Source organism: Paenibacillus fonticola DSM 21315 (assembly GCF_000381905.1).
Classification (GTDB): domain Bacteria; phylum Bacillota; class Bacilli; order Paenibacillales; family Paenibacillaceae; genus Fontibacillus; species Fontibacillus fonticola.
On record NZ_KB907246.1, the window covers coordinates 173,015 to 230,685 of the forward strand.

At 49.0% G+C, this 57,671-nt stretch carries 39 protein-coding genes (2 of these 39 running past the window's edge); 31 read left to right on the forward strand and 8 right to left on the reverse strand.

What is annotated here, in order from left to right; genetic code table 11:
• The 18 genes from prfB to G358_RS0102605 all read left to right on the forward strand — a co-directional run.
• The gene (gene prfB, locus G358_RS0102510) for a peptide chain release factor 2 (protein ID WP_157274235.1) occupies positions 1–417 on the forward strand; it begins 697 nt to the left of the window's first position. Within the gene, positions 1–417 belong to an annotated coding region that runs on past the window's edge; the region does not span the whole gene.
• Positions 418–456: 39 nt separating this feature from the next.
• A complete protein-coding gene (locus tag G358_RS0102515) occupies positions 457–1,398 on the forward strand; it encodes a YitT family protein (protein WP_051107630.1) in 942 nt (313 codons plus the stop codon).
• 1,446 nt (positions 1,399–2,844) lie between these two features.
• Positions 2,845–3,918, forward strand: a complete 1,074-nt coding sequence (argC, locus tag G358_RS0102520; RefSeq protein ID WP_019635633.1) for an N-acetyl-gamma-glutamyl-phosphate reductase — start codon at positions 2,845–2,847, stop codon at positions 3,916–3,918.
• 18 nt (positions 3,919–3,936) lie between these two features.
• Entirely contained in the window at positions 3,937–5,175 is a 1,239-nt protein-coding gene (gene argJ, locus G358_RS0102525) for a bifunctional glutamate N-acetyltransferase/amino-acid acetyltransferase ArgJ (protein WP_019635634.1), read from the forward strand.
• A gap of 86 nt (positions 5,176–5,261) precedes the next feature.
• Entirely contained in the window at positions 5,262–6,101 is an 840-nt protein-coding gene (gene argB, locus G358_RS0102530; protein ID WP_019635635.1) for an acetylglutamate kinase, read from the forward strand.
• Between the two features lie 97 nt (positions 6,102–6,198).
• Positions 6,199–7,497: an acetylornithine transaminase gene (locus tag G358_RS0102535; RefSeq protein WP_019635636.1), complete on the forward strand. Its 1,299-nt coding sequence runs from the start codon at positions 6,199–6,201 to the stop codon at positions 7,495–7,497.
• A 1-nt stretch (position 7,498) separates the two neighbouring features.
• Complete coding sequence (gene argF / locus G358_RS0102540; RefSeq protein ID WP_019635637.1) at positions 7,499–8,464, forward strand: ornithine carbamoyltransferase; 966 nt, start codon at positions 7,499–7,501, stop codon at positions 8,462–8,464.
• A gap of 226 nt (positions 8,465–8,690) precedes the next feature.
• Positions 8,691–9,926: an argininosuccinate synthase gene (locus G358_RS0102545; RefSeq protein ID WP_019635638.1), complete on the forward strand. Its 1,236-nt coding sequence runs from the start codon at positions 8,691–8,693 to the stop codon at positions 9,924–9,926.
• A gap of 139 nt (positions 9,927–10,065) precedes the next feature.
• Entirely contained in the window at positions 10,066–11,481 is a 1,416-nt protein-coding gene (argH, locus tag G358_RS0102555; protein WP_019635640.1) for an argininosuccinate lyase, read from the forward strand.
• A gap of 685 nt (positions 11,482–12,166) precedes the next feature.
• Entirely contained in the window at positions 12,167–14,164 is a 1,998-nt protein-coding gene (locus tag G358_RS0102560) for a methyl-accepting chemotaxis protein (RefSeq protein ID WP_019635641.1), read from the forward strand.
• A 295-nt stretch (positions 14,165–14,459) separates the two neighbouring features.
• Complete coding sequence (locus G358_RS0102570) at positions 14,460–15,017, forward strand: hypothetical protein (RefSeq protein WP_019635643.1); 558 nt, start codon at positions 14,460–14,462, stop codon at positions 15,015–15,017.
• Between the two features lie 36 nt (positions 15,018–15,053).
• Positions 15,054–15,839: a DUF6612 family protein gene (locus G358_RS0102575; protein WP_019635644.1), complete on the forward strand. Its 786-nt coding sequence runs from the start codon at positions 15,054–15,056 to the stop codon at positions 15,837–15,839.
• Positions 15,840–16,474: 635 nt separating this feature from the next.
• Positions 16,475–17,422 (forward strand): carbohydrate ABC transporter permease, encoded by a 948-nt coding sequence (locus G358_RS0102580; RefSeq protein ID WP_019635645.1) that lies wholly within the window; start codon positions 16,475–16,477, stop codon positions 17,420–17,422.
• On the forward strand, positions 17,422–18,267 hold the full coding sequence (locus G358_RS0102585) for a carbohydrate ABC transporter permease (protein WP_019635646.1): 846 nt from the start codon (positions 17,422–17,424) through the stop codon (positions 18,265–18,267). The genes G358_RS0102580 and G358_RS0102585 overlap by 1 nt, the downstream gene beginning before the upstream one ends.
• Before the next feature lie 231 nt (positions 18,268–18,498).
• Positions 18,499–20,238, forward strand: coding sequence for a sensor histidine kinase (locus tag G358_RS0102590; protein ID WP_240479923.1), 1,740 nt, complete (start codon positions 18,499–18,501; stop codon positions 20,236–20,238).
• Between the two features lie 111 nt (positions 20,239–20,349).
• Positions 20,350–21,663, forward strand: a complete 1,314-nt coding sequence (locus G358_RS0102595; protein ID WP_019635648.1) for an ABC transporter substrate-binding protein — start codon at positions 20,350–20,352, stop codon at positions 21,661–21,663.
• 296 nt (positions 21,664–21,959) lie between these two features.
• Complete coding sequence (locus G358_RS0102600) at positions 21,960–23,576, forward strand: response regulator transcription factor (protein WP_019635649.1); 1,617 nt, start codon at positions 21,960–21,962, stop codon at positions 23,574–23,576.
• 17 nt (positions 23,577–23,593) lie between these two features.
• Positions 23,594–25,666 carry an alpha-glucuronidase family glycosyl hydrolase gene (locus G358_RS0102605; protein WP_019635650.1) on the forward strand — a complete coding sequence of 691 codons (2,073 nt, stop codon included), beginning with the start codon at positions 23,594–23,596 and terminating at the stop codon, positions 25,664–25,666.
• 950 nt (positions 25,667–26,616) lie between these two features.
• Here the strand turns inward: G358_RS0102605 and G358_RS0102615 are convergent.
• From G358_RS0102615 to G358_RS0102625, 3 genes are all read right to left on the reverse strand, one after another.
• Positions 26,617–26,889 carry a hypothetical protein gene (locus G358_RS0102615; RefSeq protein ID WP_019635652.1) on the reverse strand — a complete coding sequence of 91 codons (273 nt, stop codon included), beginning with the start codon at positions 26,887–26,889 and terminating at the stop codon, positions 26,617–26,619.
• A gap of 193 nt (positions 26,890–27,082) precedes the next feature.
• Positions 27,083–28,366 carry a CynX/NimT family MFS transporter gene (locus G358_RS0102620; RefSeq protein ID WP_019635653.1) on the reverse strand — a complete coding sequence of 428 codons (1,284 nt, stop codon included), beginning with the start codon at positions 28,364–28,366 and terminating at the stop codon, positions 27,083–27,085.
• 500 nt (positions 28,367–28,866) lie between these two features.
• Complete coding sequence (locus G358_RS0102625; protein WP_019635654.1) at positions 28,867–30,285, reverse strand: VanW family protein; 1,419 nt, start codon at positions 30,283–30,285, stop codon at positions 28,867–28,869.
• A 220-nt stretch (positions 30,286–30,505) separates the two neighbouring features.
• On the opposite strand from G358_RS0102625, the gene ftsE reads away from it, so the two are divergent.
• The 5 genes from ftsE to G358_RS0102655 all read left to right on the forward strand — a co-directional run bounded on the left by ftsE (position 30,506) and on the right by G358_RS0102655 (position 37,112).
• Positions 30,506–31,192 (forward strand): cell division ATP-binding protein FtsE, encoded by a 687-nt coding sequence (gene ftsE / locus G358_RS0102630; protein WP_026342019.1) that lies wholly within the window; start codon positions 30,506–30,508, stop codon positions 31,190–31,192.
• The gene (ftsX, locus tag G358_RS0102635) at positions 31,182–32,096 is read left to right on the forward strand and encodes a permease-like cell division protein FtsX (RefSeq protein WP_019635656.1); all 915 of its coding nucleotides are present in this window, start codon (positions 31,182–31,184) and stop codon (positions 32,094–32,096) included. The genes ftsE and ftsX overlap by 11 nt, the downstream gene beginning before the upstream one ends.
• Positions 32,097–32,138: 42 nt before the next feature.
• Positions 32,139–33,362, forward strand: a complete 1,224-nt coding sequence (locus G358_RS0102640) for a murein hydrolase activator EnvC family protein (RefSeq protein ID WP_026342020.1) — start codon at positions 32,139–32,141, stop codon at positions 33,360–33,362.
• Positions 33,363–33,666: 304 nt separating this feature from the next.
• A complete protein-coding gene (locus G358_RS0102645; RefSeq protein WP_019635658.1) occupies positions 33,667–35,130 on the forward strand; it encodes a S41 family peptidase in 1,464 nt (487 codons plus the stop codon).
• A 629-nt stretch (positions 35,131–35,759) separates the two neighbouring features.
• On the forward strand, positions 35,760–37,112 hold the full coding sequence (locus G358_RS0102655; protein WP_019635660.1) for a PDZ domain-containing protein: 1,353 nt from the start codon (positions 35,760–35,762) through the stop codon (positions 37,110–37,112).
• A 322-nt stretch (positions 37,113–37,434) separates the two neighbouring features.
• On the opposite strand, the gene G358_RS0102660 is transcribed toward G358_RS0102655, so the two are convergent.
• Both G358_RS0102660 and G358_RS0102665 read right to left on the reverse strand, forming a co-directional pair.
• A complete protein-coding gene (locus G358_RS0102660; protein ID WP_019635661.1) occupies positions 37,435–38,301 on the reverse strand; it encodes an OmpA/MotB family protein in 867 nt (288 codons plus the stop codon).
• A complete protein-coding gene (locus tag G358_RS0102665; protein ID WP_019635662.1) occupies positions 38,298–39,161 on the reverse strand; it encodes a flagellar motor protein in 864 nt (287 codons plus the stop codon). The genes G358_RS0102660 and G358_RS0102665 overlap by 4 nt, the downstream gene beginning before the upstream one ends.
• 260 nt (positions 39,162–39,421) lie before the next feature.
• On the opposite strand from G358_RS0102665, the gene uvrB reads away from it, so the two are divergent.
• From uvrB to G358_RS0102705, 8 genes are all read left to right on the forward strand, one after another.
• The gene (gene uvrB / locus G358_RS0102670; RefSeq protein ID WP_019635663.1) at positions 39,422–41,416 is read left to right on the forward strand and encodes an excinuclease ABC subunit UvrB; all 1,995 of its coding nucleotides are present in this window, start codon (positions 39,422–39,424) and stop codon (positions 41,414–41,416) included.
• Positions 41,417–41,459: 43 nt separating this feature from the next.
• Positions 41,460–44,318 (forward strand): excinuclease ABC subunit UvrA, encoded by a 2,859-nt coding sequence (uvrA, locus tag G358_RS0102675; protein WP_019635664.1) that lies wholly within the window; start codon positions 41,460–41,462, stop codon positions 44,316–44,318.
• A gap of 838 nt (positions 44,319–45,156) precedes the next feature.
• The gene (locus tag G358_RS0102680) at positions 45,157–45,369 is read left to right on the forward strand and encodes a hypothetical protein (RefSeq protein WP_019635665.1); all 213 of its coding nucleotides are present in this window, start codon (positions 45,157–45,159) and stop codon (positions 45,367–45,369) included.
• A 486-nt stretch (positions 45,370–45,855) separates the two neighbouring features.
• Positions 45,856–47,943, forward strand: coding sequence for a cache domain-containing sensor histidine kinase (locus G358_RS0102685; protein ID WP_019635666.1), 2,088 nt, complete (start codon positions 45,856–45,858; stop codon positions 47,941–47,943).
• Positions 47,944–47,976: 33 nt separating this feature from the next.
• Entirely contained in the window at positions 47,977–49,638 is a 1,662-nt protein-coding gene (locus G358_RS0102690) for a response regulator (protein WP_019635667.1), read from the forward strand.
• A gap of 105 nt (positions 49,639–49,743) precedes the next feature.
• Positions 49,744–51,069, forward strand: coding sequence for an ABC transporter substrate-binding protein (locus G358_RS0102695; RefSeq protein ID WP_019635668.1), 1,326 nt, complete (start codon positions 49,744–49,746; stop codon positions 51,067–51,069).
• Positions 51,070–51,217: 148 nt separating this feature from the next.
• The gene (locus G358_RS0102700) at positions 51,218–52,120 is read left to right on the forward strand and encodes a carbohydrate ABC transporter permease (protein WP_033403779.1); all 903 of its coding nucleotides are present in this window, start codon (positions 51,218–51,220) and stop codon (positions 52,118–52,120) included.
• Positions 52,121–52,148: 28 nt separating this feature from the next.
• On the forward strand, positions 52,149–52,994 hold the full coding sequence (locus tag G358_RS0102705) for a carbohydrate ABC transporter permease (RefSeq protein ID WP_019635670.1): 846 nt from the start codon (positions 52,149–52,151) through the stop codon (positions 52,992–52,994).
• A gap of 1,437 nt (positions 52,995–54,431) precedes the next feature.
• On the opposite strand, the gene G358_RS0102710 is transcribed toward G358_RS0102705, so the two are convergent.
• The 3 genes from G358_RS0102710 to G358_RS0102720 form a co-directional block, all read right to left on the reverse strand.
• Positions 54,432–55,949: a glycoside hydrolase family 43 protein gene (locus G358_RS0102710; protein ID WP_019635671.1), complete on the reverse strand. Its 1,518-nt coding sequence runs from the start codon at positions 55,947–55,949 to the stop codon at positions 54,432–54,434.
• A 358-nt stretch (positions 55,950–56,307) separates the two neighbouring features.
• Positions 56,308–57,147, reverse strand: coding sequence for a carbohydrate ABC transporter permease (locus G358_RS0102715; protein ID WP_019635672.1), 840 nt, complete (start codon positions 57,145–57,147; stop codon positions 56,308–56,310).
• An 18-nt stretch (positions 57,148–57,165) separates the two neighbouring features.
• A protein-coding gene (locus tag G358_RS0102720) for a carbohydrate ABC transporter permease (RefSeq protein ID WP_019635673.1) crosses the window boundary here: on the reverse strand, positions 57,166–57,671 show its 3' portion. The gene runs 379 nt beyond the window's last position; only the last 506 of its 885 coding nucleotides appear in the window; its start codon lies off the right edge, out of view; the stop codon is at positions 57,166–57,168.

The following is a 57,671-nucleotide window of genomic DNA, read 5'->3' on the forward strand; positions in this document are numbered from 1 at the left end:
GTTCGTACAGAAGATTTGAAAATCGATACGTACCGGGCCAGCGGAGCTGGCGGCCAGCACATTAATACGACGGATTCTGCCGTCCGCATTACCCACTTGCCTACAGGGATTGTGGTAACCTGTCAGAACGAACGCTCCCAGATCAAGAACCGGGAGCGGGCGATGACGATGCTCCGTTCCAAGCTGTACGAGCGCAAGATTGAGGAGCAGCAGAAGGAGCTGGATGAAATCCGTGGGGAGCAGTCCGATATCGCCTGGGGCAGTCAAATCCGGTCGTACGTTTTTCATCCATACAGTATGGTAAAGGATCATCGCACTTCCGTGGAGACCGGGAATGTCGGAGCTGTTATGGATGGGGAATTGGATCCATTTATCGATGGATACCTGCGTAGTCAAATTCGAACCGAATCCGAATAATTGATTCACCAATTTATGAATGAATTCCTACACTGTGGTATGCGTGTAGGAATTTTTTTCGAGTATAAGCGAAGGAGGAATATTGTGTCATCGAAGTCACATAAACGCAGGCTGGGGGATTATATCCCCTTGAACGGCCCGGGTAGGCATGCGATAGATACGCTGATGATCCTTTTGGGATCGTTTATTACGGCGATTGCTTTCAATCTGTTCCTCGTCCCGAGTGATATTGCTTCAGGCGGCGTGTCTGGTCTATCCATCATTGCCAAATCGCTGTTTAATCTCGAGCCGGCCTACACCCAGTGGGCTTTGAATATACCGTTATTCGTGGCTGGATATATGATGTTAGGGCGGTATTATGCCCTCCGCTCATTATTGGGAACGATCGTGCTTCCACTGTTTGTATTTTTGACGAAAGACTGGCTTGCCCCCACAACGGATCTGCTGCTGGCTTCCCTTTACGGCGGGATTGGCGTTGGGCTCGGGCTGGGGCTTGTATTCCGGGGACGAGGGTCCACGGGAGGGCTGTCTATTTTGGCGCAAATTATTCAAAAATACAGCGGGCTAAGCCTTTCGCTCTGCGTCGTGCTGATGGATGGTGCGGTCATTGCTCTGGCGGGAATCGTGTTATCCCCTGAAAAAGCGCTGTACGCTTTGATCGGCCTTTACATTACAGGGAAATTCATCGATATGATCGAGCTGGGCTTCAATTTTACGAAGGTAGCTTACATTATCGCGAGTAAACCGGATGAAATTTCCGATGCGATACTGCATCATCTGGATCGGGGATTGACTAAGCTGTCCGCCCAAGGCGGCTATACGGGGGATAACCGAACCGTTCTGATGGTCGTTGTCGGCCAAAGCGAGGTGACGCGCCTCAAGACGCTCGTTCAGACCTTGGAGCCCACGGCGTTTGTTATCATCACTAATGCCCATGAGGTGCTGGGCGAGGGGTTTTCGCGTGCAAGGATCGGGAAGTGACGTTACATTTATTTGCATTTTGTGGGGATTGTGCAGGGGTGGGGGATCCGGACGTTATTCCGGGTCTTTTTGGTTTATGAGGCGAGGGCGGCGGAAGGAAGGTTGTAAAAAGGGCCGGGGCCGGTAGGTCAGGGGCTGAAGGTAGGAAGAGCTAGAGCTGAGGAGCCGAAGTAACTCAGGAGCTCAGGAGCTGAACGAAGACTCAAGAGCTCAAGAGCACAAAATTAAAGAGCCGAAGACTCAAGGGCTCAAGAGCACAGAAGTTGAAGAGCCGAAGTAACTCAAAGCTCAAAAGTTGAAGAGCCCAGGAACTCAAAGCTCAAAAGTTGAAGGGCCCAGGAACTCAAGAGCCGAAGAGCTTCAGAGCTCCAGAGCTCCAGAGCCCGAGAGCACAGGAGCCCAAGTAACTTCAAAGCACAAGAACTCAAGAAACTCCAGAGCCATAAGAGCACAAGAGCTAAAGGCCCAGGTATCTCGGCAGAGATTCTCTTTGTTTATACAACCGACTCGCGGGTGCATTACTAACTGTATTTGTTGTATTTAATTTTGCAATTTATCGCCGGATACCGAATTAGTTGGATTTCTTGTCCTTAAAATGAACTTATAAGGCGGGTAAGTGGAAAAGGCAAGTTTTAAGTACGCGGAATCCAATTAATTCGCGGAACGGCCCCAATGAGCATGAAATAGAGGCATGAAATCCATCTACTTCACCTACACAACAATTGCTACTCGCTCGACAGTGCGCCAAAAGTTACTACTTTACAATAAGTCACTTAGTTACAACCTCTCACCACGATCAATAGCTGCTTTTTACCACTATCCTCGCATTACGCCTTACTACACTACACTACATTACACCTCACTTCGCCTCACTTGCCCACTAACCTCTCACAAACTACCTCATCACTTACCTCGTCAGTTGCTCCACCAACTACCTTACTACTTACCTCACCACTTGCTCCACAAGCTACCTCATCACTTACCTCGCCCCTAACCTCACTTGTCCACTATTAGCCTTACAAACTACCTCAACTACCTCACCACCTACCTTACCACTTCCCCCGCCATTTGCTCCACAAACTGCCTACTATCTCCCCAACTACCGCACCTGTACCCTCTATAACACTTGTCTGCTCCTCCAACTCACCCTGTAACCTCGACCTATTCCACCTGCTTTGTCCAAATCCAATTTCAGCATTAAACGCCTAAACTTCTCCTTCATATACTAAATAGCCAGTCGAAATAGCAGTCGCAATAGCCATCCGAAATAGTCAGCCACAAAAAAAGTAAAATTGTTACAATAAATAATTATGCAACCCGGTTGTATTTATATAAGTATAATCGTATAATAATACATATTTTACTTTCGGATAGCAAGAGAGCAGGGAACGCAGGCGGTAATACCGAATTGTAGGGAGAGAGAACAAGAAGAGAACAGCAGTAAGCATGGAAAGTGAGGAGAACAAAGTGAACGCAAACAAAGTAAAGGTCGCTATTGTCGGTTCCACAGGATATGGGGGTGTGGAGCTGATTCGTTTTTTATTGGGTCATCCGCAAGCGGAGATCGTATCCGTCATTTCGGCTTCAAGTGCTGGAGTGCCAATTTCGGAAGGATTTCCGCACTTGTCTGAAATTGTGGTTAAGGATTTGGACGGGGTAAACCCTGCTGAAATCGCCAAAAAAGCGGATATTGTTTTTACGGCGACACCTTCCGGTGTCAGCAGCAAATTAGTGCCTCAACTGCTGGAGACCGATGTGAAAGTGATCGATTTATCGGGCGATTTTCGCATTAAGGACGGCTCGGTTTATGAAGCCTGGTACAAACATGAGGCCCCGGCTGACCGCTTTCTTGAGCAGGCAGTGTACGGACTGTGCGAAATTAACGGGGACGATGTCGCGGGAACCGAGTTCATTTCGAACCCAGGCTGTTATCCGACGGCGGCATTGCTGGGGCTGATCCCGGCATTAAGCGCCGGGTGGATCGACCCGGCGACGATTATTATCGACGCCAAATCCGGTGTTTCCGGAGCGGGCAGAGGAACCAGCCTGACATCGCATTACGCAGAAATGAATGAAAATTTTAAAGCGTATAAAATCAACAAGCACCAGCATATACCGGAAATTGAGCAGAGCTTGACGCTCATTGCGGGCGAACCGGTCACGATAACCTTCACCACGCATTTGGTCCCGATGACACGGGGGATTATGTGCACAATGTACGCTCAGTTAAAAGGGCCTTACACCGATGAGGATTTAACCGAGCTGTATCGCCAGTATTATGAAGGAAGACCTTTCGTACGCATTCGGGAAGCGGGCAAATGGCCAGCGACGAAGGAAGTATTCGGTTCTAACTATTGTGATATCGGCTTTGCCGTCGACCATCGGACCGGAAGATTAACGATCGTGTCCGTCATCGATAACGTCGTTAAGGGGGCCGCAGGTCAGGCTATTCAAAATATGAATCTAATGATGGGCTGGGATGAGACGACAGGGCTGAAGCTAAGTCCCGTTTATCCGTAATATCGAGAGGAGAGCGTCATGGGAGAAGCTAGTAAGTTTACGGTTGTAACAGAAGGTACGATTACGACGCCGCAAGGGTTTAAGGCAGGCGGACTGCATTGTGGTCTGAAAAAAACATCGCGCAACGATTTGGGCGCCATCGTTTGTGAGGTTCCTGCCGTGGCTGCGGCTGTATATACACTGAACTTGGTCCAGGCCGCACCGCTCAAGGTGACGCGCCAGAGCCTCGCATCGGGCGACGGCCAACTTCTGCGGGCGGTCGTCGTGAACAGCGGCAACGCTAACGCCTGCACGGGCAAGCAGGGCGAGGAGGACGCCTACGCGATGCGCGCGGCGGCGGCCGAAGCCTTTGGACTGCAGCCGGAGGAGGTCGCCGTGGCGTCGACCGGCGTCATCGGCGAGCTGCTGCCGATGGAGCGGGTAAATGCGGGAATTCAGAAGCTTCCGGCTGCGCTGTCGGCGGCGGCTGATGGAGCGGATGAATTTTGCCAGGCGATCCTGACGACCGACCTCGTCAAAAAAGAAGTTTGCGTGACACTAAACGTGGATGGCCGCAAAGTGAGCATCGCCGGAGCGGCAAAAGGCTCGGGGATGATCCATCCGAACATGGCGACGATGCTCGGCTTTGTGACGACCGATGCGGTTGTTGATCCTGCCGCGCTGCAGGGTCTGCTGGGCGCGACGACGGATGTCACCTTCAATATGATTACAGTGGACGGCGATACGAGCACCAACGATATGCTCCTGGCGATGTCCAGCGGACTTGCCGGCAATGAAAGGTTAACGCCGGAGCATCCTGATTGGGACCCTTTCGCGGCGGCTTTCCGCTACGTGTGCGAATATCTCGCTAAAGCGATCGCCCGCGATGGCGAAGGAGCATCCCGGCTTGTTGAAGTGAATGTCCAAGGGGCAATTAGCGACTTGTCGGCCCGCGCCATTGCCAAGACGGTCATCGGCTCCAGCCTGGTGAAGTCAGCCGTGTTCGGCGCTGATGCGAACTGGGGCCGCATTATTGCGGCAGTGGGCCGCGCCGGTGAGCCGGTGAACCCGGAAACGGTGGATATTTCACTCGGCAGCATTAATGTGCTGACAGGATCCCGGCCGATTCCTTTTGATGAAGATGAAGCACTTGCCTACTTGCAGGGCGACACGGTAGTCATTCAGGTTCACCTGCATCACGGCGACGGCCAGGCGACAGCTTGGGGCTGTGATTTGACGTATGACTATGTACGAATTAATGCGGCTTACCGCACTTAACTATGTTAACAATGAGTATTCGAGTGAAAAGAGTGTTCGACTGAAAAAATAAGTTTTAATGAGATTCGGAGAGGGGATTTGGAGCGATGAGAACAGCGCTTGATCACAACCAGAACATAGACGGCCAGCATGCGGCAAATGGAACGTTCGTCATGAAGTGCGGAGGCAGCACGCTTGCAGAGCTTCCTGACTCCTTTTTCGAGGATCTGGCGAAGCTGCAGCAGGGTGGAGTACAGCCGATTATCGTTCATGGCGGCGGACCGGCTATTTCCGACAACCTCGGCAAGCTCGGCATTGAAACGAAATTTGTAAACGGACTGCGGTACACGTCGGAAGATGTTTTGGACGTCGTAGAAATGGTGCTTGCTGGAAGCATCAACAAAAGCATCGTGCGGCGCATCGGGCAATCCGGCGGCAAGGCGCTCGGCCTGTCCGGAAGCGACGGGCAGTTAATTACGGCTCAGCCTGTGGCCGCCAGCGCTGAGGTGGGGCTTGTCGGCGACGTAACCTCGGTCAATACGGCGTTAGTCGAAGGCGTGGCAAAGCTAGGGTACATGCCTGTCATTGCTCCGATTGGCGTGGATGCGCAGGGGCAGCGCTACAACATTAATGCGGATACGGCGGCCGGTGCGGTAGCGTCTGAGCTCGGAGTGGAGCGGATGATCGTCGTGACGGATGTTCCAGGCATTTTAAAAACCGTCAACGGTGAAAAAAGAGTGCTCCCCACCGTAACCGTGCAGGAAATCGAAGATATGATCCAAACCGGCGAAATCTACGGCGGGATGATACCGAAAGTCCGGGCCGCGATCGCCTGTATTCATGGCAAAGTGCAGGAGGTCGTCATCGTGGACGGTAGCGTTCCGGGCATTTTGAGCCGTGTGCTCTCCGGGGAGGAAATCGGCACTAAAATCGTCCGGATGCAGTAGCCTGTCATTCCGGTCTGCGTTATAGTAAAAAGAGCGAAAAAAAGAGAATGATATAAAGATAGTTTTATTTTCATCCAAACGATAGGAGTTGAAAAGCATGGCACAAAGTGAGCTTAAAGAGGCAAAGGGATTCACGGCTAATAACAATAGCGCAAAAAGCACTCATAGCACTAGCAGTGCGGACAGTTTAAGCAGCACTAACAGTGCAGCAAACACAAAGAGCGCATTGTTTCCAAGCTATGCCCGCTATCCAATCAGTCTCGTCAAAGGACATGGCAGTTGGCTTTGGGATGATCAGGGGAACCGGTATCTCGACTTTATGAGCGGTCTTGCGGTTACGAATTTGGGGCATGCCCCGGAGAAGGTAACGGCTAAGGTTAAAGCTCAGCTCGATGAGCTGTGGCACGTATCGAACCTGTTCCATATTCCCCAGCAGGAGAAGGCTGCGCAGCTGTTGACGCAGGTTAGTTGTGCGGATGTCGTGTTTTTTTGCAACAGCGGGGCGGAGGCGAATGAAGCGGCGATCAAGCTGGCGCGCCGTTATCACCAGAAGGTGAAGGGAACGGATCGCTACGAGGTTATCACTTTCGAGCAATCGTTCCACGGCCGCACGCTGGCTACGCTGACAGCGACCGGGCAGCAGAAGGTGAAGGACGGATTCCTGCCGCTGCCAGAGGGCTTTAAAACAGTGCCTATGCATGACCTGGAGGCCGTTAAGGCGGCGATTGGGCCGCATACGGCGGCAATTATGCTGGAGATGATTCAGGCCGAGGGCGGCGTATATCCGGTGGATTCCGGATTCGTTAACGAACTGGCCGCGCTTTGTAAGAAGGAGGGCCTCCTGTTGATTGTGGATGAGGTGCAGACAGGGATGGGCCGGACGGGCAAATGGTTTGCCCACGAGCATTACGGGATCGAGCCTGACATTTTCACCTCGGCGAAAGGTATCGCGAGCGGACTTCCTGTTGGTGCGATGCTGGCTAAGGAATATTTGCGCGAGGCGTTCACCCCGGGCAGCCATGCGACAACGTTCGGAGGCAATCCAGTCGCTGTAGCCGCAGTCATCGCTACGATGGAAACGATGCTGGAGGACGGTATTCCGCAGCGTGCCGAGGAACTGGGCAACTATTTGCGCGAGCGTCTGCAAGCGGCGTTCCAGGATGAGCCGTTCGTGAAGGAGATTCGCGGCATAGGCTTGCTGATCGGTATCGAATGTGCCGAACCGGTGGCGGAACTGGTTGCTGAGGGGCAGAAGAAAAAGCTGCTGTTCGTTACAGCCGGACCTAATGTCATCCGCTTGCTGCCGAACCTGAACGTGAGCCGGGAGGAAATTGATCAAGCGGTGGATACACTCGTGGCGATTATTTCTGCCCATACATCCAAGGAGGAAGTGTAACATGAGTCAAACCGAAGGAACGAAGCAGACTACATTTAATTTGAGCGGCCGGGATTTTATCGAGCTCAATGATTATACGACTGAAGAAATTCAATATTTGATCGATTTGGCGATCGAAATCAAGAAAAAGCAGAAGAACGGGGAAGCTTACGAGCCGCTGAAGGGGAAAACCGTAGGACTCATTTTCGAGAAGTCTTCTACACGGACGCGGGTATCTTTCGAAGTGGGCACATACCAGCTTGGGGGCCATGCCTTATTCCTGAGCAAAAATGATATTCAGCTCGGCCGGGGTGAGACAATCGCTGATACGGCGGCGGTGATGTCGAGATATTTGGACGGTATTATGATCCGGACTTTCGGCCACGAGAACGTCGTTGATTTGGCCCGTTATTCTTCCGTACCTGTAATCAACGGTCTTAGCGATCAGGCCCACCCTTGTCAGGTGCTCGCCGACTTCCAGACGATATATGAGTACAAGGGAGCTCTGAAAGGCCTGAAGCTGGCTTACATCGGCGATGGCAACAATATGGCGCATTCTCTGATGATCGGCGGCGCGAAGCTGGGGGTTCACGTATCCGTAGCCAGCCCGGAGGGCTATGAGCCCGATGAAAAGGTGACAGCTGAAGCCCAGCAAATCGCCAAGGAGACCGGAGCGGTCATTGAGATTGTCCGTGACCCGAAAGCGGCTGTAGAGCAGGCTGACGTCATTTATACAGACGTATGGGCCAGCATGGGCTTTGAGGAAGAGCAGAAGGCGCGTGAGGCTGCTTTTGCTGACTTTCAGGTCAATGAAGAGCTGGCGAAGCATGCCAAGCCTGACTACTTGTTCATGCACTGTTTGCCGGCCCACCGCGGCGAGGAAGTGAGTGAAGGGGTTATCGACGGCAAGAACTCGATTATTTTTGACCAGGCTGAGAACCGCCTTCATGCGCAGAAGGCGCTTATGGCAGCGCTGATCGGATCCTAGAACGCACTGCAGCGTATGTTCCCGAGTAACGAACTAAGACAAAGGACTGTACAACAGCCGGACAGGGCAACCAAGGGCAACAAGAGCTAACAAGGGTCGAACGGGCAACCGAGGGCGGCAAGAGCCGAACAAGGGTCGAACGGGGCAACCAAGGGCAACAAGACCAACAAGGACCAAACAACAGCATTTTTAATGGCGACAAAAAGTAACAGGAGGATCATTCATTATGGCAAAAAATAAAATCGTGCTTGCCTACTCTGGCGGCTTGGATACATCAATCATTCTCAAATGGCTTAAGGAAACCTATGATGCCGAAATAATCGCCTTCACGGCAGATATCGGCCAGAAAGAAGAGCTGGACGGACTGGAAGACAAAGCGCTGGCCACAGGTGCTTCCAAAGTCTATATTGACGATCTGCGCGAGGAATTTGCAAAAGACTTTATTTATCCGATGTTCCAGGCTGGCGCCATGTATGAGGGACAATATTTGCTCGGCACGAGCATTGCCCGTCCGTTGATCGCGAAGCGCATGGTCGACATTGCCCGTGCGGAGGGCGCGACGGCTATCGCTCACGGTGCTACAGGCAAGGGGAATGACCAGGTGAGATTTGAGCTCGCGGCTGCGGCACTGGCGCCGGAAATCAATGTAATCGCCCCATGGCGTCTCAGCGAATTCCGGGACCGCTTCCCGGGGCGCGCCGAGATGATCGCTTATGCGGAAGCAAACGGCATACCGGTAACCGCATCGGCGGCCAAATCCTACTCCATGGACCGCAACCTGCTGCATATCAGCTATGAGAGCGGCGTGCTTGAAGATCCTTGGTTTGATGCCAGCGCCGAGGAGAGCAAAGATATGTATTTGCTTAGCGTTTCTCCTGAAGATGCGCCGGACCAGCCGGAATACTTGGAGCTGGAATTCGAGAAGGGCGATTGCATCGGCTTGAACGGGCAGCGTCTTGAGCCACTGGCCGTGATGGAGAAGCTGAATGAGCTTGGCGGCAAACACGGCATCGGCCGCGTGGACATGGTTGAGAACCGTTTTGTCGGCATGAAGAGCCGCGGTGTTTATGAGACGCCGGGGGGAACGATTCTTTTTAGCGCGCATCGCAAAATGGAATCCCTCACGATGGACCGCGAAGTGATGAACCTGCGCGACAGCCTGATCACCCGGTACAGCACGCTCGTGTACAATGGTTTCTGGTTCGCTCCGGAACGGCTGGCGATGCAGGCGCTCGTGACAGAGAGCCAGAAGAATGTAACGGGTACCGTGCGCGTTAAGCTGTATAAAGGCAACGTTATCGCCGCTGGGGTCAAAAGCCCGGTCAGCTTGTACAACCCGGACATCGCCACGATGGAAGCTGACCCGACCGAAGCATACGACCAAGGGGATGCAACCGGATTTATCCGCCTAAATGCGCTGCGCCTGAAAGTAAGTTCCGGTGTAGAGCAAAGCGGCAAATAGACGACACAGCCGGCTTGGCTGGCATGATGGTGTTTTTTTATACTGAACCTGTGGCCGTTGACCTGATGAATTACTTCATAATCAAGAAGTATGCACGGGGAAACGGCTTGAGGTTTGAAACAGACAAGGAGTGGATCAGGTGAGCAAGCTGTGGGGAGGCCGCTTTACGAAGCAAACCAATAAGTTAGTTGAACAATATACCGCATCTATCGGCTTTGACAAAGCGCTGGCGGAAGAGGATGTGCAGGGAAGCCTGGCGCATGTCACTATGCTGGCCAAGTGTGGAATCGTCCCTGAAGAAGAAGCCGAGAAAATCAAGGAAGGATTGCTGGCCGTTCTGCAAAAAATCCGCCGCGGAGAGCTGGAGTACTCGGTCTCGGACGAAGATATTCACATGAATATCGAGAAACACCTGATTGAAGAGGTGGGACCGGTTGGAGGCAAGCTCCATACGGGCCGCAGCCGCAATGATCAGGTAGCGACGGATATGCACTTGTACTTGCGCAAGCGGGTCGTCGAGTTCGTCGGATTGCTCCATGATTTGCAGGAAGCGCTGATCGGACAAGCCAAAGCGAACCTGGATACGATTGTACCGGGTTATACCCATTTGCAGCGCGCCCAGCCGATCCTGTTCGCTCACCATTTACTGGCTTATGTATCGATGTTCCAGAGGGATGCGGAACGCCTGCAGGACAGCTACAAGCGGATTAACGTCCTGCCGCTGGGAGCGGGGGCTTTGGCGGGAACGACCTTCCCGATCGATCGCCATTTTGTGGCCGAGCAGCTTCATTTTGACAGCGTTTATGAGAACAGCCTGGATGCGGTAAGCGACCGCGACTTTATTCTGGAATTTCTGGCCGATGCGTCGATTCTTATGATGCACTTATCCCGCCTGAGTGAAGAGCTCGTCATGTGGAGCAGCACAGAATTCCGCTTTATCGAGCTGGATGACGCCTTCTGTACGGGCAGCAGCATTATGCCGCAGAAGAAAAACCCTGATGTACCCGAGCTGGTTCGCGGCAAGACTGGCCGTGTCTACGGTAATTTGATGGGCTTGCTGACGGTGCTGAAATCCCTGCCGCTGGCTTACAACAAGGACATGCAGGAGGATAAGGAAGGCATGTTCGATACGGTGGCTACACTGCAGGGGGCGCTGCAATTGTTTGCTCCGATGATCGCCACGATGAAGGTGAACAAGGAGCAAATGCGCGAGGCGGTCAATAAAGACTTCTCCAATGCGACCGACATCGCCGACTTTCTGGCCAATAAGGGCTTGCCGTTCCGCCAGGCACATGAGGTGATCGGCAAGACGGTGCTGTATTGCATTCAGCACGACAAATACTTGCTGGACCTGTCTCTGGACGAATTCAAGCAATTTTCGCCATTATTCGACGACAGCATCTATGAAGTACTGCAGCCGGAGACGGTCGTTAATGCCCGGAATGTATACGGGGGCACGGCAACCGCTCAGGTTACAGCAGCTATCGGCCGGGCGGAAGAGAAATTGCAGGCCACGGAGCAATGGGTTCAGGAGTATTTGGAGAAAAGCAAATAGAGGATAGTATACAGCAGACTGGAGTATAGCGTGCTTAAAGCAAATGTACCAAAAGCAAGTATACGTAAAGCAGGTTTTGTCCTTAGGGGCAGAATCTGCTTTTTTTAGTTGTCGGGAAGTAAAATTCGTGCTAGAACCATCTGTCTAGTATTACCTCCTATCTCCTAAAAAACATGTATAGTCAACTAAGAAAGGAAATGAAAATACAGCAAATTAACATTATTTTCAGAATATTTTCATAAAACTATAAAAAATCAGTAGATTTTTGTCGAAGATAGATATATAGAATCATTGACTAAAGTGATTTTTAGCAATCTGGCTAGTCATTTGGAGCCAAAAAATCAGACATCATGACAAAAACATAACTATAAAAAAAAGAGAAAAGCTACTTGGATAGGAGTAAGAGATCTGTAATTAGCAGTGAGCAGGCTGAAAGGGGGACGAAGCGAAGAGCTTCATGCGGAGTGATGGTGGAGTGAAGAACCCTATTTTTGGAGACGGACGAATTAGTGCGCCATGCACGGACACAATGCACACCATGCACCATAATTGATATATTAATGCAGTTTAATCTATTTAGTCATCTTGTACGATCCAGCGGCAATTAAAATTTTGCAGCTAATGTAAATCGTACAGTAAATCAACGAGTGGCTTCCTGTTCACGGAAGTTAAGGGGGAGAAGGATTTGCGTAAGTTTTGGTCGGGGTTGAAGAAATTTGTCGAGTTTAACTCGCTCCGCAATCGCTTGTTAGTTATTTTTACTCTAATGCTGATTATACCTAACCTGCTAATCGTCATCACAGGTATATCAAGCGCCAGAAATGAATTGGAGTCCAAGATCGAGAATGCTGCCAGAACGAGCGTTGAATTAATGAATGAGACGCTTAATTTGTCCGTGGGGGCACAGGTTGAAAATGTTGAGCAGCTAGTAGAGCAAATCAGCTCCCGCCAGATTGATGAGCAGTCGCCTGAAGTGAAGGAACTGATGGAGCTGTTCATGGCGAAGCACCCTGGACTTGAGCTGCTTACCGTAGGCAACAATAACAAGGCTTTTATTAAGGCGCCGGATCCAGGGCCGCACGAGTATGATCCGACAGAAAGAGACTGGTATAAGGCCGCTCTTGCAGACCCGAAAAATACCGTCCTTATCGATCCATTCAAATCGAGTACTACGGGAAATCATAATCTGTATATCAGCCGGGCGCTTCCGGATGGCCAAGGCGCTGTTACAGTATCTTTTAATATGGCAAAAATCAATGAGTTCACTAAAAACGTGGAGATCGGCAGCAAAGGATATGTATATATTCTTGATCGCGGCAGCAAATATACTTATCATCCGAACTATGAACCAGGAGCAGAAGCTACAGCGGAATACATAGCGGAGATCCAGGCGATGGAATCGGGTTTTATCGATTACAAAAATGAACTGACCGGCCATCCTCAGCGGGGCTATGTTGTCACAAATGAACTGACGGGTCTAAAAATAATCGGTGTACTAGAAGTAAACGAGTTCGCCGAGGCGACAGCGCCGATTATGTGGACCTCCATTATTGTGCTTGGTGCAGCCTTGATTGTATCGGGAATTTTACTGTTTTTCATCATCCGGAGCGTAACTCGTCCGATTGAAGCGTTGAACCGTTCGGCTAAACGTGTCGGAGAAGGTTATCTGAACGAGGAAGTTCAAATTAATCGTAAGGATGAGGTTGGCCAGTTGGCCGGGAACTACAATGAGATGGTCGCCTCTATTCGCGGCATGGTCATGGACATTGCGGAAATATCAAGTCAGCTTGCCACTTCCAGTGAAGAATTGACGGCGGGCACAGAGCAAAATGCTAAATCCGTGGAGCACGTTGTTGAATTGGTGCAGGATTCGTCCGAAGGGGCGGAGAGACAAGCGGCAGTGTCGATAGAAAGTGCCAAGACAATGGAAGAGATGACGCAGGGCATCTATAAAATTGCTGAAGCGTCAGGAGAAATTGTCGACTCGTCGTCTCAAACGGTGAAGGATGTTCGTTACGGTAATGAAAAGGTAGAGCTGGTTGGGCTGCAGATGGATGAAATCCGGCGGTCCACGCGGGAGTCGGCCGAGTTGATGCACCGTATGAATGAACTTAGCGCCCATATCGCCGGCATGAGCACTGCGATATCGGATATCGCGGTCCAAACGAATTTGCTGGCTCTGAATGCAGCTATCGAGGCCGCTCGCGCTGGGGAGGACGGCCGGGGCTTCTCTGTCGTTGCCGGTGAAGTACGGAAGCTGGCCGAGCAATCCAGAGAGACCGCAGAGCTAATCGGGGAGGACATCGTTCAGATGACCAGTTTGACAGAGAAGGCCTACGCGGTAATGAACCAGGAGGTAACCGCCAGCGTCGAACGCGGCATTACGGTCGCCGCAGAAACGCAAAGTGCTTTCGAGCAAATTGAGAAATCCACCCGGCATATTTCCGAGCAGATTCACGATGTATCAGCGATTACGCAGCAAATGTCAGCGAGTGCTGAGGAAATTGCCAATTCTGTTAAGCACATTTCGGAAACTTCGAAGCAAAGCCTGGATTCCTTCCAGAGTGTCACCGCTGCAACTGAGGAGCAGTTGGCCTCCATGGAGGAGATTTCGTCGGCCTCCGAAGGACTCGCCCGCATGGCCGCAGACATGCAAACGAAGATCGAGCATTTCAAGGTATAAGAGGATCGGGCATTTCAAAGTATACATTGAATAGAGCAGCGTCTGGGTAACTAAAATGCACCCTTTAGAACTTTATCGGATAAACCATCACGGTTTAACCGATGAGTTCTAGGGGGCATTTTTTATGAGATTAGAGGCTGAAGGCTCAACGAAGCTTGCGAAAGAGGAGAATATAGAAAGAAAAGAGTTTTTTAGGATAAGTAGATTAACTGTATTAATTTTGTATTAAATTCCCTTAAATCCAGCCGATAAAGATAGAATGTCAACTAAAACAAGGTGAGAGGGGGGGATGGAAATGAAGAAGAGAATCCTGGTTGTTTTGATGGTTGTAGTTCTCATCAGCGGATGTGGCCAAGCTGCTAAACTGAAGCCGGATGCTTTTTTGGACAGAGATATGTGTATTGAGTCGATTCACGAGCGGGGAACGAATATTTGTTTTGGTATGAGTCGAACAGAAGTGGAAAGCATTTTGGGGCCAGGCGAAGGGGATGATATTGAGCAGCGCTATGATGCTGCAACGATTTATTATCGTAATGATAAAATTGTTGGCATCCAGTTAACCGAGGAATTCTGGTTTCAGACACCAAGGGGGATTCACGTAGGTTCGACGAAGGAAGAAGCCGAGGAACGATACGGCAGCCGATATATGCATCCTGCCACGCCGAATGGAATGTTATACAGTTTTTATCAATTTAATAACAACCCGCTAGGGCTTCAAGCCATCAAAAGCAAAAAGTCAGATGAGGAAATGGAGGGGATTTATGAAATATGGATCATGGTAGACAAACAGGATGTTGTTAATAACATTAAGTTGCTGGATGAACGATTGTCGGTGGAAATGTGGTACTGGTAAATGATCATTTTTAAATTTGATATGAGGAGAAAAGGTATGCGCAAATACATAATGTTTTTTTTAGCCGGCATTCTGCTGGTGATACTTAACGGTTGTGGAACAGAAATTCATCTTACTAAGGATGAACAAGGACTTCCTTATGCGGAGGAATTAATCGAAAAGTCCTCAGAACAAATCGAAAATTTGGAAAGTTTCTCCGTGGTGTTCAAAAGTACATATAGAAATCTGAGTGTAAAAGAATCTGCTGAAAACAGTCATACAGAAACCATCAAAGTAGATTATGTTAAAGAGCCGTTCGCCATGTATACGGAATTGTCAGATCCTGAGACACCGTTCAAAGAATACATCACCGAGAAATATGGGATTTCAACATTTAGAAACGGTCAGTGGGTAGTGGGCCCTGATTTTGAAGAGTTTACGGCAGCTAGGATAGCGGACAATAAAAAAAGCGTTGATCCTTACCACGATCTAAAAATCTTGACCATTCAAGATATGCAAGTAGATCAGAAAGGCAAAAATTATATTCTTACCGTCACAGGGACCCGGCACGAGGAGAGTTCTGATAAAGATGATTTCGATTCTGATAAGAAACAAAATACCCGAACGATCGACCGCACATCGAAACTTACTTACACGATTAATAAGAAGACCTTATTGCCTGTCGAACTTATAACAGAAACTGAATCGACTATCGACTATTCAGGAGATAAAAAATATACCGAGGTAAAGGTTGTACATTCGTATCAAAATATTAACGGTGTTAATGAAAAAAAATTATTAGAAGAAGCCTATAAAGCCTCAGACCCGCGGTTTAGCGAGTGATAGCAGTCGGTGTTACCTGTTTAAAAGAACTAAATCTATATATGTTGGACTAAAGTATGGGATGCCAATGATCTGGGAGTTGTAACAGCGACCGTAGGAACAGGAACATTTTATGTACTTGTCCGGCATCCAGTCAGTTTAATGTTTAATTGTTTGGCTTGCAATAAACGGATTTTAATAAATGGATTATTAGTAGTTAATTTCTGCTGTAAGGAAGGGAAAGTGGATTTAATTGGATTTCATGTCGTTGAAAGAAGGGAAACTGCTAATGATGGGCTGGATGCTTGATTTAGGTGCTTAAAATCCAGCTAATCCTTGTAAACACCCGGCTAGAGCATAATTAGATACATCAATTCCATGAATTCCATGAATCCATGAATTCCAATACCATCGTACTTTAGGTCCCTCGTATTATAGGGATGATCTCTCGAATGCAAGAAATCCGGGAGCGACAGCGCGCACTCATTAGAATAGACATCGGGAACCTTTCTGGTTTATCCGATGAATTCTGGGGTGCGCTTTTCTTTTTGTAAAATTAGATATTCTGAAAATATTGAAGGATTTTGAGCAATTGTCTCCTGTAGCTCCTATAGGCTCTCCATCTATACTAAAAGTAAGAAAAGGAGAGTGAACTCATGGAACAAACAACACCTAGAGCCCCGGGGAAGCCCGTGCGAAAAGCATTTCTAAAGCGTTGGGACTCTCCCATTGCCGGTTATTTGTTTATTTCCCCTTGGCTGATCGGATTTATGGCGCTAACGGCCTATCCGATGCTGTTGTCCCTATATTATTCATTCACAAACTATACTTTGATGAAACCGATCGAGTGGATCGGAATGGAGAACTACAGTCGTATTTTTACGTCGGATGAGAAGTTTGCTCAATCGCTCAAAATTACGTTTTACTACGTCCTGGCATCCGTGCCGCTTAAGCTGATAGCCGCGCTGCTTGTCGCTATGCTGCTTAATAAAGCGGTTCGGGGCATATCTGTCTATCGGACAGCCATTTACTTCCCTTCGTTAATCGGAGCGAGTATTGCAGTTTCACTGCTGTGGAAAAACATTTTTGGCGTTGACGGCTTCTTTAACAAAGTGATTGGCTTTTTCGGCATCCCCGGCACAGGCTGGGTGACGAACCCGGATACGGCGCTTTGGTCACTGATTGTACTTTCCACATGGCAGTTCGGCTCTTCGATGGTTATTTTCCTGGCGGGGCTGAAGCAGATTCCAAATGATCTTTACGAAGCATCGTCGGTCGATGGTGCAGGAAAAATAAGACAATTTTTCAAAATAACGCTGCCGATGCTGTCACCAACGTTGTATTTTAACTTGATTATGGGCGTAATCAACTCCTTCCAGGTGTTCACGCCTGCTTATGTGATTACCGGCGGCGGCCCGATGAACTCCACTTATGTGTATGCGCTTTATTTGTACGAGCGGGCGTTCAGCCGTTACCAGCTGGGATATTCCTCTTCCCTGGCCTGGATCATGCTGCTGCTTATCGTCGCTGCGGCTGTAGCTATTAATCTGACATCCAAATACTGGGTGTTCTATGAATCGGATCAGAAAGGAGGCAAAAAATAATGACCAGATCAAAATGGAAGTCTTTTACACGCCATGCGTTCCTCACCGTTTTTAGCTTGATTATGGTCTATCCGGTCATATGGTGGGTCGGCGCCTCCTTGAAAAGCAATCAGGAGCTGAGCTCTCCTTCGCTGTTTCCGTCCGTTCCGAAATGGTCCAACTATGTGAACGGCTGGAATTCGGTTCCGGGGTTTACGTTTACCGATTTTTACATTAACACCTTTTATCTGATTATCGCGGTTATTATCGTTACGTTGATTTCAAGCACGCTTGTGGCATTTGGATTTGCCAGACTGGATTTTCCGCTGCGGGGCTTCTGGTTCTCGCTGCTGATGCTGACGCTGATGCTGCCCGGACAAGTTTTGATTATCCCGCAATATGCGATGTTCCATCAGTTCGGTTGGGTAAATACGTATTTGCCGTTTATTGTGCCCCATGCCTTGGCGGGCGGAGCAGGCGGAACATTTTTCGTCTTCCTGCTTATCCAGTTCATTCGGGGAATCCCCCGGGAGTTGGATGAATCAGCCAAGATTGACGGCTGCAGCTGGTTCGGGATTTATTGGAGAATTATTATGCCGCTCATGAAGCCTTCCATTGTCACTGTTGTTATTTTCTGCTTCTTGTGGAACTGGGACGACTTCCTTGGGCACTTGCTCTACATTAACTCTGTAGACAAATACACGGTTGGCCTGGCTCTGCGCATGATTAACGACTCTCAAGGCGGGGCAGAATGGGGGCAGCTGCTGGCGATGTCGCTCGTATCGATCTTACCAGCTACCGTGCTGTTCTCCTCCGCTCAGAAGTATTTTGTTGAAGGTGTAGCTACAACAGGGATTAAAGGGTAGCCATCAGGCAAGGAATATATTAAAATGAGAAAACATTGAGGAAACGGTTCTCCGTGGCTTCAATGTTTTTTCAGATATAAGAAGCCTCAACACCGGTGACTCTGCATCCTTATATCGCAAACAAGCGATCTTTACGCAAGGATTTAGCCGAATATAGGCTGAATCTGCGCTACATTTTGCAGATGGCACCCGAGCGGTGCTTTTTTTTAACTCTTTTAGAAAAGAGGGCACATGATGGTCAATCCGTTCAAAAAATACCGCATCGATCTGCTGTTCATTGTTTGCTTTGCAGGTCTGATTGCGATTGTGCTGGCTAGTACGGTATGGATCAGCTATGTCATTTCTTCCCGTGAATTGGCGGAGAACACTTCCTATTACCAGAAGCGTCTGCTCGAGGAATTGAACAATGAAATTACGGGGAGGATGACTTCAATTGAACAAGTATCCCTGACCACTTCCCGGGACAGTGATTTACTGACGCTTATGTCAGGCAAGGAGGATGCGTTCAGCCGTTATCGGAGATCGATGGGAATTCAGCAGGCTCTGGCCCATCTGACCTACTCCATTCCACAAATTCAGGCCATAGATTTATACATGGACAGGCCGGAATGGGGGGACAGCCAAAGCTATATCCATTTTCATAGTTTGAAAGAGGCGGAGGATCATTCGTGGTACAAGGCTCTGGAGAAAAATGACTTCGCATGGTCAGAGGAGCACAGCATTTCAACCATTCAAGGAGAAGCGTCGGTACTGAGTTTTTCGCGTAAAATTTATTACAATACACGGTATATGGGCATCCTAGTTATTCATGTGAAAGCGGATTGGGTCAGAAGCATGCTGGAGGGATACTCCCCGGATTCGAACCGGATTATGCTCGATTCGGACGGCAGGGAGCTGCTAAGCGTCGGGAAATCGATGAGCGAAGCCGGATTATCGGAACAGGTCGATCGCTTCGTCGGCGAGTCGGGAGTTTTCCGTCTGCACACACAGCCGCAAGGGATCGATTCACTCGTCGTGTATTCCAAATTGGCCGATTCCAATTGGATGCTGGTTGAGATCACCCCTTGGGCGCAAATTACCTCCGGCAGTTTAAAGCTGGCTGTAGCGATCGTGTCTATCGGCTTGGGAGCATTGCTGTTGGCCTTTTTATTAACCTTTTGGTTAAGCCGGCAGTTTATGAAGCCGATCGCCCAGCTTGTCAAAGCGATGAAAACTTATGCCGTCGGCGAGCAGAAAACAGAGCTTGTAAGCGATTATTCGAATGAGTTTGGCGTTCTGTTTGCCGGTTACCGCAAGTTGAATGAGCGGATCGAGGCTTTGTATGCGTCGCTTGCCAGACGTTATGAGGAACAGCGCAAGGCGGAAATTGAAGCGCTGCAGGCCAATATTAACCCGCATTTTCTGTACAATACGCTGGATCAGCTCAACTGGATAGCGATTGCGGAAGGCCAGGACAAGATGAGCCGCATCCTGGAGCTGATGGGGCAAATGTTCCGCATTGGTTTGTCCCATGGCGAAAGCTTCATCACGATCGGCGAAGAGCTTAAGCATATGGAATGCTATTTGGAAATTCAACAGCTTAGATGGGAAGAAGGACTGGAATACGAAATTCAGGTTCCTCCCAGCCTGCTAAAGCTCTACATTCCGAAAATGACGCTGCAGCCATTTGTAGAAAATTCAATTATTCATGGATTCAACCTGCGGAATAGCGGTACAATCGTCATTCAGGCTGCAGAGGCTGGGGACCAGATCCGCATTACAATTATGGATAACGGCAGCGGGCTGGCCGAGAAGAACGCTGGGACTCCCAACCGGCGCAAGGGCGGATATGGCTTGCGGAATGTAAAGGAAAGATATTCGGCTTATTTTGGCAAGGATTTCAGCATTACGCTGGACAACCAGGAGCAGGGCGGGGCGATCGTGGAGATTGTTTTTCCACGTCTCGAGGCAGCTCCGGGGAAGAGTGAATGATAATCTGATAATTTTATAATAAATTGTGCATCTCTCTTATACTCCAATCTATCAGCACTTGGTAGGATAAATATTGACTACAATATAATTTTCCTTAGGGGGTAAGTCAACATGATGAAATGGAAGCGATTGCAGATCGTTGCAGTTTTGCTGGTAGCTACTCTGCTGTTAGCGGCCTGCGGCGGTGGTAAGGGAGATAACGCGGGGGCGAAGCCAAGCGACAATTCATCCGCATCAAATTCAGCTTCAGAAAAGGTGAAATTGCGCGTGATGTGGTGGGGCTCGCAGCCTCGTCATGAAGCTACATTGAAAGCGTTGGAATTGTACACAGAGAAAAATCCGCACGTTACTTTTGAGCCGGAATACTCGGGAATGGACGGATACTTGGATAAACTGTCCACTCAGGCAGCAGCCCACAACGAGCCGGATATTTTCCAAATGGACCCGGGCTGGATTTCGGACTGGACCTCCCGCAACCAATTGGAGGAACTGGGATCAAAAATCAAACTGGACGAAATTACGCCGAGCCTGTTGCCAATTGGTGAAAAAGACGGCAAGCAGTTTGCCGTACCGCTGGGTTCTGTTGCTTTCGGTATGATCTACGATAAAGCAGCTTTGGAGAAACTGGGTGTAACTCCGCCGCAAGATGGCTGGACATGGGATGATTTCTTCGCCTTGGCGGAGGAAGTAAAGCCTAAGCTGGCTAAAGATCAATACTTTACATTGGACTATGCCGGTAACTACTTCATGTTCAGCGCGTTCCACTATGCCAAAGGCAAAGATGTGCTGATTACAGATGACGGCAAATTCAACATCGACGAGGCTGCGTTCCTGGAGTGGACGAAGAAATTTGAACAGCTTCGCAACGAAGGTCTTGTACCTCCGGCTGACTTGAACGCTTCTGACAAAGAGATGGATCCGACAGCAGACTTGCTGGTTAACGGTAAAGTATTGTTCCGTTACTCCTTCTCTAACAACTATACAACTTGGGACAGCATGAAAGAAGGCGCGTACGATCTTGTCACTATGCCGCGGGCAGAGGAAGCTGGCGGATGGCTGAAGCCGTCGATGTTCCTCAGCTTGTCTCCGAACTCCAAGCATAAAGAAGAAGCAGCGAAATTTATCGACTGGTTCGTCAATGATCCGGAAGCGGGAGCAATTCTAGGAACAGCACGCGGTGTGCCTGCTAACGCGAAAATTGCAGAAAGCCTTATTCCGAACCTTCCAGAAGGCGAGAAAGTGGGTATGAAACTGATCGATGCTACAACTCCGGATGGTCAGACCTTTACTACTGGACCGGAAGGCTGGGTAAACTTTATCGATAAAGACTGGCCGCTTGTGCGCGACGAGCTGAGCTTCGGCAGAACAACGCCGGAGAAAGCTTATGAATCATTGAAAAAAGCGTCGCAGGAATATGAACAATAATATTGTTATTTAAAATAATGACGTCATGCCTGAGAGGCTTCCACAGCTTATCAGGCATGACGTATTATCATCACTGGGTAGCACAATGCGCAAACATCAACGAAGCTACTGAGTAAGATGAGTAAGCTGATATCAGATGTCAGTAGACAATCAATATACGACAAGCTGATATCAGATGTCAGCAGACAATTAATATACGGGTAATTTATATGTAATCAAGCTGATATGCGCAGGCAAGCATGCAAAAGAAGCAGAGTGCTCAAACATCACCGTTGCAAGAGAAGGGGGCTCTACAGATGTGGAAGATCGGGATCATCGATGACGACCGCGGGGTACTGCAGGGAATCAGGAGAGCGATACCTTGGGATGAATTGAATGCAGAGTGGGCAGGGGAGGCACTGAACGGAGAAGAAGGGCTGGAAATGATTAAGTCGGCGTGTCCGGATATCGTCATTACCGATTTATATATGCCTGTTATGAACGGCCTGGACATGATCGAACAGCTGCGGCTTAGCGGGTATGCGGGAAAAGTTATCATTTTAAGCGGATACTCGGATTTTGAATATGCCCGACAGGCTCTGCGTCTCAATGTGAGCGATTACCTGTCGAAGCCGGTTAGTGTTCCTACCTTAAAGTCCGTCCTTGGGCAGGCGATAGCCGACTTGGAGAAGCAAGAGGAACGGCGGATGAAGCAGGACGAGCTGCTTCAGAAGCTGCGGCTGTATGAGCCCTTCGTCAAAAAAGAATGGGTAAAGTCGGCTGCCTCCGGCACGCTGCAGAGTACCGGTCTGCAAACAGAAATCCCAGTTCCATATCGTTTTTGGTCGGATTGTGATCATACCGTTCTCGGCATCGAATTGATACGCGATCAACGGGGAGCCAAACTAAACTTGTCTGACTGGAGCCTGCTTCGATTTGCGGTTAGCAACATTATTTGTGAAGTAACCCAGGAGAAATTTACCTCCTTTGATTATACGGATTTACAGACGAACCGCTCCGTTCTTATCGTGCATAGTGACCGCTCGGAGCCAGCCGGGCAATTACGCGAACGGCTGGAGCAGTTAGGCGTTCGCCTGATCGAATGCGTTCATAGCTATTTGAAGTTAAAGCTCCGCATCGGGATCGGAGAGCGCAAGCAGCACATTCGCGATATCGGCAGCTCAACCGAGGAAGCATTCCGCGTCATTGATTTGCATCCGCAGCCGGCGATCCCCGGTTACGATTTGTATGTCTATACCGTGGAGCTTCAGCGGGCAAACGCAGAAACGCCTGTCCGGCCTGTCAAGCTGTATTTGGAGCTGGCCGGGGCGATCAGAACGTCGCAGGAGAAGCAGGCCCACAAAATTATATTCGATTATATGGGCCGGCTGGAGACGGAAGAAGGCATAAGCAAAGCATACATCAGCATGCTGGCGGGTGAGCTGTGGGGCATTATCGCTTTTGCTTTTTATGAGATGGGAACGGTGTTGGATGATATTTTTTCAAATGACAGCATCACCCGTGAAATCGCTGAGCTGAATCGTCCTTCCGAACTGGCTGAATGGCTTGTAGCAAAGATCGGAATTGTGTTTAGCAGCCGGCAGTGGGGCGGGAATGGGAAGCATAGACAGGCTGTCGATTTTATGATGGAATATATCCATGAGCACTATGCTGAGGACATTACACTCAGCGGTCTGGCGGACAAAGTATACATCTCGCGCAATTATTTATCGATGATCTTCAAGAACATGACTGGGGAGACGTTTAATAATTATTTGACGAGAGTACGTATGGAGAAGGCCAGGGAACTGTTAATGGAGAAAAAAGCATTGGTTTATGAAGTGGCAGAAATGGTCGGATACAAAAACGTTCCGTATTTCAGCACACTATTTAAAAAGATAACGGGCATGAATCCGACAGATATCGTGAAATAAAAAGAAGAGGTGGCAAAATGACAAGCAATTATGATTTAGCCTGGTTGAGGTCTGGCAGCTTATCGGCGGAGCGAATGGCAGCCATTCAGCCCCTGTCCGCTTATTTGCACCATATTGTAACAGCAGGGGAAGTTACCTCTGGGCTGTTCCGTACAGCGGTTCAGGAATTGAAGACGGGCATAGCTGCATTAACGGGACAGCAGCCGACAATCGCCAATGAAGCGGCTAAGGGACGCTGTTTGGCAGTGGGAACGCTTGAGAGCATGCCAGAGCTTGAGCGCTTATTGTCTGCGAATGAGGTGTCCGGGTTAGGCGAGGAAGGTTATATTATCCGCTCCATTACCGGGGAGAATGAGGATTATCTTCTAATTGCCGGCGGAACGGAAAAAGGGCTGCTTTACGGCGTTTTCCATTTCCTGCGTTTACTGCAAACAGGTTCATTGCCTGCGAAGCTGGACCTGGTGGAAGCGCCGAAATACCAGCTTCGCATGGTCAATCAGTGGGATAACATGGATGGGAGCATTGAGCGCGGATATGCAGGGCATTCGATTTTTTATCAGGACAATAAAATCGTCTCCGATCTGAGCCGCGTACGGGAGTATGCCCGATTGCTGGCCTCGGTCGGAATTAACGGCATCGCCATCAACAATGTCAATGTGCACGAGGTAGAGACGAAGCTCATTACTCCGGCATTGCTGCCTGACGTAGCCAGAGTAGCAGAGGTGTTCCGTGAATACGGCGTCCGCCTCTATTTAAGCGTGAACTATGCTGCACCGATTGAGTTGGGAGATCTATCAACCGCAGATCCGCTCGATCCGTCAGTCCAGGAATGGTGGAAGCAGAAGACGGCTGACGTTTACCGGCATATCGCCGATTTCGGCGGGTTCCTGGTTAAGGCCGACTCCGAGAACCGCCCTGGCCCGTTCTCCTACGGCCGCGATCATGCCGATGGGGCGAACATGCTGGCCGAAGCGCTGGAGCCCTACGGCGGTCTCGTGCTGTGGAGATGCTTCGTATATGATTGCCATCAGGACTGGCGTGACCGCAAAACTGACCGGGCCCGTGCCGCATACGATCATTTCAAGCCGCTGGACGGCAGATTCAAAGAGAACGTCATCCTGCAAATCAAGAACGGGCCGATGGATTTTCAGGTCAAAGAGCCGGTATCGCCGCTGTTTGGGGCGATGAAACAGACGAATCAGATGCTGGAGTTCCAGATTACCCAGGAGTATACCGGGCAGCAAAGGCATGTATGCTACCTGATTCCGCAATGGAAAGAGGTACTGGAATTCGATACCCTTTGTAATGGGAAGGGCAGCAAGGTGAAGGATATCGTGGCCGGTCAGGTACATCCGTATAAATATAGCGGAATTACCGCCGTATCCAGTGTCGGGGATGATTTCAACTGGACAGGACACTATCTTGCCCAATCCAACCTTTATGGGTATGGGCGGCTGCTGTGGAATCCAGAGCTGAGCGCGGAGGCAATCGCCGAGGAATGGACCGGGATGACCTTTGGATTGGATCGGGATGTGGTAGATACGATTCTAGGCATTCTGATGGATTCCTGGCCGACCTATGAGAACTATACGGCTCCGCTCGGCGTGGGCTGGATGGTTGTACCGCATTACCACTACGGCCCTGACGTGGACGGCTACGAATACTCCAAATGGGGGACTTACCATTTTGCCGATCGTGACGGCATCGGCGTAGATCGCACAAAGGCGACAGGGACGGGGTATTCTCATCAATATGTAGGCGCCAATGCCGAGCTGTATGACAGCCTTGACTCTTGCCCGGATGAGCTGCTGCTCTTCTTCCACCATGTTCCTTATACACATGTATTAAAGTCGGGAAAGACGGTCATTCAGCACATCTACGATACCCACTTTGCTGGAGTAGAACAGGTGGAGCAGTGGCTTGTTCGCTGGGATGCACTGGAGTCCAAGGTTGACCCGCAGCGTTTTGCGCACGTGAAGGAGCGCTTGTTGGAGCAGCTCGAGAGCGCCAAGCACTGGCGCGATGTCATCAACACGTATTTCTATCGTAAATCCGGCATACCGGATGAGCAGAACAGAGTTATATACTAGAATTACTAATTACTAGAATTAGTAGCAACGAGAAGGCCTTGAATTTCAACTTGGGTTGGAATTCAGGGCCTGTTGTTTTGGCTGTATTCGTATATTTTTAATTCGTGTACTGCATTTGTATGGTGGTCCGTTTGGCTGTGTGACCGTGTGTCCGTTTGGCTCTATGGTGGCCGTCAGGCGGTATGGTATGCCTGTTAGGCTGTATGGTGTATCTGCGTGTGTATCTGTGTGGTGTATTCGCATGATGTATTCGCTTGATGTGCTCGTTGGTCATAGACCTCATAGATGCTGGAAAGTACTCATGGACTTAGACGTTGATAGATGCTGATAGATACTGATAGACGTTGATAGGTGCTGATAGATGTTGTTAAATGCTGATAGATGTTTATAAATGCTGATAGATGTTGTTAAATGCTGATAGATGTTGATAAATGTTGATAGATGTTGATAGATGTTGATAGATGCTCATGACCTCATAGTTACTGATAGATGCTCACATGTGCTAATAAGTACCGATAGATACTAACTGTATATTTGGTATTTAAAATAGACGAATTGCACCAAAATGCGCATTTAACTGGATTTCATGCCCTTAAAATGAAGCCTGCGAGTGAATTCGACTGTCCAGAGATATTTAGTTACATAGAATCCACTTGTTTTTTTGAATCCGCTCATAGGCTCAAAAATAAATACAACAAATCCATTTAATTTGGCCGCTCGAGCGTAATCATACCATTCCATTCTCCTCCAAACCGCTATCCCGAACCGCATTAGGCACCAAGGGAACGTACTTAGGACGACACCAAGGGTCATAGACGGACGGCACCAAGGCACCAAGGCTCCAAGGCTCATACTCGGGACCGTACCCGGAGATTACCCTTGCGAGTGCACCAGGGGGGGGGAACTCGGGCTAGTATCCCGGCCGGCACCCGGGCTACTCCAGGACACACTCAGGCTAGTACCCCCGTGAGTACTCCGGCTAGTACTCCGACTAGTACTCCGGCTAGCACTCCGGCTAGCACTCCGGCTAGCACTCCAGCTATCACTCCAGTCATCACTCCAGTCATCACTCCAGCCAGTACCCCGGCCAGCCCTACAGCTAGTACTCCAGCATGCACTCCGTCCAGCACCCCGGCAAGCACTCTACCCAGCGCTATAGTCATCACTCCAGCCAGCAATCGGGCCAGCCTTACGGCTAAGAACCCGGCACGCCCCTTGTCCATTAATTCAAAAAGCCCCCGTCTACTGACGAGGGCTTTGTAACGGCATGTCCTACTTCTACAGACAATTAAAAGCGAAGTTAACCGACTCAATTTTTCTCACGATCCGGGCATCCACTTTTCTCATGCCTTGGGCATAAACAGTCCCATAATATCGGTCATACTATCGTCATCAACTCGTCTCATGCTCTGGGGATTAATTTGTCTCCTGCTCTGGGCCGATGTATCCTTTGCGCCCGGCAGCATAGCCGAATAGAATCGTCAAAATAGACAGCCCGGTGATCACCGCCAACGGAACGGCCCAGTTTCCGCTCCGATCGTGGATAAAGCCGAAGAAGGCGGGGCCTACAGCGGCTAACAGGTAGCCGATCGATTGGGCCATCCCCGACAGTTCTGCCGCCTGATCTGCAGTACGTGAGCGTAGGGCGAAGAACAGGATGACGAGGCTAAAGGTTGTCCCGCAGCCGAGTCCGATGGCCATAATAAATAGCGGTGCCAGAGCAGGAGAGCCGAGCCATACCCCGCCAAACCCGATTAGGAACAAAGCGGAGGAGGCCGCTGCTAATCCTTTTTGGGTCTGTGTCCGGGAGGCGATCAGCGGCATCAGGAATGAACCAACCATGCTGGCGACCTGCATCAGGGATAGCATCCAGCCAGCTTTTGAAGGGCTCATACCTTGTTGACTGAGAATTTCCGGCAGCCAGGAAATGCCGACATAGAACATGATGGACTGAAAGCCCATAAAAATGGTGACCTGCCAGGCAATTGAGGATTTCCATACGATTCCCGTTTTGCGGTAGGTACTGGCTGCTTTGGAGCGATCACCACCGTTATTGCTGTTATTGTCCGTTCTTTGTCTTCCGCTACTACTGCTCCTACCGCTACTGCTCCTACCGCCGCCACCGATGCGGCGCAGCAGGACGATCCAGGATAAGGCGGTTACGGTCGAAAGAATGGCCCAATAGACGAGAGCGCCGCGCCATCCCCATACGCTGCGGGAAAGCGGGATGCTGACTCCCGAGGCGATCGCTGCCCATCCATTCATAGAAGAGGTGTATAGGCCTGTCATCAGACCGATTTTGTGCGGAAAATCGCGTTTGATTAGGCCTGGCACTAAAACATTGCAGATGGCAATTGCGCTGCCGATTAGCGCAGTGCCAGCAAATAACGCCGAAATAGCCGGTAAGGATCGCAGGATAATGCCAGCTGTCATAATAATCATGCAGTACAGCAGTGTCTGTTCCATGCCGAAGCGCCAAGCCAGCTTGGGAGCGACAAGGGCAAAAATAGAAAAGGCGATAAGGGGCAAAGTTGTAAGCATGCCGGCTGCCGTATGGGACAGCCCTGTCGCGCCTTGAATTTCGCCGATGAGCGATCCGACCCCGGTTAATGGAGAACGCAGCGTTGCCGCAGTAAGCAGGATGGCAATGATTAATAGAGTAGCTGCGCCGAGAGGCCGCGCATTTTTTATTTCTTTCATAGCTGCAGATATTCCTCCTGTTTCATGTTGCCGTACTTTAAAGAGTGGCTTAACTTTAACATATGAAAACTTTTACAAGCAATAGTCCAGTCAGGGAAATATCTTGATATATTGCTAAGCGTGCCTTCTACAGTAAATAGTTTCATGATTTTACCCAAGCGTGCCTTTTGCAGTAAATAGGCTCATGGCTCTTTCAAAGCGAAGCAAGTTAAGTTTACATACTGACCGTATAGAAAAGTTCTCTTCGGTAAGGCCAGCAGGGGAGGCAATTAACTGAAGTTTTGTATCAGAGGTATCACCGCCGCACTATCATAGATACAACTATCATAGATTTACTGTCATAGGGTCACCATCAGAAGCATTTCATCAGAACCCCCTCAACAGACGTTTGTCATTAGAATCATCTTCACTGAAAAAATCTTCATTGAAGACAACACCATCGAAAAAGACAACACCCGCAAAATAACTTCATTAAAAGTGTCCTCATCAGCACACCTTCCTCAGAAACTGGGCCCCTTCACGCCATCTTCCAGTATTGGCGGCGTTGCATCAGATGAACGGCCGCCATGGCCGCCAGCTGAATCCCCCTCGTTCACAGCGATAACGGTCGGCTGGGGCGGATAAGTGTCGCGGGAAAGCCGGGTTTTGCCGACAGGCTTGCCGGCGATTTTTTTGATCCGGTACGATTCGACGATATATCCTGGCTTGCCTTCTAAAATGACTTCCTGGCTTCCCTTGGGAAGAGCCGGATTAGCGACATATTTCTGCGGGACGGGGATGATCTCCGTCGTGTAGGATTCGATGTCGAATGTCACGTTATCCGGGGCATCGCCGAACAGCTTGACTATTAATTGCCCGTCCTTTACCCCGGATTGAATGAGGAGGTGGTGAGCCGTCGTATTTTTGAAGCGAAAATTAATGTAGCCTTTGGCAAACGTGGCATCCAGTCCTATGGAAACGTAGCTGACAGGGAGAGTGTGGTTGCGCCGCTCTACGATGTCCAGCCCCGCAAGGATTACGGCATTGTACAACGTGCTGGATACCTGACAAATGCCCCCGCCCACGCCGGGAACGAGCTTGCCGCCGAATATGACGGGCGCTTCACGGAAACCGTATTTGCGCTCTGCCTCCTCAATGACCTTCTCATAATCAAAAATATCCCCAGGGGCGATCACCATGCCATCCACAGTTCGCGCTGCCGCCTCGACATTGTGCAGTCGCCCCGGGCCGCTGCCGTAAAGCTCAGTGGTGAACTGGGCAATTTTCCGCTTGATGCCTTCCTGCATCAATATTCGTGTCGTTATGCGCTGCTGCAGGGTGTACAGAGGCACTTCGAGAGAAGAGGGCTTTGGCTGACTTCCCTCGAGTATTTGCTGACGGACGATGGCTGCGAACGATATCCAATCAATACGCAGCACTTCGCGGCCTGGCGAGTAAGAAATGGTATCCTCAGGCGATATAAGGCGAACGGCATCCATGGGACTGCCAAAATGCGAATGCTCCCAACCTGGGGGGAACAGCTTGCGTAATATTTTTTCATCAAAAGTGATGTTGAACTCCCATGTGCTGGGGAAATTCCATCTTGCCCGGGCCCGCTCCCACAAGTTTCCCTTGAACAACTGAACAAGCGCAGCGTGAAAATCGGCCGCATCGTACTGCACGCCCAATTGTCCCCATGTCGAATCGACCTTTGAATGCTGCACCATGACGACAACTTTTTCCTGCTCCAAGGCCAAAATCTGCTCTTCAATTAAAACAATCGCTTCACTCCATTCCATATTACTTATATCCAGTCCGCTTATTGTGACATTGGGCGGTACGGTATCCCGGCTTGCATACAGATAGAGGGCCCCAAAGAAAATAGATCCGAGCAGCAGAGCGGAAGAAAGTAAAATCGCAGCTAGGTGTAAATGTCTCATGTCGTACCCCTTTCCGAGGGAGAAATGATGGCGTACAAACATGTATATGATGAAAATCAGGAAACTTTCGGGTGTTCAGGGTACTCAAGAGGTAACATATTTGTTACAATAAAAAACGAGTTGATGAAATAGCTCATCTTTTAAAGGAATTGGCTAGATAGTGTCGAAATGGAATACAGTCAGCCATAGAGTAAGGAATCAAGGTTTAGGACGTGATGAATTGATAGAAATGCAAGATGTATGGAAGACCTATCCGAATGGAACTCACGCCCTACGCGGCGTATCGGTCAAGATTGACCGCAACGAATTCGTTTACCTCGTCGGGCCTTCAGGAGCAGGGAAATCGACGTTTATGAAGCTAATATATCGTGAGGAAATACCTACTAAAGGACAAATTTCAGTTAATGGATTCAATATCGGCAAGCTGAAACCGCGAAAAATTCCTTATGTGCGCCGGAACATCGGAGTCATCTTTCAGGACTTTAGGCTCCTTCCGAAGCTGACGGCTTATGAGAATGTGGCCTTCGCCCTCGAAGTGATCGAGGCGCCTAAGAAAGTGATCAAGAAGCGTGTAATGGAAGTGCTGGATCTGGTTGGACTGAAAAATAAAGCGAACCGCGATCCCTCTCAGTTATCCGGAGGAGAACAGCAGCGCGTGGCGATCGCCCGGGCCATTGTGAACAACCCGTCGGTCATCATTGCGGACGAGCCTACCGGGAACCTTGATCCAGAGACGTCGTGGGGCATTATGCAGCTGCTGGATGAGATCAATTTCAGGGGGACGACAATCGTAATGGCCACCCACAACAAAGAGATAGTGAACAGCATGCGCAAACGGGTTATCGCTATCGAACACGGCCACATTGTGCGAGATGAATTGAGAGGGGATTATGGTTATGATTTTTAACACCCTCTTGAGACATTTGCGTGAAGGTTTCAAAAATGTTTTTCGCAATGGCTGGATGTCCGTCGCTTCCATTACTTCTATTATTGTTTCTTTATTCATCTTGGGCGTATTTATTTTGCTTGTACTCAATGTAAATTCGTTCGCCGACGATGCGGACAGCATGGTGCAAATCAAGACGTTCCTCAGTTCCAACGTCGAGGACAGCATGCGGGAGAAGCTGCATAACGAGATCGCGGCGATGGAAGAGGTCAGCCGGGTTACATTTATTTCCAAGGCTGAGGGCCTTAGAGATTTCCGGGAGCAGCTTGGCGAGGAAGGTAAAGATCTGCTCGAAGGATACGATGAGACGACGAATCCGATCCCGGATACACTGCAGGTTGAGGTCGTTGAACCGACGACCGTGCCTTATGTAGCGTCCAAGATCGAGCAGCTCAACAATAAATATCCGGATCAGCCGATATATAAAGTGAGATATGGGCAAGGAACGACAGAGAAGCTGTTTAAGATTACCCGGGCGGTGCGCAACATTGGGTTTGCTTTTGTCGCGGGGCTTGCATTGATGGCGATGTTTTTGATCTCGAATACGATTCGCGTAACTATTTTGGCCCGCCGCCGGGAGATCGGCATCATGAAGCTGGTGGGGGCCACGAACATGTTCATTCGCTGGCCATTTTTCGTAGAAGGCGCTTTGATCGGGTTTATTGGCTCAGTAATTACGGTTGGCATTCTGTTCATCGGATACAACCAGTTGGCACTTTCCGTTAAAGAGGATATTACGCTGGCCTTTCACCTCGTTCCGTTAAATGAAGTTGGACCGCAAATTACAGTTCTTCTAGTGGGACTGGGTCTGCTGATTGGAATATGGGGAAGTACGGTTTCAATACGCAGATTTCTTAAAGTGTAATTAGGATGACAAGAACAATTAGAGAAGGACGGGGAAGCGAAGTTGAAAAGGTGGATTTCTGTTGTTGTCGTGGTCACTTTAGCCTTAGTTATCTTTCAACCTGATAATGGATACGCGAAGAGTAAAACAATCAGCCAGATCGATAAAGAGCTGAAGCAATTGCAGGAGCAGGCAAAGCAGGCGAAGCAGCAGCAGGAGAAAGCCGCTCAACAAAAACAGGAAGCCCAGCATTATGTCAATAAAAATACGAATTATTTAAAAGAAGTGCTCAAGCAGATGGATGTCGTGAGCGGGGAACTCGCTAACATTTCCATACAGATACATGATACTGAGGAGAACCTGCGCAGTACGGCCGTTAAGCTGAATGAGACGGAGGCGCGGATCGAAGAGCGCTCCGGCTTGCTGGACTCGCGGGTGCGCTTAATGTATACCGACGGGGCAGTGTCCTATTTGGATGTGCTGCTGTCGTCGACAAGCTTCACTGACTTTCTGGAGCGGGCAGATTCCTTACAGGCGATTGCCAATCAGGATCAGCTGCTGCTCAATGAGCACAAGCAGGATAAGCAGTTGTTCGAGGAGCAGAAGGCGCAGCTGGAGCAGGATTATGCGAAGGTCAAACAGCTGTATGCCGATGCGGAGGCCCGCAAGAGCGAGCTTGAGCGTAAGGAAGTGGAGAAGCAGCAGCTGATCGCCCAATATCATGCGGAGATCGAGGAATCCGATGATATCAGTGAAGAGCAGGAGCAGCTGCTGATTGAGCTGGCAACGAAGCGGGCAGCCTTGGAGAAAGAGAAAAATAAGTTAAAAGCCGCGCAGGTGTACACTTATAAGAGAAGCTCGTCCAGCTCGGGCTCGGGCGGATTTAAAGGCAATGGCGGCGCAATGGCGCTGCCTGTCAGCGGAGCACGTCTGTCTTCCGGTTACGGTACGCGAGTGCATCCGATCTCTGGCCAAGTGAAGAAGCATACAGGGGTTGACCTGGCAGCTCCGCAAGGAACCGATATTAAGGCGGCGGAAGGCGGCGTTGTCATCGTCGCGGAATGGTGGAGCGGCTATGGGAACACAGTAATTATTGATCATGGAGACAATCTGTGGACGCTGTACGGCCACATCCGTAACGGTGGAATAAAAGTAGAGAAGGGCGAGCAAGTCAAGCGCGGACAGAAAGTTGCCGAGGTGGGCAGCACCGGGAACTCGACCGGACCGCATTTGCATTTCGAAGTGCGCATCAACGGGAGCCCGGTAGACCCTTCACCTTATTTATAGCAGCAGCCCTGTAAGGACATTTTTTTGAAAATAGTAAGTGGGTTCATCGATATACGGTTATACTTTACATCGAAATACATTTTTTATTGTTGCAGTTTCGGGCCATTTCGTTGGACTTTTTCATCAGGCACTTATAAAATAGAGTTATGCGTTAGTTGAAACGGATACCGTCCTTAAGGATGAATATCCGTTTTTCTCTCTTCTTTCGTTGTATATATTCCGTACAAGCTGAACATATACTATGATGGTTATACCAGGTGGGCTTCGAGTCGGCCGGATTATACAGAGGCGGTGAAATTTATAGATGTTTAAAGGACGCACAGTTACTTTACTCGTTTTGGTTGCTATGGTGGTCAGCAGTTTACTCACCGTGACTTTGACGGGCCAATGGAGTCTAGCTGGATCGGGACAACTGTCGAGCGGCTTATTCGCTGATATCGGCGGACAATCGAAGAGCGATATTAAGAAGATTGAGACGGCACTGGATTTGGTCAGTAAAAATTATGTGGAAAAAGTAGATCGCAACAAACTCGTCGACGGCGCGATCAACGGAATGATGAACGCCCTGGAGGACCCTTTCTCTTCATATATGGCCGGAGCGACGGCCCAGCAATTTTCGGAGCAAATTGAAGGCTCCTTTACGGGAATTGGGGCAGAGGTATCTATGGAGAACGGCAGCGTAGTCGTTATATCTCCAATCAAGGGCTCGCCGGCGGAGAAGGCTGGGATTAAACCGAAGGATATTTTGTTGTCCGTCAATGGGGAATCGTTTGAAGGCCTAACCTTGAACGAGGCGGTATCCAAAATCCGCGGACCTAAGGGGACGGAGGCTAAAATAAAAGTAAAGCGTGACGGGGCTGTGGAAGCTCTGGAATTTACGATTGTGCGCGATGACATTGCTTTAGAAACGATTCATGCCCGTATGGAGCAAGATCACGTAGGGATTATTGAAATTACCGAGTTTTCCATGAACACGGCAAATCGTTTCAAGAAGGAGCTGGAGGCTCTGGAGAAACAAGGCATGAAAGGTCTCGTCATCGATGTGCGGAACAATCCGGGAGGCGTGCTGCCGATCGTGATTGAAATGGCGGAGCAATTTGTGCCAAAAGGCAAAGGGATCGTTCAAGTGGAAGACAAAAATGGACGCCGGGATGCGACATTATCGGATGGTTCGAGTAAGCCTTACCCAATCGTCGTCATAACGAATAAGGGCAGTGCCAGCGCTTCGGAAATTTTGGCAGGAGCGCTTCAGGAATCGGCAGGAGCGAAGTTGGTCGGTGAACCGACCTATGGCAAAGGCACCGTGCAATCGAGCTACTCGCAGGAAATGGGCGACGGCAGCATGCTGAAAATTACGATTGCCAAATGGCTGACCCCGAATGGGGAGTGGATTCACAAGAAAGGGATCGAGCCCGATATTGCGGTATCCCAGCCCGCTTATTTCTCGGTAGCTCCGATCAACAAAGAGAAGAACTTTAAATATGACATGCTTGGCGAAGATGTGAAAAACGCGCAGCTTATGCTGAAGGGTCTTGGCTTTGATCCGGGGCGGGAAGATGGCTATTTTGACAAAAATACCGAGCGTGCGCTAAAGAAATTCCAGAGCAGTCATGGTATTGAAGCAAGCGGCATGCTTGATGCCAAGACGATCGAGAAGATGGAGAGCAGCTTGATCGAGCTCATCCGGGATCCAAAGAATGATGCGCAATTGAACCGCGCTATGGAGGAAGTCCGGAAGGAGATTACTGCGGCGGCGTCGAATAAATAAGAGGGCATTTGAGCCCTCTTTTTTTCTTAAGTTTAGAGTTGGTGGATTACTGGTGGGGACGGTATTATGGATGGTTGGTAGTACCGCTATGCTGCTTGCTGGTGAGGCAGTTATATGCTTGCGGGCGTAGCAGTTATGTTGCTTGCTAGTGAGGCAGTTATGTTGCTTGCGGGCGTAGCAGATATCCTTCTTGCTGGAGAGGCAGTTAAGTTGCTTGTTGCGCAACCTTTTATATAATAACTGGATTGGTTGTATTTAAAAACTGCACTTTAACGTTCGACGGATGATTAGTTGGAATTTGTGTGCTTAAAATGAATCTTATAGGTAAGTTAGGCAAAAAACTCTACTTTAAAGACAAGAAATACAGCTATTTCTCCTAATCAGCGTAAAAAGATAAAATAGACACAAGTAATCCAACTAAATCGAAAATTAGCTCTAATTATAGGCACTGATTGTACTTTTTAAAGGCCTATAAGCACCGGTTGTACTTTTATAGGCATAGTGGGACCAATCGTACTTTTTATAGACTTATTGGTACCGATTGTTCTTTTTATAGGCTTATTGCACGGATTATACTTTCTATAGGCACCGATTGTACTATTCTAAAAGGATAGGAGAGTGAACCCTTCTTGGATATTGTGCTTGAAGTTCTGTGGATGCTGGCGGAGGCGGGGTGGCAGCTTCTTCTGCAGCCGTTCTATTATATTTCAATCATCCTGATTATGCTGATATACAGACGGCAGGTGCTGCTGGAACGCAAGCTGTTCCATGTCAAATTGCATAGTTGGGGCGCCCAGACTTGGCGCACAGTACTTGGAGGACTGCTTGCCGGGGTCTCTATATCACTCCTTTCGGTATTTCTCGGAATGACCTTAACGATGGAAGGTGTTATCTGTATTTGGGCGGTCACACTCCTGCTGTTATTATTCCGGGTCCGGTATTTATGTTTAGCTTATTCTGTCGGGCTGCTTGGTATAGCTCAGTTTACTTTAAATATGATGCCGACTTTTCAAGGTGCCGGATGGGTGGCGGAAGTCGTGCGTATCGTCCGGGAATTGAATATTCCTGCGCTCTTATGTCTGGTAGCTGTGCTTCATGTGGCGGAGGGGTTGCTAGTACGCTGGCAGGGCGCTTCCTTTGCCGGCCCGCTTTTTTATGAAGGCAAGCGGGGCAAGCTCGTAGGCGGCTACCAGTTGCAGAGCTTGTGGCCGATTCCGCTGTTCCTGCTCATTCCGGCACAGACGGCGGGGGCTGTACTGCCATGGACTCCGTTGTTTGGCGGGGAGGCATGGCAGGGAGGGTTTCAGCTCATTGCGCTGCCTATCGTCATCGGATTTTCGGAAATGACGGTGGGACTGCTGCCGAAAGCTAAGGCCCGGGTATCTTCCGGCCGGCTGATCGGCTATGGGATCGTGATGCTTGCTCTTGCGCTTTTATCGGCATGGTGGAGTCCGTTTATGCTTGCAGCTGCGCTGTTGGGCATTATATTACATGAGGGGCTCATTTGGCTTAGCCGGTTCGAGGAACAAAATCGCAGCCCATTGTTCGTTAATCCGGTGGACGGTGTCAAGGTGTTGGCAGTGCTTCCGGGAAGCCCGGCCGAGGAACTTGGCATTCAAATAGGCGAGACAATTGTTAAAGTTAACGGGGTTCCCGTGGCTACGAAGGAAGAGCTTCACGCCGCATTACGGATGAATCCGGCTTTCTGCAAGCTGGAGGTGCGCAATCTCGCAGGCGAGAGCAAATTTCTGCAGCGTGCCATCTATGCCGGAGAGCACCACCAGCTTGGCGCCATTTTGGCTCCGGATGATAAGGCGCCTGTGGCTGTGCGGATGCGGCCGATTTCGCTCATCCATCTGCTGCGTCCAAGGCGTGAGGGAGAACGAATAGACAGCAGGTCAAACCGACGTTCCGCTGACGCTAGTCCTGCAGACAAGAAGCCAATCCAGCAGCAGGATATACAAGCGGAGACAAAGCTTTAGGAGTGAAATGTAGGTGCTTTAGCTTTTTAGGAACAAAACATAGTTTTGAGTAAAAAACTGTAGTAACATAGCTTTCAGTAAAAAACTGCAGGTAACATAGCTTTCAGTAACAAAACCTGTAGGTAACGCAGCTTCTAGGAACGAAATCAAGGGAAGACAAGGCTATTAAAATCATACTGTATAAAGATACTGTAGGGAACAAAGCTGCAGGTAATGAAGCTGTATAAAGATACTGTAGGGAACAAACCTGCAGAAGGCGAAGTAAAAAAGAGGGCAGATTAAGGAGAAAATCCTTAACTGCCCTTTATATGTGGAAGCAGCGTTATTGCTGCAGTTGGCGGAGCACGGTAATTTCAACGCGCCGATTCTTCTGGCGGCCTGCTTCCGTCGTATTGTCTCCCTCGGGACGCGTATCCGCGTATCCGGCATATTGGAAGCCATGGGGATCAAGCTTCTGCGTGTCGATGAAATAGCGCAGCACAGACAGGGCACGAGCACCCGACAGTTCCCAGTTGTCTTTATACTCCGAGGCTCGGACAATTGGCAGGCTGTCGGTATGGCCTTCGATGCTGATGGCCGTATTGAGCTTGCTGAACAGGCTGGCCAGCTTGGATAGCGTTTTGGCGGAATCCTGTTTCAATTCAGCTTTGCCCACATCGAACAGAAAGCGGTCGCTTAACGTAATCGAGATGCCCTTTGGCAGGTCGGCTACGGTTATTTGATCTTCCAGCTCATTATCTTTAATGTAAGCTTCAATGACATTCATTAGCTGAAGCAGCTCTTCTTCCTGTTTGCGGAAGGACAGCTCGCGCTCCGTTAACGGTGCTTGTGCAGTTAGGTCCTGCTGGGCATCGCTTTCTTTTTGCTGATCGGGCCCTAGATTCGTGCCCTGCTCCCCGTTGCCAGCCTGCTTGCCCCCGTTGTCTCCTGCAGAAGGCGGGTTGCGGTGTGTGAAGCGGTCGGCGGAGCCCGTGATCCCGCTCCCCTTCTCGAGAAGGGAGTCTCCGCTTTTGAAGGTGAGCTGCAGCGATTGGGTTATCACTTCGTATTTTTCAATATCCAGCCGACTCATGGCAAACATAATGACAAAGAAAATAAGCAGCAGTGTGATCAGATCGGCATAGGTGATCAGCCAGCGATCCTTCGTCTCCGTGCCTTCTCTCCGGCGTTGCCTGCTTCGCTGCCTCATAAGTCATTCTCCAAAAAAGAAGTCGGTGAGGAAGATGAAGGAGAAGAAGAGGAGGAAGCAGACGATGGAGCAGACGATGGAGCAGACGATGAAGTGGAGGCGGGCAATTCAGAATGAATGTCCGTCATGAAGGATTCCAGCTTCCGGCGCACAAGCGTCGGATGATTGCCATTTTGAATCGAGAGGACGCCTTCCAGTATTATTTCCATCCGGCTGATATCGTCCTCACCGCGAGCTTTGATTTTGGAGGCAATCGGCAAAAAGATCAGGTTGGCGCTGGCAACCCCGTAGAGCGTTGCGGTAAAAGCCAAGGCAATGGCAGGACCAAGGGCCGTAGGCTCCGTCAGGCTGCCCAGGACATGAATCAGTCCCATTACCGTACCGATAATCCCCATCGTCGGTGCATAACCGCCTGCGGATTCGAATATTTTGGCATAGCTGTCGTATTTATGTTCTACCGCATCGAGCTCGTACTCCATAATTTGCTTGACCATCTCAGGGTCCGTACCATCCACTACCAGCTGAATTCCCTCGCGCAAATAAGGGTCGGTATGATCTGCGAGTTTATTTTCCAGAGAAAGCACGCCTTCCCGTCTCGCGGTCATAGACATGTTTACAAGGTCTTCTATTAATTGTTTAACGTTCGTGTTCGCCGTGGTGAAGGCCAGCTTCAGCGCACGGGGAACCGTCTTTAATCTTTGCCGCGGGAAGCTGATGATCACCGCAGCGATAGTGCCGCCAAATACGATCAGCGCCGCCGTTAACTGCATAAGCCCGGCAACCTGCCCGCCTTCCCACAAAAATCCACCAACTAATGCAGCTAGTCCGATAATAATGCCAATAATCGTTACGATATCCATAGTTTGTGACAGCTCCTATCCTGTACTTACCGATTGCATCCATGGGATGAAAAAGGTATAATGGCATGGGAACACTTATTCCTATTTTGCGTAATTGTGGAATATGGCCCTCTGCAGCATTGTGTAGGTTAATTAGTTTATTTTAAGATTATAGATATAGGTTAATATAATAAGGAGGTAAAGTCCTCCTTTTTGGAAAAATATTTCTCTTTTTTGATTCCCTAGTATTTCATTTTAGACGATAAGGGTGATGTTGGACAATGAGTGATATTGTCTTTAGCAACAATAAATTTGAAATTGTTTCCGAATTTTCCCCTCAAGGCGACCAGCCTTCGGCGATTGATGAGCTGGCCGAGGGGATTCGGCAAGGTAAGAGACATCAGACTCTGCTTGGAGCGACGGGTACGGGCAAGACGTTTACGATCGCCCAGACAATTGCCAGGCTAGGTCGTCCCACGCTCGTTATCGCTCATAATAAGACGCTGGCCGCGCAGCTTGCGAGCGAATTCAAAGAATTCTTTCCTAACAACTCCGTAGATTACTTCGTCAGCTATTATGACTACTATCAGCCGGAAGCTTATATTCCATCCTCCGACACGTATATCGAGAAAGATTCAAGTATTAACGAAGAAATCGACAAGCTGAGGCACTCCGCGACCAGTTCCTTGTTCGAACGGCGGGATGTCATTATTGTGGCTAGCGTGTCGTGCATATACGGTCTCGGTTCCCCGATGGAGTACCGTGATCTTGTGCTCTCTTTACGGATAGGCATGGAGCGGCCGCGCAATCAAATTTTGAGCCGGCTGGTCGATATCCAGTATCAGCGGAACGACATCAACTTCGTGCGGGGTACGTTTCGTGTGCGCGGTGATGTATTGGAGGTTTTTCCGGCTTCCAAAGGGGAGCAGGCGGTGCGGATCGAGTTTTTCGGCGATGAGATTGAGCGGATTACGGAAATCGACGTGCTGACGGGAGAGTTGGTGGGGGAACGCGATCATGTGGCTATTTTCCCGGCCTCTCACTTCGTTACCCAGGAAGAGACGATGCGCATTGCGATCAAGAATATTGAAAGAGAGCTAGAGGAACAGCTTGAGCTGTTCCGCTCACAGGGCAAACTGCTGGAAGCGCAGCGACTGGAGCAGCGTACCCGTTATGATATCGAAATGATGAAGGAAGTTGGATTTTGCTCAGGGATCGAGAACTACTCCGGGCCGCTGACTTTCCGGGAGCGGGGGGCGACGCCGTATACGTTGCTCGATTATTTTCCGGACGATTTGCTGATTGTTGTGGATGAGTCCCATGTCACGCTGCCGCAGATCCGGGCGATGTACAACGGGGACCAGGCGCGGAAAACGGTGCTTGTCGAACACGGTTTCCGGCTGCCTTCGGCGCTCGATAACCGTCCGCTGCGGTTCGAGGAGTTCGAGGAGAAGGCGAACCAGCTGATATACGTATCCGCCACGCCGGGCCCCTACGAGATTGAGCATACGGATAAAATGGTAGAGCAAATTATCCGCCCGACAGGCCTGCTCGATCCGATCATTGAAGTGCGCCCGACGAAAGGGCAAATCGATGATCTTATCGGAGAGATTCAGGATCGCCTGGAGAAGGACGAACGGGTACTGGTTACGACGCTGACGAAAAAGATGGCCGAGGACCTGACCGATTATTTGAAGGAAATTGGCATTAAGGTGCGTTATCTGCATTCTGACATCAAAACGCTGGAGCGGATGAGCATATTGCGCGACCTGCGGCTGGGCACCTTTCATGTGCTCATCGGCATCAATTTGCTGCGGGAAGGTCTTGATTTGCCAGAGGTATCGCTCGTAGCGATTCTGGATGCGGATAAGGAAGGCTTCCTTCGTTCTGAACGCTCGCTGATTCAGACGATTGGCCGGGCTGCCCGGAACTCTGAAGGACGCGTGCTTATGTATGGCGACAAGATTACGGACTCGATGGACAAAGCGATTAAGGAGACGGAGCGCCGCCGCGCGATTCAGATCGCTTACAACGAGCAGCATGGGATTACTCCGCAGACGATCCGCAAAAAGGTGCGCGACGTTATCGAGGCAACCCGCGTTGCCGAGAGCAAGAGCGAATACCTGGCTGATGTCGGCAAGGGTAAAATGTCCAAGCGCGATCGTCAGGCGATGATCGGCCGTCTGGAGGTCGAGATGAAGGAAGCGGCCAAGAACCTGCAATTCGAACGGGCCGCAGAGCTGCGGGATGCTATTCTCGAGCTCAAGGCCGAGTAATATATAAGTAAACATTTTTGTTGTACCAAGGAGATGAAATCTATTGGCCAGTGAGAATATTGTCATTAAAGGCGCCAGGGCGCACAACCTAAAAAACATAGATATTACGATTCCGCGCGACAAGTTCGTAGTATTGACCGGGCTCAGCGGATCAGGAAAATCCTCGCTGGCCTTCGATACGATTTATGCGGAAGGACAGCGCCGTTACGTGGAGTCGTTGTCGGCGTATGCCCGTCAATTTTTGGGCCAGATGGAGAAGCCGGATGTTGACTCGATTGATGGCTTGTCCCCGGCGATTTCGATCGATCAGAAGACGACGAGCCGCAACCCGCGCTCAACGGTAGGGACAGTAACGGAAATTTATGATTATTTGCGGCTCTTATTCGCCCGAATCGGGCATCCGCACTGCCCCGAGCATGGCATCGAAATTACTTCCCAGACCGTAGAGCAGATGGTCGACCGGATTATGCAGTATCCGGAGAAGACCAGACTGCAAATTTTATCGCCGGTAATTTCCGGGAAGAAGGGCGAGCACAAGAGCCTTTTTGCCGAAATTTCCAAGCAGGGCTTTGTCCGTGTCCGGGTAGACGGGGAGCAGCGCGATCTTTCCGAGAATATCGAGCTGGAGAAAAACAAGAAGCACTCTATCGAAGTGATCGTCGACCGGATCGTCATTAAGGAAGAGGTGCGGAGCCGCCTGGCGGACTCTATCGAAACCGCGCTCAAAATGTCAGGCGGCCAGCTGCTGGTCGACATTATCGGCCAGGAGGAGCTGCGCTTCAGCTCGAATTTCGCCTGCCCGATTTGCGGATTCAGCATCGAAGAGCTGTCGCCGCGGATGTTTTCCTTCAACAGTCCCTTCGGGGCTTGCCCGGAATGTGACGGACTCGGCGCGAAGATGATCATCGATCCGGAGCTGCTCATTCCGAATCCGAACAAGAGCATTGAAGAGGGCGCGTTTGAAGCCTGGGCGGGCAGCACGTCCAACTACTATCCTCAGTTCCTTAAATCGGTATGCGAGCATTATCATATTCCGCAGGATGTGCCCGTCAGCGAACTGACGAAGGAGCATATGGATACACTGCTGTACGGTACGGGCAGTACGAAGATTCGTTTTCGATACCAGAATGATTTTGGTATGAGCAAAGATGCTTACGTTACGTTTGAAGGTATCGTGCACAATTTGGAGCGGCGTTATAGAGATACGGCTTCCGAGGGTATTCGTGAGTTCATTGAAGAGTTTATGGGCTCCAAGCCGTGCGGAACCTGCAAAGGGCATCGCCTGAAAAAAGAAACCCTGGCCGTGACGATCAACGAGCGGAATATGGCTTACGTGACCAGTCTATCGATCGGTGAGGCAAGGAATTTCTTTGACGGCCTAAGCTTAAGTGAGAAAGAGACGACCATTGCCCATATGATCTTGAAGGAAATTAACAGCCGTCTCGGCTTTCTTGTCAATGTGGGCTTGGATTATTTGACGCTGAGCCGTGCAGCCGGAACGTTATCCGGCGGTGAAGCGCAGCGCATCAGATTGGCTACACAGATCGGCTCTAGTCTGATGGGGGTCCTCTATATTTTGGACGAGCCCAGCATCGGGCTGCATCAGAGGGACAATGACCGGCTGATCTCTACTCTTGCGCATATGCGCGATCTGGGGAACACACTGATCGTCGTGGAGCATGATGAGGATACGATGATCGCCGCCGATTATATTATTGATATTGGCCCAGGAGCAGGGATGCACGGCGGGATGGTCGTTGCGCAGGGAACGCCGGAGCAAGTTATGGCGGATCCGAACTCGCTTACCGGCCAATATTTAAGCGGCAAGAAGTTCATCCCCGTTAACCCGGATCGGCGCAAGCCCAACGGCCGCTGGCTGGAGATCAAGGGAGCCAAGGAGAACAATCTGAAGAACATCAATGTGAAGTTCCCGATTGGCGTGTTTACCGCGGTAACTGGAGTGTCCGGTTCCGGCAAATCAACGCTAGTAAACGAAATTTTGTATAAAACACTGGCCCGCGATCTGAACCGGGCGAAGGTGCGTCCTGGGCAGTACCGCGAGATTAAAGGCCTGGAGCATGTAGAGAAGGTCGTCGATATCGACCAGTCTCCGATCGGCCGGACGCCGCGCTCGAACCCGGCAACTTATACGGGCGTATTTGACGATATTCGCGATCTTTTCTCGCAGACCTCGGAAGCGAAAGTTCGCGGCTATAAGAAAGGCCGCTTTAGCTTCAACATTAAAGGAGGGCGCTGCGAGGCCTGCCGGGGCGACGGGATTATCAAGATTGAAATGCACTTCCTGCCGGATGTTTACGTGCCGTGTGAAGTATGTAAAGGAAAGAGATACAACCGGGAAACGCTCGAGGTGAAATACAAGAACAAGAGCATAGCGGACGTGCTGGAAATGACAGTAGAAGTGGGAACTGAATTTTTCCAGAACATTCCGAAGGTACACCGCAAGCTGCAAACCTTGCTTGATGTCGGATTGGGCTACATTAAATTAGGTCAGCCTGCCACCACGTTGTCCGGCGGTGAAGCACAGCGGGTGAAGCTCGCCTCCGAGCTGTACCGGCGCAGTACCGGCAAGACCATCTACATTTTGGATGAGCCTACGACCGGGCTGCATGTGGACGATATCGACCGTTTGCTGAAAGTGCTGCATCGCTTAGTTGATTCGGGGGAAACGGTGCTTGTCATCGAGCACAATCTGGACGTCATTAAGACGGCAGACTATTTGGTTGACCTCGGCCCCGAGGGAGGCAGCGGAGGCGGAACGATTATCGCCACAGGCACGCCGGAAGACATAGCGGGTAACGAGCAATCCTATACCGGACGTTACTTGAAGCCAGTGCTGGAACGCGATACACAGCGTACTAAGGAACTGCAGCTGCAAGGCTGAGTGAAACACTGCCTATATGAGACACTGAGTATAAAATTAAACTGAAATTTAAAGTCGAGACTTATCAAGGAAAAGCCAAAATCCCCCGGTTTATCGTTCTTGATCCCTGCATTATTGCAGGGATCTTTCTGTTGCGGATAGAGGGCCGAGGGACAATAGATGTATTTTAGGTATTTAAATTCTACCTTTTAGGGTAACAAGCACAATTAACTGGAATTAATGTCATTAAAAAGAGAGTTATCGAGTAAAAAAGGAGATGGGAATGTTTTAAATACATCAAATCCATTAATTTCGTCGAACCCAGACATAGGCATGAAAATAGATACACTGATTACAGTTAAATTAGCTTTGTGGGGGTCAGTGTTGGAACCGAAGTTAGAGCTAAAGCTAAGATTTGCGCTAGAGTCAGATCTAGACCAGTAACCAATCCGACAGCGACTAGTCCAAACGACCAAGCCACGAGGCCGTCAAACTACGAACACGATACCACCAGAACGCTAAGCACCAAACACCAAACACCAGAACACCAGAACGCTAAACACCAAAGACCAAACACCAAAGACCAAACACCAGAACACAAAACACCAGAACACAAAACACCAAAACACCAAAACACCAAAACACTAAAAACACCAACCCATCATACCGTCTAAGTGGGTGAAAAAAAGGACAAAAGTCAAGGAGAACCATTACTTCAATACCGTGATTGTTGATTAAATTTTGTCTAAATTGTGACAAATTCGCGTTTTGTTAGTTGTTCCTCTTGCATCCGTACCAGAGGGAAGATAACATAGAGGGAGATGTGCATATACGTGAGTTTATAGAAGGGGGTTACGGCATGCGACTGCTCGCAGAGGCGGCAGGGAATACATCAAACTTCAACGGTTTCGATATTTTTATGCTGCTGTTTACAGTAATTATTTTTATCGGCGTGGTGCGGTTGATGGTTGCCCGTCCGAAGAAGAATTTGTTTGCCATCGGTTTCGGCATCGTAAGTTTGCTCGTTTTCCTGGCATCGGATGCTGTGATGATCAGCGGCTGGTTCAAATAAATTCGATTTGAAGCTAAAAGACACTTTGTTCGTTACAGGAACAGAGTGTCTTTTTAATACAAAGCCAATTAAATGGAAGTTTATTTAGTTTGAAAATATTAGTTGCCAGAAATTCAATTTGAACAACTGTCTCGAAGATAAATTATTATTAGAAGCTCATCTTAAGCATGCTAACTCGAACATAAATCATTTTTAGAAGCTCATTTTGAGCACGCTAACTCGAAGTTAATCACTTTCAGGGAGTTTATTTCGAGTATACTAATCTTGAGGATTCATCGCAGAAGCCGGCCCCGTAGGGGAGACCGGCTTTTTTCATACGGGTGCGCATAGCGTCGTGGGAGATCTGTGCGGGCAGTGCACGATGGGGTAAGCTGTGTGCAGGAACGCATCCTGCGATAGCACCTGTCGGAGGGGGCAGCCAGTGCGCAGCAGTACATAGATTAAAGTACCTGTCGGAGACAGGGGGAGTTGTGGGAGGTTGAGCAATTGAAGTTTAAAGGAATTCGTACCAAAATATTTGTATCCATGATTGTAGTTACGTTGCTGCCGTTAAGTTTTGCTTCAGTTATTATATGGTACCAGATATCGAGCGATATTAAGGAAGATCTTCAATTTGCCAAGGTACGTACAGAACAGGATATGAAAGGAGCCATTGAGCAGTACATTCAGGCGTTAAATGAAACCGCTTACCAAATCTATTCCAATCCCGACCTCATTGAAAGTCTTACTTATAATACAGCCTATTTACCTAATGAGAGCCACACATATGATACGGTACGGGATATCCGGCAATTTTTTTTAAGTGTGTACAACAACTCGAGGGTTAAAGATATTGTTGGGCTGTATCTCATTAATGCGGATGAGGAGCCGGTGGGCAACTTTTTTCCCAGCATGTACCCCCGGATGAGTAATGCGTATATTCAGCAACTCTTGGCGCAATCCAGGCAGGCAGAGGGACAGCCAGTGCTGTTATTCACATATGATAGCCTATATAATGAACCGATTATTCAGTACCTGTACCCGGTAAAGTCCCGCGGAATACCGACAGGGCTGCTGGTTATAGATATGCGTGAAGCTTACTTCCGCGAGCTTGTCGAAGGTTATAACGACTTCTATCAAGGCACTATTATTTTGACCGACTCTGCTGGCAGCATTCGTTATCATACGGATCGTGCAGTTGAAGAGGGAGTGTTCCAGCCGGCAGATCTTCCCGGGCAGCCCTTTATTATAAAGACGAGCCTCGGTACAGGAGACGGGACGTTATATTATACGTTTCATACCGATCCGAGTGTGTCGATTTTTCGCTATGGAATCATCGCGGCGATTGTGTTGTCAGGCATACTTGCGCTTATTTTTTCGTATTCGTTGAGCTACAGCATGACTAAGCCGATTGTGAAGCTGTTTCGAAAAATGGGCCACATCCAGCGTGGAGATTATGCAGCAAGGGTGCATGTAAGCACAAATGATGAAATCGGATTTCTTGGCAGTCAATTTAATAAAATGGCGGAAACGATTCAGCAATTGATCGACCATGAGCTGAAGCTGCAGTTAACGAATCAGGAGAGTCAGATTAAGGCTTTGCAGGCGCAAATTTCGCCGCATTTTTTGTTTAATACGCTGCAGACGATGTCAAACATCGCACAAGTGAACGACGTACCGGATTTGAAGCTGATCTGTCAAAGCTTAAGCAATATGTACCGCTACAATATGAACATTCGCAATGAATGGGTTGAGGTAAAAGAAGAGATCATGCACATCCGCAATTATATGGTCATTATTAATAAACGGTATCCGGAGGGAATCCGGATTCGCTTCCAGATGGACGCGGATATTCGCGGCTATTTTATACCGAAGCTTATTTTACAGCCAATTGTAGAGAACGCGGTCGAGCATGGATTAATTCCGCTGCAGCACGGCAAGAAATTACTCAAAATATCCGCTAGGGTTGACGCAGAGCAGGGAAGGCTGCATATTTATGTACTGGATAACGGAATTGGGCTAAGTAAGGAACAATTACAAAAGGTACAGCAGTCCCTTGACGGGGGAATGGGGCAAGCTGACAAGGGAGACGACTCCATTGGCCTAGTTAATGTCCACACTCGAATTCGGCTCATTTGTGGTGAGAGCTACGGATTGCAGATACGCAGTAAAAGTGGAGAAAACGGCGAAGGTGGTAAAATAAGTAAAAGTGGCATAGAAGGCAAAAGCAGTAAAAACGGTGAAAACGGCGAAAGCAGTGGAAGCAACCAAAGCAGCCAGAGCAGTAAAGGCGGCAGTAACGGCAGTAACGGCGGTAATAGAAGTAACGGCAGTAAAGGCGGCAGTAACGGCAGTAACGGCAGTAACGGCAGTAACGGCAGTAATGGCAGTAATGGCAGTAATGGCAGTAATGGCAGTAAAGACAGTAACGGCAGTAATGGCAGTAATGGCAGTAAAGACAGTAACGGCAGTAAAGACAGTAACGGCAGCAACAGCAGTAAAAGCAGAAACAGCAGTAACAGTAGCACGGGAACGTGTGTTACACTCGTCCTGCCTCTGCATGACAGGGTGAAACCAGTAAATCAGCTGCCATAATGGCCAGTTACATTTTTGGAAGGATGTGATTTTGTGAAGGTGCTCATCATTGATGACGAACATTCTGTACATGAGCAGCTGGAGAAGCTTATTCCCTGGGAGGAACTTGGCTGGCAAATCATAGGTCATGCCTTAAACGGCGAAGAAGCGAAGCAAATGACGATAGAATCCAAGCCCCATCTTATTATTACTGATATTAAAATGCCGCTTGTCGACGGATTGGAATATATGCAGTGGCTGCAAAATTCGGAAAATCCGGCCAAAGTAATTGTGCTCAGCGGTTATGGCGACTTCGAATATATTCGTCCGGCCTTTTTACAAGGAGCTGTCGATTACTTGCTGAAGCCGATTCAACAGGCAGAGCTTCTGAAAGTACTGGGCCAAGTCGTAGGGAAGTTCAATGAGGAATCGAAGGCGATGGAGGAAGAAATTAATGAGAAAGCGGTGCTGCAAACTAGCATCGTGCTATTGCAGGATCAATTGATGACGGAAATCATTGAGGGCACCTTGCAAGAGGAAAACGAAATGATTGTACGGGCAGAGCAAATCTTGCTGCAGCTTCCAGAACGGGGATACTATGTTGCGGTTGTTAGACTTACAGACCTTGATAGGCATGTGAACCTCCGATATGAGCGGGATCGGTCAGCTCTCTACTATGCAGTGCGAAATGTGCTCACGGAGTGTTTGTACGGATGGAACCTGCAGGGGGAAGTTTTTCGCAATTTGCAAAAAACAAATGAATTTCTGGTGCTTGCACAAGCCGGCGCTGAAAGGGAAGTCCAACTCCATGAAATGCTGCGCAGCCTACCTGGCTCCCTGCAGCATGCGGTAAGGGTTAAAATTCAGATTGGTGTCAGTCAACGCAAATCCCGCTTGGAGCATATACGAAATGGCTATTTGGAGGGAGTCCAGACTATAGAGTCGCTCAAGCTTGGAGAATACCGTGCTGCAACCTACAGGCAGAATATAGGGGAGATATCATCCAACCCGGTACCTGCATTACTGGCTTGGAAGGAGCTCGGGGAGATGCTGGAACTGCTCATCAAAACAGGTTCGCTCAGGGACCGGCATGCGCTGCCGGCCAAAATGGAGCAGGCGATGCAGGAGGAAACGCTGCTGGAACTAAGCGGTATAGAGCTGAAGCAAGGAGTCCGATACATATTGAATGCCTTTGATTCCATTGATTCCATGCCTGCAGAAGACAACACGCTGTCTGTACTGCTTGAAACCATGAAATCAAGCGTGAATGAGCTTAGATATGATCTGCTCAGGCAGCAGACCGGAACCCTTATAGAGCACGTACTGCGCCATTATGTATCAGATATCAAAGCCATGAGCGGAAAACAGCTTGTGGACGGGGTTATCCAATATACATTGGACCACTATCGGACAGTAACACTGGATGAAATATCGCAAAAATTTTTTATCAATAAAAATTATTTCTGTTCACTGTTCAAAAAGGAGACGGGAGACAGCTATTTGGAATATTTGACGAGTGTGCGAATGGAGGAGGCGAAGCTCTTGTTAAAGAATAGTGAGCTGAAGGCCTATGAAATTGCCGAACTGGTCGGGTATAGTGATCAACGGTATTTCAGTCAAGTATTTCGCAAGCATACCGGAATGAAGCCGACCGATTATCGTAAAACTGCAGTGGAAAAATCAGACCATTTAGGCCATTACGGGGCACAAGCTTAATATCTTCAACAAAAAACTGAATACTGTCTCATGCCTTTATGCAGGAAGAACCCCTACTATAAATGTAGATCAACAAACTTATCAAGAGAGGGGATCATCTTTCATATGAAAAACAAACTGTCCTTGATTTTTTCGTTTGTACTCGTAATTGGGCTTCTCGCCGGATGTGGAGGAGGCAGAAATGAAACTGCTAACACCAGCACAGACACAGGAAATAGTCCGGCTAAAGAAAATGCGGGTAAAACTGAGGCGGTTACGCTGAATTTTTGGTCGGCGCTTGATCCAAGCTCCGAAGAAGGCCGCACGATCAAGCAGCTGGTGGAGCAATTCGACTCCAGTCGCGAGGACATCAACATTAATTTGCAAGTTATATCCTACGATGTAATGCATGATAAGCTGGTAGCCGCTATTAACGCTGGGGATGCTCCGGATATCAGCTGGGGACTGAGTGAATGGTTTGGTGAATTCAATCAGTTTGATGCGCTAATGGATTTAACAGACTATTTCAATAGCTGGGAGGACAAGGATAAGATATACAGCAACGTTATCGAAGCGTACACCGTAGATGGCAAATTGAAAGCGCTGCCGAACTATCTGGGCATTCGGGCTCTCCTTTATCACGACGATATTTTGAAGGAAGCAGGGTATAATGGACCGCCGGCGACCTGGGACGAGCTGCTTGCGATGGGACCTGTAATTAAAGAAAAGACAGGCAAGGAGGCCTTCGGTATTGCTGGTTCGGGAGTTCGTTCTCCGCAAGAATTAATTATGTATTTGGCGCAAAATGATGTAGTTATTGCAGAAAAAATGAGCGACGGTAAGTATAAAAATACGTGGCAGGACAATCCCGATCAGTTGGCTAGAGCGGCAGAGGTATTCCAATTTTATCAAGATTTGCTCTCGACCAAAACGATCAAGTCCGACGCCAAGACATGGGGCTGGGAAGAAGAAGATCAGAACTTCGCCCTCGGTCAATATGCGATGGTGGTAGACGGTTCATGGATGCAGACGTATGAAGTGGCGCAGCCGGAAGAAATGGCGGATGTGAAAATAGCCGCACCGATGTACAAGTCGACACCAGCCACCTTTATGGAAATAGCACCGTTGTTCATTTATAAAACCGCAAAGGCGGACGCTACCTGGGAGTTTGCTAAGTTTTTGCTGGGGGCAGAGTACCAAAGCGCCGTTAACCTGAATGAGGCTCCTCGTACAGACATTATTAGCGATAGTCCTTGGGGAAGAGACTTTATGGCACTTGCAGAAACAGGCGTTGTGTTCCCAGCGGTTTCGTTAGGCGGGATTACGAATGTGATGCAGGACTCGCTGGCCAAAGTTTTGCTGAAAAATGAGCAGCCTGAAGATGTCGCAGCATGGTTATCCCAAGCGATTAATGACAGTCTGAAAAAAACAGGGGAGCTTAGTGCAGAGTAGGCAAAGCAGGTCGAGCAGGTCGAGCATGTCGAGCATGTCGAGCAGGTAAGGCAGAGGAGTAAATAAACAACAAAAGAAAACAAGCATGGTATGAACGCAGGAGTGAAGGCTATGCTTGTTTTTCTATCTTACAAAACGTGGTGAGAACATGAAAAAAGCAGCAATGAGTTTGCGAGAAAGAAAATTCCGGCGAATTGCGTACATATATGTACTGCCTGCGCTGTTGTTTTTTTTCCTGCTGAACGCATATCCGTTATTGAGCGTATTGTGGGACAGCTTTCAAATTAAAAATTTGCTGAATAAGGCCGTAAGCGGTTTTGCTGGTATGGAAAACTATAAAGAGGTGATTTCCAACGAGTACTTTCTTGGCACGTTGCGCAACACGTTCATTTGGACCGTATTATCTGTGGCAGGGGAATACATTTTGGGTTTGACCTCGGCGGTGGCGTTAAACCAAAACGTGCGGGGCAGAACTTTTTTTCGGGCGCTTGTTATTATTCCATGGATCGTACCAATCGTAGTGGCTGGGTTGACCTGGGATTGGATGTTGTCGCCGGACTACGGCATCATCAATTATTGGCTAACAAGCATGGGATTGATAAAGGAACCGGTATATTGGCTTGGCGAGATGGATACAGCGCTGCTCACAATTGTGTTTGTGAATATTTGGCGCAGCTTTCCGTTTTATACCATTACTTTGCTGGCAGGGCTGCAGTCCGTATCCCGTGATGTGCTTGAGGCGGCTGCCATAGACGGAGCAGGAGTAAGACAGCGTTTCTTCAAAATCGTTATGCCGCAGTTGAAGACTGTCTCCCTGACCATTGTTTTTATTCATATCATTTGGACAGCGATCAATTTCGACTTCATTTGGATCATGACTCAAGGGGGGCCGCTGCATTCCTCGGAGACGCTGCCGATTATGATCTACCGTTATGCGATGCAGGAATACAATTTCGGAAATGCCTCCGCGCTAGCCTCGATGATGCTCGGATTTATGCTTAGCGGATTTATTCTATATTACCTCTACACTGCAAGAAAGAGCCGGGCTTAATCGCCCACAGGATGGAGTGAGAACAGCAATGCTTATGAGCAAAAAGAAGAAAAATTTTCTGCAGGCTGTAACGTATATCGTCTTGATCGGATTTTCATTGTATTGCGTGTTTCCGTTTTTGTGGATGTTTGTGACATCCATTAAACCAATGAAGGAAATTCGCTCCGTTACACCAAGCTTTTGGACCAGTGCGCCTACTTTTATGCATTTTGATAATGTACTGAACAATTCCGCCTTTTTGACCTTTTTTAAAAATAGCATGTTTATCGCAGTCACCTCTACGGTGACCGCGATCGTTATTTCTATCTTTGCTGGGTATGCCTTAAGCCGTTTTTTACGCTTTCGCGGCATTAAATTGTTCAGTGTGGCGATGCTGCTGTCACAAATGATTCCCGGTGTGCTGCTTCTGATCCCACTTTATTTGATTATGAGCAACCTGGGCTTGATTAACACATATCTTTCGCTAATTTTGGCGTATACGACTTTCACGGTTCCGTTGTGCACGTTCATGATGAAGAGTTTCTTTGACGGTGTGCCGTTTGAGATGGAGGAGGCGGCGGAAATAGACGGCTGCTCCAAGCTTGGCATTATATTTCGAATCTTGCTGCCCGTTTCGCTGCCAAGTCTCGTTTCGACATCCTTGTTTGCATTCCTCAACGCGTGGAACGAATTCATGTTTGGCTTCGTCTTCATCAACGATGAGTCGCACCGCACCTTGACCCCGGGAATCAGTCTGTTCAAGGGTCTGTATCAGACCGATTGGGGCAGCCTGATGGCATCTTCTGTCCTAAGTGTGCTGCCGGTCATTTTGCTGTTCATTTTCTTGCAGCGCTTCATCGTGGAAGGAATGACTTCGGGTTCAGTGAAAGGTTGAAAGCTACAAAGCTAGAAGAGCTAAAGAGCTAAAGAGCAAAAGAGCTAAAAAGGCTAAAAGGATATAACAGGATTAAAAGGAGGTCAGCGATACGGGCTTTTCAATAAAGCCGTATTCGTTAATGCAGGCGGACTCAGACTATTGGATTTCAGTTTTGTTTCGCTTTAGATCAGGGGGTTCCGGTAGATTGTGTATGATAATTCGAATATAATCCCTGGATTCTGCCGCAACGCGAGAATTGTGTATGATAATTCGAATACAATCCATGGATTCGGCCGTAACGCGAGAATTGTGTATGATAATTCGAATACAATGCCTGAATCCTGCCGCAACGCGAGAATTGTGTATGATAATTCGAATACAATGCCTGAATCCTGCTACAACTCGAGTGTTGTGTATGATAATTCGAATACAATCCCTGGATTCTGCCGCAACACGAGAATTGTGTATGATAATTCGAATACATTCCCTGGATTCTGCCGCAACGCGAGAATTGTGTATGATAATTCAAATATAATCCCTGGATTCGGCCGCAACGCGAGAATTGTGTATGATAATTCGAATATAATCCCTGAATCCTGCCGCAACGCGAGTGTTGTGTATGATAATTCGAATACAATGCCTGAATCCTGCCGCAACGTGAGTGTTGTGTATGATAATTCGAATACATTCCCTGGATTCTGCCGCAACGCGAGAATTGTGTATGATAATTCGAATACAATCCTGGATTCGGCCGCAACGCGAGAATTGTGTATGATAATTCGAATACAATCCCTGGATTCGGCCGCAACGCGAGTGTTGTGTATGATAATTCGAATACATTCCCTGAATCCTGCCGCAACACGAGAATTGTGTATGATATTTCAAATACAATCTCTTGATCCAGACGTTACACGAATACTCATTGTACGGCATTACATCCCCCTACGCCTACGCCCACCCCATGCCGGACTGGGCGGCTTCAAAGCAGCAACTGTTTAGCAGCTACTTCCCGATCGGATGAACGAAATCGTCACAGCGAGCGCAAGAGCAGATCATAAGTGGTCGGCATGCTCATATCGTCAATTCTAGCAATGTATCCGAGCACTGCCCAGTTATATTAAGGTATATTTGTTTATTTACTTATTCGTAGATTTCCAAGCTGCGAAAGTTGAGTGAACAAATTTTAATCTAGTGTTAATTTATCGAGGGGAATTGAGAGTGAGCGTGCTCCGATAATTGATGCAAATACAACTAGCCTTCCCATCGGGAAGGCTAGTTGTTAGATAGATTGAGAAGGCTAGTTGTACATTATTAGCAAAGTCCATGCTACATATTGGCCAAACAAATGCTAAGTTACTTGAGTGTAGTTCATTTTACATATGCTAAGTTAATTTGAGTGTAGCTCATTTTACATAAAAATGAGACTGAAAGCCGAGAAAGCCAACGGCCAGCAAATTACTTATACTCAAACCAGTCGAAGGCCGCAGCAGCTAGGCTGCGTGCACCATTGCCCGTCGCGTACATTCCGATATATACCCCGGTGAAGCCGCCAGCCACTTCGGTGGACAAATAGCGGGACTCTCCCGTCCCTAACAGCACTTTATTTCCGTCAGGGAAAGTACAATAGAAGGAATACTGCTTAGGCGCAGCTTCAATTGTTAGCACGAGCTGCCCTTCTCCGCAGCGGACTTCAGCATCGACGACGATCAAGGAGCCTACTCTTTTGCGCAAGAAAACCGCCTTGTCCCCCGTCTTGTCGCCTGCCTTAAGGGTTACTCCGATTTCATAATGATGAAGCTCATCCATAAATACGGTCAAACCCGCTTCCTCTCCATCCGCCAAAGGTTCAAAGTCCAGGCAGGCCGAGGCGCTGCAATTGAACTTATCCTGCCGGCGGCCCACGAAAGTAGGGGAGCTGACATCGTTCATGCTCGCCGCTTCGCCATGTAATACCAGCCATCCCGGACGCTCGGACAGGGACCACTGTTCGGGACGGATATTGCGAATGAAATTCCAGGGCATGCCCAGCAGTGGGAGGTCAAAGTCATCCCTTTCGGGCGGTACCTCCCATGGACAAAGCGGCAAAGTGTCCGTTTCGATCTGCAAATCTACAACGCCGGAGTCGCCGATGATCGGCCAGCCATCGTCTGTCCATTGCACAGGGGCAAGATATGTCTCTCTGCCCAAATGATGCTGATAGGGGTAGTCTACTGGGCGAATGCCTAGAAATACCGCCCACCAGCTGCCATCATGAGCTTCAATCAAATCGGCATGGCCTGTGGCATGAACGGGATGATTCAGACTGCGGTGGCTGAGAATCGGATTGTGCGGACATGACTCAAAAGGTCCATAAGGGTTGTCCGATCTGGAAATCGTTACCATATGGCCATATTCCGTGCCGCCTTCCGCACACAGTAAATAGTAAGTGTCTTTGATGCGGTAAAGATGCGGCGCTTCAGGGAATTTGCCGCCTGTTCCCATCCAGATCAGCTTGCTCTCCGTAAGCTTTTTACCCGTATCAATATCAATCTCACACTGGTAGATGCCATTGCTTTGCAGTGCGCCGGTGCTTGTGAAATACACTTTCCCGTCATCATCAAAATAAAGCGAAGGATCAATGCCAGCCTGGTCCACGTAGATAGGATCGGACCAAGGGCCTGCCGGGTCTTCCGTCCAGACATAGAAATGGCCGCCATGATCGACATTCGTCGTTGTCATATAGAAACGGTTGTTGTGATAACGCAGCGTTGGCGCATAGATTCCGCCCGATATGGGGGAGTTGTGCAAGGGAAGCTGACGGTCGGTCGTTAAGCAGTGTCCGATTTGCCGCCAATGAATCAAGTCTTTGCTATAAAAAATCGGAACGCCGGGAAAGTAGGCAAAGGTGCTCGTCACCAAATAATAATCCTCGCCTACCCGGCATACGCTTGGATCCGGGTAAAAGCCTGGTATAACTGGGTTTTCGTAGTTCATTCGGAAATCCTCCTTTACATAAAGGCCAAGATCGTCACTTATGGGACGAGCTCGTTTTTTATGGGTCAAGATCATCACTTATCGGATGAGTTCGTGTTTATAGGCCAAGAACATCACCTATCGGATGAGCTCGTGTTTATAGGCCAAGTCGTCACTTATGGGACGAGCTCGTCTTTTATAGGTTAAGATCATCACTTATAGATTAAGTCCTCTTCCCGTGAGTCAAGATCGTCTCTAGTGGATTAAGCTCATCTCTTATAGATCAAGATCGATCGTCCCTAATTAGTTAAGTTTCACATCTTATAGGTCAAGATCATCACTTATAGTCAAGCTGACTTTTCATAGGACAGGCATGTCCTTAGCCCTTGACGGCACCGGCAGTCAGGCTTTTCTCCACCTGAGTGTTCAGGAGGACGTAAATCAGAATGGTTGGCAGCGTGGCGATAAACAACCCCGCGCCGATTGGCCCCCAGGCTGTGGAGTACTGCCCGACCATGGACATGATCCCAACGGTGAGCGTTTTGATCTCTTCTTTGTTAATGAACGTGATGGCAAACATCAGTTCATTCCAGCTGCTCAAATAAGTGAAAATGGCCACAGTGGCGATAGCTGGCTGAACGAGCGGCAGCATGATTTTCAGAAACGTGCGGTAAATGCCGCTGCCGTCGATAAAGGCGGATTCCTCCAGATCCTTCGGTACTGTGTCGAAGAAGTTGGCCAGAACGAATATAGCCAACGACAGGCCGAATGCGGTATACGGCAAAATAAGCGCCAAGTGCGTGTTAAGCAAGCTCAAATTTTTTAAGATCAGAAACACAGGCAGCAAAGAGGCATGAATAGGAATCATAAGTCCCAGCAAAAAGATCGTCAGCATCAGCTTGCTCAGCTTCCATCTCATGCGTGAAATCGCATAGGAGGCCATGGCGGCAAAAATGGAAGTCAGGGCTATCGTGACAAACGTGACGACGATACTGTTGAATAAATACAAGCCGAGCTTGCCGTTGGCAAACACTTGCGAATAGTTCTCCCAGCGCCACACCTTCGGCAGGCCGATAATGTTCCCGCTGAAAATTTCCGAGTTGTCTTTTAATGAAAACAACAGCAGCCACACAATCGGAAACAGCTGCACTGCAGCGACAGCGATCAATCCTAACTGTGTGAGCGATTTTTTATATACAGAGCCCGGAGTCGATCTCATAGGTTAACCCCTCCGCATTCAATACGTAATTTGTTCAGTCTTGAACATTTTTTGGATGATGACAGTAAACAGCAGGCATTCCAGAATGATCATGATCGCCATGGCGCTGCCATATCCATACAGATATTGATTAAAGATATTGTTGAACATCCATGTGCTCGGCACCTCACTGGCGTGTACAGGACCGCCGTTCGTCAGAACATAAATGAAGTCGAAGGTCTTTAAGGAGCCGATAACGGCAAAGATGACTGACACCTGCAGCATCGGTTTAATTAAAGGAATGGTGATGTGCAGTGCGGACTTCAAGCCCGTGGCCCCGTCAATCCGCGCAGCTTCATAAATGTCGTCGGGAATCGATTTCGCGGAAGCGAACATCAGCAGCATGTGATAGCCGATATATTGCCAGACGATCGGGACAAAGGCGGCGCCCAGCGCCGTGGACTCGCTGCCAAGCCACTCTCTTTTCCAAGCATCCAGTCCCAGGGAGCCAAGCACATCGTTCAATAGACCGAAGCTGGGATGAT

Coding starts and splice junctions, on each gene's coding strand:
- G358_RS0102575 (WP_019635644.1), top strand. CDS start 15,054: ATGCGCAAATACATAATGTTTTTTTTAGCCGGCATTCTGCTGGTGATA.
- G358_RS0102580 (WP_019635645.1), top strand. CDS start 16,475: ATGGAACAAACAACACCTAGAGCCCCGGGGAAGCCCGTGCGAAAAGCA.
- G358_RS0102695 (WP_019635668.1), top strand. CDS start 49,744: ATGAAAAACAAACTGTCCTTGATTTTTTCGTTTGTACTCGTAATTGGG.
- argF (WP_019635637.1), top strand. CDS start 7,499: ATGAGTCAAACCGAAGGAACGAAGCAGACTACATTTAATTTGAGCGGC.
- ftsX (WP_019635656.1), top strand. CDS start 31,182: ATGATTTTTAACACCCTCTTGAGACATTTGCGTGAAGGTTTCAAAAAT.
- G358_RS0102585 (WP_019635646.1), top strand. CDS start 17,422: ATGACCAGATCAAAATGGAAGTCTTTTACACGCCATGCGTTCCTCACC.
- G358_RS0102710 (WP_019635671.1), bottom strand. CDS start 55,949: ATGAACTACGAAAACCCAGTTATACCAGGCTTTTACCCGGATCCAAGC.
- G358_RS0102615 (WP_019635652.1), bottom strand. CDS start 26,889: ATGGACAAGGGGCGTGCCGGGTTCTTAGCCGTAAGGCTGGCCCGATTG.
- G358_RS0102705 (WP_019635670.1), top strand. CDS start 52,149: ATGCTTATGAGCAAAAAGAAGAAAAATTTTCTGCAGGCTGTAACGTAT.
- G358_RS0102605 (WP_019635650.1), top strand. CDS start 23,594: ATGACAAGCAATTATGATTTAGCCTGGTTGAGGTCTGGCAGCTTATCG.
- G358_RS0102625 (WP_019635654.1), bottom strand. CDS start 30,285: ATGAGACATTTACACCTAGCTGCGATTTTACTTTCTTCCGCTCTGCTG.
- G358_RS0102660 (WP_019635661.1), bottom strand. CDS start 38,301: ATGAGGCAGCGAAGCAGGCAACGCCGGAGAGAAGGCACGGAGACGAAG.
- G358_RS0102570 (WP_019635643.1), top strand. CDS start 14,460: ATGAAGAAGAGAATCCTGGTTGTTTTGATGGTTGTAGTTCTCATCAGC.
- G358_RS0102645 (WP_019635658.1), top strand. CDS start 33,667: ATGTTTAAAGGACGCACAGTTACTTTACTCGTTTTGGTTGCTATGGTG.
- argJ (WP_019635634.1), top strand. CDS start 3,937: ATGGGAGAAGCTAGTAAGTTTACGGTTGTAACAGAAGGTACGATTACG.
- G358_RS0102590 (WP_240479923.1), top strand. CDS start 18,499: ATGATGGTCAATCCGTTCAAAAAATACCGCATCGATCTGCTGTTCATT.
- G358_RS0102620 (WP_019635653.1), bottom strand. CDS start 28,366: ATGAAAGAAATAAAAAATGCGCGGCCTCTCGGCGCAGCTACTCTATTA.
- G358_RS0102600 (WP_019635649.1), top strand. CDS start 21,960: ATGTGGAAGATCGGGATCATCGATGACGACCGCGGGGTACTGCAGGGA.
- argC (WP_019635633.1), top strand. CDS start 2,845: ATGGAAAGTGAGGAGAACAAAGTGAACGCAAACAAAGTAAAGGTCGCT.
- G358_RS0102595 (WP_019635648.1), top strand. CDS start 20,350: ATGATGAAATGGAAGCGATTGCAGATCGTTGCAGTTTTGCTGGTAGCT.
- G358_RS0102535 (WP_019635636.1), top strand. CDS start 6,199: ATGGCACAAAGTGAGCTTAAAGAGGCAAAGGGATTCACGGCTAATAAC.
- G358_RS0102680 (WP_019635665.1), top strand. CDS start 45,157: ATGCGACTGCTCGCAGAGGCGGCAGGGAATACATCAAACTTCAACGGT.
- argB (WP_019635635.1), top strand. CDS start 5,262: ATGAGAACAGCGCTTGATCACAACCAGAACATAGACGGCCAGCATGCG.
- G358_RS0102515 (WP_051107630.1), top strand. CDS start 457: ATGCGTGTAGGAATTTTTTTCGAGTATAAGCGAAGGAGGAATATTGTG.
- G358_RS0102665 (WP_019635662.1), bottom strand. CDS start 39,161: ATGGATATCGTAACGATTATTGGCATTATTATCGGACTAGCTGCATTA.
- G358_RS0102700 (WP_033403779.1), top strand. CDS start 51,218: ATGAAAAAAGCAGCAATGAGTTTGCGAGAAAGAAAATTCCGGCGAATT.
- uvrB (WP_019635663.1), top strand. CDS start 39,422: ATGAGTGATATTGTCTTTAGCAACAATAAATTTGAAATTGTTTCCGAA.
- G358_RS0102715 (WP_019635672.1), bottom strand. CDS start 57,147: ATGAGATCGACTCCGGGCTCTGTATATAAAAAATCGCTCACACAGTTA.
- G358_RS0102545 (WP_019635638.1), top strand. CDS start 8,691: ATGGCAAAAAATAAAATCGTGCTTGCCTACTCTGGCGGCTTGGATACA.